At 42.0% G+C, this 57,671-nt stretch carries 62 protein-coding genes, 1 other RNA gene and 1 riboswitch (1 of these 64 cut by a window edge); of the genes, 16 read left to right on the top strand and 47 right to left on the bottom strand.

Annotated features, from left to right (window positions below; genetic code table 11):
* The 3 genes in view from MHI60_RS11020 to MHI60_RS11010 are tightly spaced (at most 20 nt apart) and all read right to left on the bottom strand, a layout consistent with a single transcriptional unit that may run on beyond the window.
* A protein-coding gene (locus MHI60_RS11020) for an ABC transporter ATP-binding protein (protein ID WP_048237424.1) crosses the window boundary here: on the bottom strand, nt 1-215 show its start. The gene continues 601 nt to the left of window position 1, outside the view; the window shows 215 of its 816 coding nt (coding positions 1-215); it begins with the start codon at nt 213-215; its stop codon lies beyond the left edge, outside the window.
* A gap of 20 nt (nt 216-235) precedes the next feature.
* Nucleotides 236-1,258 carry an iron ABC transporter permease gene (locus MHI60_RS11015; RefSeq protein ID WP_095409551.1) on the bottom strand — a complete coding sequence of 341 codons (1,023 nt, stop codon included), beginning with the start codon at nt 1,256-1,258 and terminating at the stop codon, nt 236-238.
* Complete coding sequence (locus MHI60_RS11010) at nt 1,259-2,311, bottom strand: iron ABC transporter permease (RefSeq protein ID WP_095409552.1); 1,053 nt, start codon at nt 2,309-2,311, stop codon at nt 1,259-1,261. It lies immediately after the preceding gene.
* A gap of 259 nt (nt 2,312-2,570) precedes the next feature.
* On the opposite strand from MHI60_RS11010, the gene MHI60_RS11005 reads away from it, so the two are divergent.
* On the top strand, nt 2,571-3,512 hold the full coding sequence (locus MHI60_RS11005) for an iron-hydroxamate ABC transporter substrate-binding protein (RefSeq protein WP_144472131.1): 942 nt from the start codon (nt 2,571-2,573) through the stop codon (nt 3,510-3,512).
* Between the two features lie 243 nt (nt 3,513-3,755).
* Here MHI60_RS11005 and MHI60_RS11000 read toward each other — a convergent pair whose 3' ends face one another.
* From MHI60_RS11000 to MHI60_RS10990, 3 genes are all read right to left on the bottom strand, one after another.
* On the bottom strand, nt 3,756-5,162 hold the full coding sequence (locus tag MHI60_RS11000; RefSeq protein WP_144483496.1) for an amino acid permease: 1,407 nt from the start codon (nt 5,160-5,162) through the stop codon (nt 3,756-3,758).
* 191 nt (nt 5,163-5,353) lie between these two features.
* Nucleotides 5,354-5,532: riboswitch (Lysine riboswitch) on the bottom strand.
* Nucleotides 5,533-5,653: 121 nt separating this feature from the next.
* A complete protein-coding gene (gene sspJ, locus MHI60_RS10995) occupies nt 5,654-5,797 on the bottom strand; it encodes a small acid-soluble spore protein SspJ (RefSeq protein WP_034280900.1) in 144 nt (47 codons plus the stop codon).
* An 81-nt stretch (nt 5,798-5,878) separates the two neighbouring features.
* Nucleotides 5,879-6,307, bottom strand: coding sequence for a MarR family winged helix-turn-helix transcriptional regulator (locus MHI60_RS10990; RefSeq protein WP_048237430.1), 429 nt, complete (start codon nt 6,305-6,307; stop codon nt 5,879-5,881).
* 171 nt (nt 6,308-6,478) lie between these two features.
* Here MHI60_RS10990 and MHI60_RS10985 point away from each other — a divergent pair, with 171 nt between their 5' ends.
* The 4 genes from MHI60_RS10985 to modB all read left to right on the top strand — a co-directional run bounded on the left by MHI60_RS10985 (nt 6,479) and on the right by modB (nt 10,495).
* The gene (locus MHI60_RS10985; protein ID WP_144483499.1) at nt 6,479-6,964 is read left to right on the top strand and encodes a metal-dependent hydrolase; all 486 of its coding nucleotides are present in this window, start codon (nt 6,479-6,481) and stop codon (nt 6,962-6,964) included.
* A 123-nt stretch (nt 6,965-7,087) separates the two neighbouring features.
* A complete protein-coding gene (locus tag MHI60_RS10980) occupies nt 7,088-8,938 on the top strand; it encodes an LTA synthase family protein (protein ID WP_144472127.1) in 1,851 nt (616 codons plus the stop codon).
* A gap of 115 nt (nt 8,939-9,053) precedes the next feature.
* Nucleotides 9,054-9,830 carry a molybdate ABC transporter substrate-binding protein gene (gene modA, locus MHI60_RS10975; protein WP_144483502.1) on the top strand — a complete coding sequence of 259 codons (777 nt, stop codon included), beginning with the start codon at nt 9,054-9,056 and terminating at the stop codon, nt 9,828-9,830.
* The gene (gene modB / locus MHI60_RS10970; protein WP_144483505.1) at nt 9,830-10,495 is read left to right on the top strand and encodes a molybdate ABC transporter permease subunit; all 666 of its coding nucleotides are present in this window, start codon (nt 9,830-9,832) and stop codon (nt 10,493-10,495) included. The genes modA and modB overlap by 1 nt, the downstream gene beginning before the upstream one ends.
* A 39-nt stretch (nt 10,496-10,534) precedes the next feature.
* Here the strand turns inward: modB and MHI60_RS10965 are convergent, their stop codons facing one another.
* The 7 genes from MHI60_RS10965 to MHI60_RS10935 form a co-directional block, all read right to left on the bottom strand.
* Entirely contained in the window at nt 10,535-11,380 is an 846-nt protein-coding gene (locus MHI60_RS10965) for an aldo/keto reductase (protein WP_144472115.1), read from the bottom strand.
* A gap of 69 nt (nt 11,381-11,449) precedes the next feature.
* Nucleotides 11,450-12,319 carry an ROK family protein gene (locus MHI60_RS10960; protein WP_144484297.1) on the bottom strand — a complete coding sequence of 290 codons (870 nt, stop codon included), beginning with the start codon at nt 12,317-12,319 and terminating at the stop codon, nt 11,450-11,452.
* A 64-nt stretch (nt 12,320-12,383) separates the two neighbouring features.
* Complete coding sequence (locus MHI60_RS10955; RefSeq protein ID WP_111291358.1) at nt 12,384-14,399, bottom strand: Na+/H+ antiporter; 2,016 nt, start codon at nt 14,397-14,399, stop codon at nt 12,384-12,386.
* A gap of 310 nt (nt 14,400-14,709) precedes the next feature.
* On the bottom strand, nt 14,710-15,321 hold the full coding sequence (locus tag MHI60_RS10950) for a trimeric intracellular cation channel family protein (protein ID WP_024423463.1): 612 nt from the start codon (nt 15,319-15,321) through the stop codon (nt 14,710-14,712).
* A gap of 347 nt (nt 15,322-15,668) precedes the next feature.
* Entirely contained in the window at nt 15,669-16,082 is a 414-nt protein-coding gene (locus tag MHI60_RS10945; RefSeq protein ID WP_024423464.1) for a disulfide oxidoreductase, read from the bottom strand.
* Nucleotides 16,079-16,765, bottom strand: coding sequence for a thioredoxin domain-containing protein (locus tag MHI60_RS10940; protein WP_144472114.1), 687 nt, complete (start codon nt 16,763-16,765; stop codon nt 16,079-16,081). Before MHI60_RS10940 ends, MHI60_RS10945 begins: the two co-directional genes overlap by 4 nt.
* Before the next feature lie 141 nt (nt 16,766-16,906).
* The gene (locus MHI60_RS10935; RefSeq protein ID WP_342502616.1) at nt 16,907-19,006 is read right to left on the bottom strand and encodes a heavy metal translocating P-type ATPase; all 2,100 of its coding nucleotides are present in this window, start codon (nt 19,004-19,006) and stop codon (nt 16,907-16,909) included.
* A gap of 413 nt (nt 19,007-19,419) precedes the next feature.
* On the opposite strand from MHI60_RS10935, the gene MHI60_RS10930 reads away from it, so the two are divergent.
* From MHI60_RS10930 to MHI60_RS10920, 3 genes are read left to right on the top strand one after another with little or no spacing between them, the layout of a single operon-like run.
* Nucleotides 19,420-20,163: a metal ABC transporter ATP-binding protein gene (locus MHI60_RS10930; protein ID WP_095409565.1), complete on the top strand. Its 744-nt coding sequence runs from the start codon at nt 19,420-19,422 to the stop codon at nt 20,161-20,163.
* Complete coding sequence (locus tag MHI60_RS10925) at nt 20,163-21,035, top strand: metal ABC transporter permease (RefSeq protein ID WP_095409566.1); 873 nt, start codon at nt 20,163-20,165, stop codon at nt 21,033-21,035. Before MHI60_RS10930 ends, MHI60_RS10925 begins: the two co-directional genes overlap by 1 nt.
* A gap of 13 nt (nt 21,036-21,048) precedes the next feature.
* Nucleotides 21,049-21,987, top strand: a complete 939-nt coding sequence (locus MHI60_RS10920; RefSeq protein WP_144483510.1) for a metal ABC transporter substrate-binding protein — start codon at nt 21,049-21,051, stop codon at nt 21,985-21,987.
* Between the two features lie 37 nt (nt 21,988-22,024).
* Here MHI60_RS10920 and MHI60_RS10915 read toward each other — a convergent pair whose 3' ends face one another.
* On the bottom strand, nt 22,025-22,573 hold the full coding sequence (locus MHI60_RS10915) for a hypothetical protein (protein ID WP_144483513.1): 549 nt from the start codon (nt 22,571-22,573) through the stop codon (nt 22,025-22,027).
* An 88-nt stretch (nt 22,574-22,661) separates the two neighbouring features.
* On the opposite strand from MHI60_RS10915, the gene MHI60_RS10910 reads away from it, so the two are divergent.
* Complete coding sequence (locus MHI60_RS10910; RefSeq protein ID WP_095409569.1) at nt 22,662-23,267, top strand: TetR family transcriptional regulator C-terminal domain-containing protein; 606 nt, start codon at nt 22,662-22,664, stop codon at nt 23,265-23,267.
* 19 nt (nt 23,268-23,286) lie between these two features.
* On the opposite strand, the gene MHI60_RS10905 is transcribed toward MHI60_RS10910, so the two are convergent.
* The 10 genes from MHI60_RS10905 to MHI60_RS10860 form a co-directional block, all read right to left on the bottom strand.
* The gene (locus tag MHI60_RS10905; protein ID WP_095409570.1) at nt 23,287-24,219 is read right to left on the bottom strand and encodes a response regulator; all 933 of its coding nucleotides are present in this window, start codon (nt 24,217-24,219) and stop codon (nt 23,287-23,289) included.
* Entirely contained in the window at nt 24,216-25,532 is a 1,317-nt protein-coding gene (locus tag MHI60_RS10900; RefSeq protein WP_144472110.1) for a HAMP domain-containing sensor histidine kinase, read from the bottom strand. Before MHI60_RS10900 ends, MHI60_RS10905 begins: the two co-directional genes overlap by 4 nt.
* 106 nt (nt 25,533-25,638) lie before the next feature.
* The gene (gene aspA, locus MHI60_RS10895) at nt 25,639-27,084 is read right to left on the bottom strand and encodes an aspartate ammonia-lyase (protein WP_144472108.1); all 1,446 of its coding nucleotides are present in this window, start codon (nt 27,082-27,084) and stop codon (nt 25,639-25,641) included.
* Between the two features lie 17 nt (nt 27,085-27,101).
* Nucleotides 27,102-28,379 carry a cation:dicarboxylase symporter family transporter gene (locus MHI60_RS10890; protein WP_039181428.1) on the bottom strand — a complete coding sequence of 426 codons (1,278 nt, stop codon included), beginning with the start codon at nt 28,377-28,379 and terminating at the stop codon, nt 27,102-27,104.
* Nucleotides 28,380-28,752: 373 nt separating this feature from the next.
* The gene (locus tag MHI60_RS10885) at nt 28,753-28,887 is read right to left on the bottom strand and encodes a hypothetical protein (RefSeq protein WP_260856563.1); all 135 of its coding nucleotides are present in this window, start codon (nt 28,885-28,887) and stop codon (nt 28,753-28,755) included.
* Nucleotides 28,884-31,319 (bottom strand): heavy metal translocating P-type ATPase, encoded by a 2,436-nt coding sequence (locus MHI60_RS10880; protein WP_144472106.1) that lies wholly within the window; start codon nt 31,317-31,319, stop codon nt 28,884-28,886. Before MHI60_RS10880 ends, MHI60_RS10885 begins: the two co-directional genes overlap by 4 nt.
* A gap of 80 nt (nt 31,320-31,399) precedes the next feature.
* On the bottom strand, nt 31,400-31,606 hold the full coding sequence (gene copZ / locus MHI60_RS10875; RefSeq protein ID WP_012011271.1) for a copper chaperone CopZ: 207 nt from the start codon (nt 31,604-31,606) through the stop codon (nt 31,400-31,402).
* A 72-nt stretch (nt 31,607-31,678) separates the two neighbouring features.
* A complete protein-coding gene (locus tag MHI60_RS10870; RefSeq protein WP_012011272.1) occupies nt 31,679-31,984 on the bottom strand; it encodes a metal-sensing transcriptional repressor in 306 nt (101 codons plus the stop codon).
* A 106-nt stretch (nt 31,985-32,090) separates the two neighbouring features.
* Nucleotides 32,091-32,546 carry a DUF6376 family protein gene (locus MHI60_RS10865; protein WP_144472104.1) on the bottom strand — a complete coding sequence of 152 codons (456 nt, stop codon included), beginning with the start codon at nt 32,544-32,546 and terminating at the stop codon, nt 32,091-32,093.
* A 256-nt stretch (nt 32,547-32,802) separates the two neighbouring features.
* Nucleotides 32,803-34,404 carry a histidine kinase N-terminal 7TM domain-containing protein gene (locus MHI60_RS10860; RefSeq protein WP_144483519.1) on the bottom strand — a complete coding sequence of 534 codons (1,602 nt, stop codon included), beginning with the start codon at nt 34,402-34,404 and terminating at the stop codon, nt 32,803-32,805.
* Between the two features lie 239 nt (nt 34,405-34,643).
* Between MHI60_RS10860 and MHI60_RS10855 the strand changes: the two genes are divergently transcribed.
* On the top strand, nt 34,644-34,880 hold the full coding sequence (locus tag MHI60_RS10855; protein ID WP_095409576.1) for a hypothetical protein: 237 nt from the start codon (nt 34,644-34,646) through the stop codon (nt 34,878-34,880).
* Nucleotides 34,881-34,971: 91 nt separating this feature from the next.
* Here the strand turns inward: MHI60_RS10855 and MHI60_RS10850 are convergent, their stop codons facing one another.
* The 9 genes from MHI60_RS10850 to MHI60_RS10810 form a co-directional block, all read right to left on the bottom strand.
* Complete coding sequence (locus MHI60_RS10850; protein ID WP_095409577.1) at nt 34,972-35,541, bottom strand: hypothetical protein; 570 nt, start codon at nt 35,539-35,541, stop codon at nt 34,972-34,974.
* Nucleotides 35,542-35,548: 7 nt separating this feature from the next.
* Nucleotides 35,549-36,022 carry a hypothetical protein gene (locus MHI60_RS10845; protein WP_342502615.1) on the bottom strand — a complete coding sequence of 158 codons (474 nt, stop codon included), beginning with the start codon at nt 36,020-36,022 and terminating at the stop codon, nt 35,549-35,551.
* A gap of 300 nt (nt 36,023-36,322) precedes the next feature.
* Nucleotides 36,323-36,686, bottom strand: a transfer-messenger RNA (tmRNA) gene (gene ssrA, locus MHI60_RS10840).
* A 174-nt stretch (nt 36,687-36,860) separates the two neighbouring features.
* Nucleotides 36,861-37,331: an SsrA-binding protein SmpB gene (gene smpB, locus MHI60_RS10835; RefSeq protein ID WP_012011279.1), complete on the bottom strand. Its 471-nt coding sequence runs from the start codon at nt 37,329-37,331 to the stop codon at nt 36,861-36,863.
* Nucleotides 37,332-37,470: 139 nt separating this feature from the next.
* Nucleotides 37,471-39,810 carry a ribonuclease R gene (rnr, locus tag MHI60_RS10830; RefSeq protein WP_144483525.1) on the bottom strand — a complete coding sequence of 780 codons (2,340 nt, stop codon included), beginning with the start codon at nt 39,808-39,810 and terminating at the stop codon, nt 37,471-37,473.
* Nucleotides 39,811-39,829: 19 nt separating this feature from the next.
* Nucleotides 39,830-40,576, bottom strand: coding sequence for a carboxylesterase (locus MHI60_RS10825; RefSeq protein WP_095409579.1), 747 nt, complete (start codon nt 40,574-40,576; stop codon nt 39,830-39,832).
* A gap of 124 nt (nt 40,577-40,700) precedes the next feature.
* Complete coding sequence (gene secG / locus MHI60_RS10820; RefSeq protein ID WP_003212746.1) at nt 40,701-40,934, bottom strand: preprotein translocase subunit SecG; 234 nt, start codon at nt 40,932-40,934, stop codon at nt 40,701-40,703.
* Between the two features lie 185 nt (nt 40,935-41,119).
* A complete protein-coding gene (locus tag MHI60_RS10815; protein ID WP_024423481.1) occupies nt 41,120-41,410 on the bottom strand; it encodes an AbrB/MazE/SpoVT family DNA-binding domain-containing protein in 291 nt (96 codons plus the stop codon).
* A gap of 37 nt (nt 41,411-41,447) precedes the next feature.
* The gene (locus tag MHI60_RS10810) at nt 41,448-41,681 is read right to left on the bottom strand and encodes a helix-turn-helix transcriptional regulator (protein ID WP_106067294.1); all 234 of its coding nucleotides are present in this window, start codon (nt 41,679-41,681) and stop codon (nt 41,448-41,450) included.
* Nucleotides 41,682-41,835: 154 nt separating this feature from the next.
* On the opposite strand from MHI60_RS10810, the gene MHI60_RS10805 reads away from it, so the two are divergent.
* From MHI60_RS10805 to MHI60_RS10795, 3 genes are all read left to right on the top strand, one after another.
* Complete coding sequence (locus MHI60_RS10805; RefSeq protein ID WP_034280928.1) at nt 41,836-42,231, top strand: helix-turn-helix transcriptional regulator; 396 nt, start codon at nt 41,836-41,838, stop codon at nt 42,229-42,231.
* Between the two features lie 138 nt (nt 42,232-42,369).
* Nucleotides 42,370-42,771 carry a transcriptional regulator gene (locus MHI60_RS10800; RefSeq protein ID WP_144483528.1) on the top strand — a complete coding sequence of 134 codons (402 nt, stop codon included), beginning with the start codon at nt 42,370-42,372 and terminating at the stop codon, nt 42,769-42,771.
* A gap of 70 nt (nt 42,772-42,841) precedes the next feature.
* Entirely contained in the window at nt 42,842-43,162 is a 321-nt protein-coding gene (locus MHI60_RS10795; RefSeq protein ID WP_024423485.1) for a helix-turn-helix domain-containing protein, read from the top strand.
* A gap of 80 nt (nt 43,163-43,242) precedes the next feature.
* On the opposite strand, the gene MHI60_RS10790 is transcribed toward MHI60_RS10795, so the two are convergent.
* Genes MHI60_RS10790 through MHI60_RS10775 form a run of 4 tightly spaced genes read right to left on the bottom strand, consistent with a single transcriptional unit; the run spans nt 43,243 to nt 46,700 of the window.
* Nucleotides 43,243-43,932, bottom strand: coding sequence for an ABC transporter permease (locus MHI60_RS10790; protein ID WP_034280931.1), 690 nt, complete (start codon nt 43,930-43,932; stop codon nt 43,243-43,245).
* A gap of 21 nt (nt 43,933-43,953) precedes the next feature.
* A complete protein-coding gene (locus MHI60_RS10785; RefSeq protein ID WP_144483531.1) occupies nt 43,954-44,871 on the bottom strand; it encodes an osmoprotectant ABC transporter substrate-binding protein in 918 nt (305 codons plus the stop codon).
* A 13-nt stretch (nt 44,872-44,884) separates the two neighbouring features.
* Nucleotides 44,885-45,538, bottom strand: a complete 654-nt coding sequence (locus MHI60_RS10780) for an ABC transporter permease (RefSeq protein ID WP_024423488.1) — start codon at nt 45,536-45,538, stop codon at nt 44,885-44,887.
* A 13-nt stretch (nt 45,539-45,551) separates the two neighbouring features.
* Nucleotides 45,552-46,700, bottom strand: coding sequence for a betaine/proline/choline family ABC transporter ATP-binding protein (locus MHI60_RS10775; RefSeq protein ID WP_133744561.1), 1,149 nt, complete (start codon nt 46,698-46,700; stop codon nt 45,552-45,554).
* A gap of 269 nt (nt 46,701-46,969) precedes the next feature.
* On the opposite strand from MHI60_RS10775, the gene MHI60_RS10770 reads away from it, so the two are divergent.
* Nucleotides 46,970-47,506 (top strand): GbsR/MarR family transcriptional regulator, encoded by a 537-nt coding sequence (locus MHI60_RS10770; RefSeq protein ID WP_095410056.1) that lies wholly within the window; start codon nt 46,970-46,972, stop codon nt 47,504-47,506.
* A gap of 55 nt (nt 47,507-47,561) precedes the next feature.
* Here the strand turns inward: MHI60_RS10770 and MHI60_RS10765 are convergent, their stop codons facing one another.
* The gene (locus MHI60_RS10765; protein WP_095409584.1) at nt 47,562-48,194 is read right to left on the bottom strand and encodes an NAAT family transporter; all 633 of its coding nucleotides are present in this window, start codon (nt 48,192-48,194) and stop codon (nt 47,562-47,564) included.
* A gap of 120 nt (nt 48,195-48,314) precedes the next feature.
* Between MHI60_RS10765 and MHI60_RS10760 the strand changes: the two genes are divergently transcribed.
* Together MHI60_RS10760 and MHI60_RS10755 are read left to right on the top strand one after the other, a co-directional pair.
* The gene (locus MHI60_RS10760; protein ID WP_144483534.1) at nt 48,315-48,779 is read left to right on the top strand and encodes a hypothetical protein; all 465 of its coding nucleotides are present in this window, start codon (nt 48,315-48,317) and stop codon (nt 48,777-48,779) included.
* A 15-nt stretch (nt 48,780-48,794) separates the two neighbouring features.
* The gene (locus MHI60_RS10755; protein WP_095409586.1) at nt 48,795-49,259 is read left to right on the top strand and encodes a GNAT family N-acetyltransferase; all 465 of its coding nucleotides are present in this window, start codon (nt 48,795-48,797) and stop codon (nt 49,257-49,259) included.
* Between the two features lie 23 nt (nt 49,260-49,282).
* Here the strand turns inward: MHI60_RS10755 and MHI60_RS10750 are convergent, their stop codons facing one another.
* The 9 genes from MHI60_RS10750 to MHI60_RS10710 all read right to left on the bottom strand — a co-directional run bounded on the left by MHI60_RS10750 (nt 49,283) and on the right by MHI60_RS10710 (nt 57,476).
* On the bottom strand, nt 49,283-49,564 hold the full coding sequence (locus MHI60_RS10750) for a hypothetical protein (protein WP_048237467.1): 282 nt from the start codon (nt 49,562-49,564) through the stop codon (nt 49,283-49,285).
* The gene (locus tag MHI60_RS10745; RefSeq protein ID WP_144483537.1) at nt 49,561-49,929 is read right to left on the bottom strand and encodes a metalloprotease family protein; all 369 of its coding nucleotides are present in this window, start codon (nt 49,927-49,929) and stop codon (nt 49,561-49,563) included. Before MHI60_RS10745 ends, MHI60_RS10750 begins: the two co-directional genes overlap by 4 nt.
* Nucleotides 49,926-51,323 (bottom strand): hypothetical protein, encoded by a 1,398-nt coding sequence (locus tag MHI60_RS10740; RefSeq protein WP_144483540.1) that lies wholly within the window; start codon nt 51,321-51,323, stop codon nt 49,926-49,928. The genes MHI60_RS10745 and MHI60_RS10740 overlap by 4 nt, the downstream gene beginning before the upstream one ends.
* Nucleotides 51,295-52,062, bottom strand: coding sequence for an ABC transporter ATP-binding protein (locus MHI60_RS10735; protein ID WP_144483542.1), 768 nt, complete (start codon nt 52,060-52,062; stop codon nt 51,295-51,297). The genes MHI60_RS10740 and MHI60_RS10735 overlap by 29 nt, the downstream gene beginning before the upstream one ends.
* A 58-nt stretch (nt 52,063-52,120) precedes the next feature.
* A complete protein-coding gene (locus MHI60_RS10730) occupies nt 52,121-52,390 on the bottom strand; it encodes a hypothetical protein (protein ID WP_041107838.1) in 270 nt (89 codons plus the stop codon).
* 258 nt (nt 52,391-52,648) lie between these two features.
* Complete coding sequence (gene eno, locus MHI60_RS10725) at nt 52,649-53,941, bottom strand: phosphopyruvate hydratase (RefSeq protein WP_003212752.1); 1,293 nt, start codon at nt 53,939-53,941, stop codon at nt 52,649-52,651.
* A 30-nt stretch (nt 53,942-53,971) separates the two neighbouring features.
* Nucleotides 53,972-55,507, bottom strand: a complete 1,536-nt coding sequence (gpmI, locus tag MHI60_RS10720; protein ID WP_144472097.1) for a 2,3-bisphosphoglycerate-independent phosphoglycerate mutase — start codon at nt 55,505-55,507, stop codon at nt 53,972-53,974.
* On the bottom strand, nt 55,500-56,261 hold the full coding sequence (tpiA, locus tag MHI60_RS10715) for a triose-phosphate isomerase (protein ID WP_017359213.1): 762 nt from the start codon (nt 56,259-56,261) through the stop codon (nt 55,500-55,502). Before tpiA ends, gpmI begins: the two co-directional genes overlap by 8 nt.
* Nucleotides 56,262-56,291: 30 nt before the next feature.
* Entirely contained in the window at nt 56,292-57,476 is a 1,185-nt protein-coding gene (locus MHI60_RS10710; RefSeq protein WP_144483545.1) for a phosphoglycerate kinase, read from the bottom strand.
* Nucleotides 57,477-57,671 lie beyond the last annotated feature (195 nt).

Genomic DNA, 57,671 nt, shown 5'->3' with positions numbered 1-57,671 from the left:
GTCGGCGTCTCATGGATGGCCTGGCCATTTAAGTAAACAGCTCCTCGATTGGACTTCATAATACGAGACATCGTTTTTAAAATGGTTGATTTCCCGCAGCCATTCGGTCCAATCAGTGTTGTCACCTTGCCTTTTGGGATACTGACATTCAAATCTTCTACAATCAAACGGTCTTGATAACCGATACAAAGCTTTTCTGTTTCGAGCGATTTCATATGTTGTCTCTCCTTCCTCATTAGTTCGATTTCATCAATAAGTAAATGAAGTAAGGTGCGCCTAGAGCAGAAACGACAAGGCCAACTGGCACTTCTGATGGTGCAAGTATGACGCGGCCAAGTGTATCTGCCAGTAATAATAACAGCGCGCCAATCAACGCGGAGGCCGGTATCATTCCTTGATGCTTTGGCCCAACAAGCTTTCTCGCCAAGTGCGGTGCGGCTAATCCTAGGAAAGAGATACTTCCTGCAACAGCAACACTCGCACCTGCTAATGCAACGGCAATCAGCATGAGAAGGCTTCTTTCTTTATGAACAGAAATGCCCAATCCATAGGACAGCTGATCACCTAAATTCATAATGTTTAAGTAGCGTGATCTGACAAGCGCTAATATAAGGAAAATCAGCATCCATGGCAGAACAGATAAGACGTATGTCCAGCTCGAGCCATAAATGCTTCCAGATAACCACACGATGGCTTGGTTAAAGTCATTAGGGCTCATCTTCAATTGAATGACCACAATCGCTGCTGAAAACGCAGCATTCACACCAATACCAGTTAAAATCAATCGAACAGGTGTGATGCCTTTTTTCCACGCTAACACATAGATGAGAAATGCAGCAAAGCCTGCACCTACGAACGCGAAAAGCGGCAGTACAAAAATCGTAAAATCACCTAAATTCGTCATCGCGCCTTGAAATGCAAAGATAAATAGCACAACGGCAAAGCCAGCACCGGCATTGACACCGAGAATACCTGGGTCAGCTAAACCATTTTGTGAAACACCTTGCCAAATCGCTCCTGATACAGCGATAGAAGCGCCGACAAGTAAAGCGATGACCATTCTTGGAAGCCTGAACTCGAATAATACGAGCTCATCCATTTCACTTCCGAATCCAAAAAGGGTTTTCAATGTATCCATCGGAGAGATCCTAATTTCTCCGGTATTTAAACTAATGAGGAACACAGCTACGATCGCGAAAAAGATCATGAGCATCGTTCGTTGATATTTCTTTTTCTTTGCTTGCTGCACCATTTCCATTTAAATTCCGCTCCTTTCACGTCTAGCTAAATATAAGAAGAAAGGAACGCCTATAATCGCAGTAATGGCACCGACTGGCGTTTCAAACGGAGCGTTGACCAGCCTTGCAGCAATGTCTGCATAAATTAATAAAATGGCACCTAAAATAGCGGAGCATGGGATAATCCATCGATAGTCCACTCCGACCAAGAATCGAGTGACATGAGGGATCACAAGCCCGATAAAACCAATAGAGCCTGCTACCGACACGGCAGCACCCGTTAAAAGGATAACAACCAATATACCAAGCACCTTGACCGTTTTCGTATACTGTCCAAGTCCTTTCGCCAGTTCTTCACCTAAGCTCAGAACCGTGATCGAGCGGGCAAGGATCATTGCAATGATTAGTCCTGCAATGGCAACTGGGATGATGATATGAATGTTGCTCCAATTCACACCTGCCACTCCGCCAGCATACCAAAAGCTCATATCTTGAGCGACGTCAAAACGGATGGCAATGGCTGAGGAAATGGAGCTCAAAAGTGCTCCAACTGCCGTACCAGCCAGTGCGAGCTTTACCGGGGTCAGTCCCCCTTTTGACATAGTACCGACACCAAATACAATCGAGGCACCGAGTGCGGCTCCAACAAATGACCAAAGAATTAATGTAAAAGAAGATTGGCCAGGGAAAAATGCTAATGCAATGGCAATTGCAAATGCGGAGCCATTTGTCACACCCATAATCTCAGGTGACGCAAGCGCATTTCTTGTCATTCCTTGCATAATGGCACCTGATACGGCTAAAAAGGCACCGACGAGGGCAGCTCCAACTGTACGCGGCAGCCTCAATTCTCGAATGATTTGATGTGAAGTTTGATGTGAATCAAAATGAAAAACGGCTTCCCATACAGTCTGTAGATGAATGTTTGCCGCTCCTAATGATACCGATAAAAAAAGACCAAATGCTAAAGCGATGATTCCTATGATGATAACAGCTGCTGTTCCAAAAGGCTTCGTGACAATATCGATCGTATCATCGCTGGCTGGCAGCTGTTTATTCGATTGTGAGCCCAAAACCAGTCTCTTCCTTTCCGTTCATGTCTATTCTCTATTAGTGATAATGATTATCAATCTCGAAGTCTAGTATATCACTTTCTTTTCTTTTTGAAATCATTGTTCTGATAATTTTCTTTATTTTCATCAAAAAACTGTGAGAATTTCATCATTTTTCTTTTGGTTCTAAATTAGCCGATGCATTTTTATTCCTATCATGTTACGATGAAATCGAAAATGAGAATCATTATCAAGGGAAAGTGAATAGGAGAGAATTTTTGTGAAAAAACGAACTGGATTTCTTTTGATTTCTTTATCCATCCTTATGATCTTTACAGCCGCTTGCGGCAGCACTTCAAATAAACAATCTGCAGCAGCGAAAAAGAATGACATGATGACATATCAGGATGCCAAAGGTGAAGTGAAGCTTCCGAAAAATCCGAAACGAATAGTGCTTCTTGCAGAAAGCTATTACGGGGACCTCGTCACACTCGGCAAGACGCCGGTTGCTACAACATCACCCATCTTTAAAAATCCTTTTTATAAAGGGAAAACAGATGGCGTCGAAAATCTTGGAAGGACTCCATCAGTCGAAAAGGTAGCCGCTTTGAAGCCAGATATGATTATTGCTTGGGGAGAAGATGAGAAGTTTGATCAATACAAAAAAATCGCCCCAACTGTAGCGGTTAAATACAACCAATATTCTTTCAAAGACCAGCTAAAAGAATTCGGTAAAATGACAGGTACACCGAAAAAAGCAACGGAATGGATCACGAAATGGGATACCAAAATTGCTGAGGTGAAACCAAAGGTCACCAAAGCTGTCGGCAGCAAAACGGTCTCGATCGTATCGCCATTTGATAAAGGTATTTATATCTTCGGAAACACTTTTGGCCGCGGGGGCGAAATCATTTATGACGAGTTGAAATTGAAAGCACCGAAGGCCGTCCAAAAAGAAGCGATCGACAGCGGTGTCGGCTATGCAAATATTTCTCTTGAGAAGCTGCCAGAATTCGCAGGCGACTATATTTTCACAGGTCCATGGAGCGGTTCAAAAAGTAAAGGAGACCAAGTGTATCAAAGCAGCATTTGGACATCACTTCCTGCCGTAAAAAATAAACGTGTATTTGAAATAGATCCAGTCGGTTACTTCTTTAATGATCCAGTGTCACTAGAAGGTCAGCTAGAGTTTATTGTGGACCGATTGACATCTGCATCATAAAAAAACGTTTCTCCAGAAATGGAGAAACGTCCAAATTATTGACAACGGGATAAAATGAGCTTTATTTTAGCCCTTTGTCTTCTTTTCAGCGTGATAGAAAACCTTTGCAGTCTAGGAAGGACGAGTACCGGAGCGGAGCGAATTGAACATTCGTGAGCACCGGAGCGCAGACCTGACAACGAATGCGAGGGTTTGTCTACACGCTGAACGTTTCTCCAGAAATGGAGAAACGTCTTCCTTATCTTATGCCGTTTCTTTGGCAAAGCCTTTTGACATCAATGGATAAAGCAAAATACCTACTAAAAATAGACCGATTCCAAGACCAAAAGTTTTCAAGTCGGCTGTTCCTGAAATAATGACCCAAGCCGAATACCCCATCGCAACAAGTGCAATAATGCCGTCTCTTGTTCGATTTCCTTTTTGAAGCTCATACGTGTCACCTTGCATAATGACCTTAAAGCTGTAGATTGAAGACACAATATACGGAATAAGATACGCAAGTGTCGCTGATGTGGTTAAAAAGGTAAAAGCTTCATTGATCGTACGTGACATCACAGAGAAGATAAACAGCTGTGACATAATATTTGTAACAGTCAAAGCGAAAGCAGGACTTCCTTTTTTGTTTGTTTTTGCAAACACTGCTGGAAAATCACCAGCCTTTGCTGCTTGATACGGTACTTCTGAACCGAGTAAAATCCAGCCAAGCATCGAGCCAAACAAACAAATAATCGCAAGCAGTGCCATGACAATTCCGCCAGCTGGCCCAATAATAAGCTGAAGCACATCCACGAATGGTTTGTCAGAGCCTTGCAATTGATCGTGCGGCAGAACACCCATTGTAATCAATGTGATAATCATGTAGATCGAAAGTGCGATTAAAAGACCTGTAATCGTCGCACGTTTCACATCGCGCTGTGAGGATGCTCTTCCTGATAAAATGACAGCTGATTCAATTCCAATAAATGCCCATAGTGTGGAAATAGCCGCATGATGAATTTGGCCTCCAAGTCCGAGCACTCCTTCTCCGCCTGTTTCAACTGGGAAATAATAATGTTCAAATAATGCCGTTTGAAATGCAAATAATCCCGCAACAATAAAAAGGACGAAACCAAGCACCTTTGAAAAGGTCGTAATAAAATTCAATTTACTTGCAGCACTTAAGCTTGTGATTAAAATGGTATGTGTTCCCCATAGAAGAAGGGTACATACGATAAACGTCATGAGCTGTCCAAGTGTGACCGCTTCTTTTCCAAAGGTAAAAACCTCAGTCTTCACTGTGAGAATAGGGAAAAAAGTTGTTAAATAACCAGCAAGGCTTGTAATAATCGCGACATTACTAATCCAGCTTGCCACCCAATATCCCCAAACCATTGTAAAACCGGCCGCTTTCCCTTTTTTCGGATCTTTAAAAAGCGCCCTTGCATAACTTTGTGGTCCAGCTGTCAGCTTCGGCTTATGAATGGACAAATGCCCAAATACAAGCGCAATCATCAGCACACCGCCGCCTGTGACAAGCCATGCCATCGTCACACCTAAAGGACTTGCGTGCTGGGCAAGCGTACTTGGCAACATAAAGATGCCTGAACCTACCATATTTCCGACGACAAAGGCCGTCAATAACCAAAAACCCCATTTTTTTGTCTGTTCCATTTCCGTACCTCCGTTTTATTCACTTTGGACCAGACCCGGCAGTATCTACATTGATATATTTGTGAAGCAATGACTTGCATTCTTTATGTTCATCATGGATTACTTTTTAACAGCATACCCTTATTTTTGTTACTCAGAACATAAAAAAAAGCCTGAACAAAAGTCCATGCTTTTCAAAACATACACCTTGATCTCCGGATAGCCCTCCACGCTTCAAAGACGTGGCAGTCCTGCATTTATTCAATGCAGACCCAGCATAAAGAAAGTTGGAGCTCTCTCTACACTTCGGCGCTGATGCCTTTTTTCTCATGATCTACGATTCCATCTCTCCTATGAGTGACTCATCATCCGCGCAACCTCTACCTCACTGAGACATAGCGTGAGGATTTCTATTCATTTTTACTACACGAAGGTTATCAAACATTCTCACATCTGTCAAAGGGAAAAACATAGAAAAAAGGCAGAGAACTGTTTCTCTGCCCTTTACCTGCTTATTGTTGGTTGTTTTTCTTCTTTTGTACAGCTTCCTGAAGCGGATCGCCTGCTAGCTCTTTACTTGCTTCCTCTAACAGCTGATCTACCTGCTGATGGTCTTTCTCACTTTTCGCCTTTTTATCCTTTTGGAAAAATGACATCGCTGTTTCCTCCCTTTTCATATAATGCGGTTGCCTGTTTAATTTGCGCTACAGCGCTCAGCATTATACAAAGGAAGAGGCTCAATCATCATGAAAGGTCTGTCTCATTTTTTGCAAGTACGTCAGAAAGGTTTTTAAATCATCCTTTGTGAAGTCTGACATCATATGCTGAATCACCTTTCCGAAAAGACGCGTATGCTTTTCATAAATGGCCAGTCCTTTTTCTGTGACTTCTAAACGGACAAGTGACGAATCGTCCTTGTCCCGTTCTCTTTGAATATAACCCTGCTCACATAATTTATTGAGTGCAATAGAGGCTGCACCAGGGTTTAAAGAGAGTCTTTGCTTCAGCTCTTCGGCATGTGATACTTTGCCTTGTATCAAAATAGAAAGAGCATATATCTGCGGTGGCGTGATGTCTTTCTCTAACTCAAGTAACTTGCGGTTTAATTTACGGCTGACTTCATAATGTACAAGAACAATTTCTTTTAAAATGTCTGCATTACCCATCCGAATCGCATCCTTATCGTTAGTATCAACATGACTTCCCCCTTATTATAGAATGTTTTTCCATTCAGCCAACCCTTTTGGCCTTTTTTTCTTTAGAAATAAGCCTTGCTGAATGAATCCACCCTTGATATAGTGAGTACTTGAACTAAAGATAGAACAGGAGTACGCATCATGACAGGAAAAACACACATCATGGGCGGAGTTGCCGCCTCCACAGCCGTTGCCTACTATTATGGATTTGACCCAGTGACGATGGCTGCTGCTGGATCAGTTGGTGCCCTGATCCCTGACCTTTGCCATACAAAAAGTAAAATCGGCAGAAAATTCCCTCTGCTCTCGACACTGATCAGCAGTGTGTTTGGTCATCGCACGTTTACACACAGTTTATTATTTTTGCTGATCATTTATTTTCTAGCGACAACATACATTCCAAATGACAGCCTAAGTATCGGTTTACTAGTCGGGATGGCAAGCCATCTCATCCTGGATGCAGGAACAGTGAACGGGATTAAATTTTTATTTCCAGCTTCCATTAAAGTCCGCCTTCCCTTCTATGTCAAAACAGGCAGCGCAGGAGAACAAGTCGTACTAGCTGCTCTCACCGTCGTTACCTGCTATTACATCGCTGTCATCTGCGGCATATCCATCCCATTCTAATGAATCAAAAAGAGTTTTCCGAAAAAGACAGGATATGAATTGATCATTCCTCATTTTTTTAGTAGGTTTAAGATAAGTGTTTTTACCTTGCAGCTGAATACAGAATGGTGAGGAGCTACATAAATGAAAGCGTTCTTCAAAAATCACTGGTTTTTAGTGTACTCCATCCTCTTCATGTGGATGAAAACATACATCATTTATCAATTCGGATTTCACATACGAACGGCCAATCTGTTTCATGAATGGCTGCTTTTGATCAATCCACTTAGCTTTTTGCTCCCTTTGTTTGGGATTGCTCTTTTTTTAAATGAAACGAAGCAAAAGGTTTTTTTATTGACCGCAAATTTTATTTTGACGGCGATTCTCATATCGAATACGATCTTTTATGGATTTTATATTGATTTCATTACGATCCCTGTATTATTCCAAGCGAAAAACATGGGAGATATGGGCAGCAGTATGACGGAATTGTTCCACCCGCTGTTTTTGCTGATGCTCATTGATTTCGTAGTACTGGCATGGCTGTTAAAGCGTAAACCTTTAGCACCAAAAGCATCCTTCAAGACGATCAAAACATATTATGCCGTGTGCTGCAGCTTTCTATTGTTTCATGTCAGTTCAGCCATGATGGATCACCCTCGCTTTCTGACAAGCTCTTATGATCGAGAAGTGATTGTACGAAACCTTGGGCTGTTCCAGTTCCACCTGTATGACGGCGCTGCCCAAACAGCGCGAATCGGACAAAAAGCCTTTGCAGATGAAGATACACTTTCAACCGTAGCAAACTACACAAAGGCTGATTACAGTGCACCAAACGAAGAGTACTTTGGACTTGCTAAAGGTAAGAATGTGGTGTTCATTTCACTCGAATCAACACAGCAATTTGTCGTTGATCAAAAGGTGAATGGACAATACATCACGCCCTTTTTAAATCAACTCGCTAAAAAGAGTTTTTATTTTGATGAATTTTATCAACAGACTGAGCAAGGAAAGACGTCGGATTCAGAGTTTATTGTCGCAAATTCCCTCTACCCATCTAGCAGCGGCGCTGTCTTTTTTACAGCGAGTGACAACGAATATGACACGTTATATAAGCAGTTGAAAAAAGAGAACTATCAATCCGTCCAATTTCATGCGAATAATAAAACGTTTTGGAATCGTGATGTGATGTATGAATCGTTTGGAATTGACCGTTTTTATGATGTCGATTCATATCAGGTCAATGAACAGAATTCAACTGGCTGGGGCTTAAAGGATATCGACTTCTTTGACCAATCCATTGATTATTTAAAAAAGTTGAAGGCGCCTTATTACAGCACATTTATTACCTTGACCAATCACTTTCCATTTGAAATCGATCCAAAGGATCAATTGATTGATGAATATGATTCGTCCAGCGCCATTTTAAACCGCTATGTGACGACTGTCCGCTATCAGGATGAAGCCATTAAGACATTTTTTGACCGCATGAAAGAAGAAGGACTGTATGACAATACAATGTTTGTTCTCATGGGGGATCACTATGGTATTTCTGAGGCACATCATCAGGCAATGGCAGAGCTGCTCAAAAAAGATGAGATCACACCGTATGACGCTGTTAAATTGCAGCGGGTGCCCTTTTTAATTTACATTCCGGGAGTCACAGATCAAGCACCGCAGACAATTTCTGAAACAGCTGGGCAAATCGACGTGAAACCGACACTCCTGCACTTACTCGGTATTGAAACGAAGGATGCCATTCAATTTGGCAATGACTTATTTTCAAACGAACGGACGCCTTTTGCTGTTTTGAGAAACGGGAACTTTATTACTGATGATTATCTCTATACAAAGAACACCTGCTATGATCAAAAAACAAAAGAACCTGTTGAACAGGATGAGGTATGTCAGCCTTATATCGAAAAAGCCAATAAAGAGCTTTCCTTATCAGACAAAGTGATCAATGGGAATTTGCTGCGTTTTTATCAGCATTAAAAGTCGCCATCTGGCGGCTTTTTCTTTTCTCTTTTTACTGAAAGCCTATGAATGGTCAAATAAGTTTGCTTATAATAAAGGATACAGATGATATTGAATAATAAGAGGTGTGAACATGAAGTATGCGTTCTTCGCCTTCATCTCCATCTGCTTGCTCCTGAGCGGGTGTCAAACAGAGATGAAGTCATCGGATACAAGCAAAAAAACAGAGCTTGTCATTTCAGCAGCGGCAAGTCTTCAGGATGCACTTATAGAAATTGAATCTGCCTTTAACGATGAGCATCCGAATGTGACATTAACAAATAATTTCGGGTCATCCGGCGCATTGAAGCAGCAAATCGCTCAAGGGGCAAAAGCGGATCTCTTTTTCTCTGCAGCTGAAGCGCCCTTTGATGAGCTTGTGCAATCTGGAGACATCGATCAACATTTTATCAAGGATGCCATCCAAAATGAGCTTGTACTCATTGTGCCAAAAGATCATTCTTCCTCTATTAAAAGCTTTCAAGACGTCCAGCACATAAAAGGAAAAGTTGCTCTTGGCACACCTGAATCCGTTCCTGCTGGTACATACGGCAAAGAAATTTTCACAAAGCTGAACATCTGGGATCAAGTGAAAAAGAACGCTGTGTACGGCAAGGATGTGCGACAGGTTTTAAACTACGTAGAAACAGGAAATGTGGAAGCGGGTGTTGTGTATAAAACAGACGCCCTCGTTTCCAAAAAAGTAAAGATTGCAGCTGAAGCCAATCAGGATATGCATTCCCCGATCATTTACCCAGTAGGGATCGTAAAAGGGACAGAACATTTAGAAGAAGCCAAGTCCTTTTTTGAATTTCTTCAATCAGAAACAGCCAAATCCATTTTTAAAAAGTACGGCTTTCAAGTGACATAATGCCCATGCTGACTGAAGAATTCCTATCTCCCATTTGGCTGTCTGTGCAAGTTGCCGTTGTGAGCGGACTACTGGCAACTGTTTTTGGTACATTGATTGGTTATTGGATGGCGCGAACATCATTTAAAGGGAAAATGATCGTAGAAACGCTCTTGATGATGCCGCTTGTCCTCCCGCCAACGATTGTAGGGTTTTTATTGCTCGTCATATTCGGAAGGCATAGCATAATCGGGGGCGCGATTGAGTGGATCTTCCACCAGCCTGTCATTTTTACATGGTGGGCGGCAGTTATTGCATCGACGGTTGTGGCATTCCCGCTTATGTATCAATCTGCAAAAGCTGGATTTTCTACGATTGAGTCAGACATTGAAGGGGCTGCAAAAGTAGATGGTGCTCATTCATTCCAAGTCTTTGCTTATATTACTGTACCACTTGCCCTGCCTTCCCTCTTGTCAGGCAGCATCCTCAGTTTCGCTAGAGCCCTTGGAGAATTCGGGGCGACCTTAATGTTTGCCGGCAACATCCCAGGAAAAACCCAAACACTCCCAACTGCTATCTATGTAGCGATTGATTCTGGAAGAATGGAGCTTGCTTGGGCGTGGACGATTTGTATTGTGATCTTATCTTTTATCATGCTCTTGGCTGTGCGACGAAGCAGTACGTAAAAAATCCCCTTTCTCACATGAGAAAGAGGATTTTTTTATTTATTCAAACCCAACCGTCATCGTCTCTGGATTCGAGCCGACACGTTCGTTATTGTTTAATGCATCGATTTTTTCCATGTCTTCTTTGGAAAGCTCGAAGTCAAAGATGTCTGCATTTTGTTTAATGCGTTCTTCATTGATTGATTTAGGAATTGTCACGACACCGCTTTGCAGATCCCAGCGCAAGATGACTTGAGCAACAGATTTGTTGTACCGTGCAGCAATGTCTTTCAATACGTCATGATCTAATAGTTTCCCTTGCATCAGCGGAGACCATGCCTCAATTTGAATGCCTTTTTCCTTTGCATATTGACGCAGTTCAACAAGTGTCAGTTTCGGATGAAACTCAACTTGGTTCACAGCTGGAACAACCTCAGCATCTTTTAATAGCTCTTCTAAATGCTGAATGTAGAAGTTGCTGACTCCAATGGCTCTGACTTTCCCATCTTTATAAAGTTTCTCAAGAGCGCGCCATGTTTCTTTAAATGTAGCTGCATTTGGTCCAGGCCAATGAATTAAATAGAGGTCTAAGTAATCAAGACCTAGTCGGTTTAAGCTTGCGTCAAACGCCGCCAGCGCTTTGTCATAGCCTTGATCTGTGTTCCATACTTTAGACGTAATAAATAAGTCTTCTCGTTTCACGCCAGATTCTTTAATCGCTTTTCCTACGCCTGTCTCATTTTTATAAACAGCTGCCGTATCAATGCTGCGATATCCGTTCCGTATGGCTGCTTTTACGGCATCTACCACTTGATTGCCGTCCTCCACTTTGAATACACCTAAACCAAACCAAGGCATTTCGACTCCGTTATTCAGTGTTACGGTATCATTCAAGCTTTTGACCATTTTAACAACCACCTTTTTTATAGATTCCATCTCTTTCATTATCTCATGTTGTGCTTCAAAACTCTATTATCAGGCGTTTCTCTTCGCTTCGATGGCTAAGAGCAGCGCACCTGTCATGCCAGCCTTGTCCTCAAGTCCAGGGGAGACAATGTATGTATCAAGCGGCGGCAGGTCCACATAATTATTAACATAAGCAGCTAGCTTCTCTCGAATGAGTGGGAATAGCTGCTTTTGCTTCATGACGCCTCCGCCCATGATGATGCGCTCTGGGCTTAAAATGAGCGAGTACTGCATGAGCGCCTGCGCTAAATAATCTGCTTCAAGTGCCCAAACCGCTTCTTCCTTCGTAAGCTCTTTGGCAGGTTTTCCCCACCTTTTCTCAATCGCTGGTCCAGCTGCGAGTCCTTCTAAGCAATTTCCATGTGCCTGACAGACACCTGCAAACGAATCCGATTCATCCTGCCTCAACAGAATATGTCCCATCTCTGGATGTGAATGGCCGTGTAGAAGCTCATTTTTCACAACAGCTCCCGCGCCAATGCCTGTACCGACCGTGATATACAAACAGCTGCTTAGCCCTTTGGCTGCCCCTTTTGTTAATTCACCTAGTGCTGCGGCATTGACATCGGTTGTAAAAGATACTGGGACAACTAATTGCTTCTCAAGCTCTGGAATGAACGGGTAATGCTTCCACTCCACTTTCGGCGTGTTCATGATATAACCGTGTGAAGGATCGTCCTTTTGAACACAAATGGGTCCAAAGGAGCCGACCCCTAATGCTGCAATGTCATGTTTCTCGAAAAACGGAATAAGCTGTTGTATTGTTTTCTCCGGGTGCTCTGTTGGAATCGTCATTTCCTCTAAGATGTCTCCATGCTCATTGCCGATTGCACAACAAAATTTTGTACCCCCAGCTTCAATTGCTCCATAATACGCCATCATTGATCTCCCCTCTGCTCGTTCTCTTTCTTCATCATAAAACACGAGGGAGAAGATGACAACATCACGTATTGGTGAGCAGAACAGCCTCCATGTCATTGATATACTCCCTTAAATGATGGGCAATATCACGATTGATCTCACCATCTTCATATAAGGTTTGAATTTCATTTCGAATCGTCTGTACAGCTTGGAAGTTAAGCTCTTTTTTCTTCCGGTCAAATGAACGGTCTTTTTGCTGGAAGAAGCTTGGGCCGTGTTCACAGCGATAAATCACTTGGTTGTAAAAACCAATCACTTGGTGGCACGTTTGCTGGTTTTCATCTGTCATATGCTGTTTGATCGAGTCTACCGCAGCCTCAGCCGTTTTCTTACGGATTTGTTTGTACGCGTCCTCTTTTTCTAAAATACCGCTTGAAATGTGCTGATTCGGCCGCCATAATTGCAGCCATTGAAGCAAGCGGAGAAACTTCACCTTTGAAAAGCGAATTTTGAAGGAGTTTGAGTACAGCATTTCCAGCTCATGAAATCTCTCTTGCAGATCATAGGCTTCTTCCTTGTCAATTTTCTCTTCATCAATTAATTGTTGAAGTTTCATCTGTTCTGCTTTGATGCCGTGCAGTCTGATTTTTCGCTCTTGTCTTCTCATCCCAAATTGGTATGGTTCACGCTGGATATTTCTCAGCTTCATTCGGTAATCATTGATGAGTGCAAGAGACACTTCTCTGTTGTCCTCATTCATACCTTCTTTTAACGTTTTAATCGCGCTTCTCAGCAGCTTCCGTTTCGCATGCTGAATCTTTGTATCCAAGTCCACAGCGATTTGTTTGTCTTTTTTCTCAGATAATAGAGGCAGTAACACACTGGCTAAAATGAGTGTACATAAAATGACGCCTGCTGCGAGGAAGATAATCAAATGCCGCTCTGGAAATGGTGATCCGTCCGCAAGCGTAAATGGAATAGAGAAGGCACCGGCTAATGTCACAGCCCCGCGGACACCAGAGAATGTCATGAGCATCGAGGCGCGAAGCTTAGGTTTTTTCACGTTTTGCTTTTTCGTTGCACTCCAATTTCCTGCCCAGAACAGCCATACCCATAAGAATCGCAGCACCATGAGACAGAGTGTAATAATTAAGATGTAACCAATCACCTGCATGTTGTTAAAGGCTTCATCTTGGAAAATGACTGTAGAAACATCCGGAATCTGCAATCCAAGTAAAACGAAAACAAGTCCGTTTAAAATAAATAAAATAATATTCCATGTGTTTGATGAAGCAATTTGCAGTTTGGCTAAATTCGCTTCCATTCGATCTTGCTCAATGGCATGTGTCACACCACCAGCCACAACGGCTAAAATTCCTGATACACCGATTTCTTCCGCTGCTAAATAAATCACAAATGGGGTAAGGATTTGCAGGATGATATGCATTGTGACATCGTCCATTCCTAAACGGCGGAGAAAATAGCGAAAACGAATGATAAAAAAGGATAGAATAAATCCAGTCAATAAACCACCTGCGGCAATCAGTACAAAGCTAAAGGATGCCTGAGCAATTGAAAAGGCTCCCGTCACCGTTGCGGCAATGGCAAATTTAAAGGCGACAAGTCCTGACGCATCGTTCATCAGCCCTTCGCCCTCCAGCAATCTCATGATGCCCTTTGGCATATTCACACGGCTGGATAAAGCACTTACTGCCACCACATCTGTTGGTGATAAAATCGCTGCAAGCGCAAATGCGGCCGGAAGCGGTATGCTTGGAATCATCCAATGAATGGTATATCCCGCTACAATCACGGTCGCAAACACTAAACCAAGCGCTAAAAGGAGAATTGGTGCTCTTAATTTCCATAGCTCGTCTCTTGGGGTACGCTTCCCGTCATTAAATAACAGCGGTGCAATAAATAGAACGAAGAAGAGTTCAGGGTTTAAAGAAATATGTAAACCTGAAGGAAAAGCTGCCACCAATATTCCTAAGCCCACTTGAATTAACGGAATAGGAATAAAGGGGACAAAACGATTGATAATATTAGATACTGCAATGAGTGCTAGTAGTACGAGCACTGCCAAAAAAATCTCCACTAGTACATGTCCCTCCTATGTATATTTTTCGTCAAGTTTTGCTTACATGCAAAGATGTGTTCATTACATCTGTCCGCTCAGAAGTGCTTCTTTAGTATTCCGCAAAATGTGAAACCAACACATAACAATCCATCTAGGCAAAAAAAGGCTGAATCCAGATATTCAGCCAGCTGACAAAATTTTCATCATATGTATTGTTCAAATGATGAACAAAAGACCCTGCTTTTATTTTACACGAAAACTCCATTATCTGCTGATATTCAGCTCTTATTAAACACAAAAAAAAGAGCGGAATCGCCCTTTTTTCGTTTTACCCTTTATTTAAAAAATAAGACCTGGCGGGAAGACGCCATTTGAATAAGTAGGAACAAACCCTGCATACGACAAGGATGACAAACAGCAGATATAAAGCAAGCTCTCCTTGCGCTAAGCCAAGTCCGACGAATAAGCCGCCAAGGGCTGCCCATACGGCGTAAATCTCTGCTTTTAGCACAAGCGGCTTTCGCCCTGCTAATAAATCACGCACAATTCCGCCGCCGCTTCCAGTCAAAATGGCTGCCACAATGACTGCACTGAGCGGGAGTTCTCTTTGCACAGCAAATAATGCGCCTTGAATCGCAAACGCTGCTAAACCGATGGCATCCGAGAAATTCCCCCATGTGCTCCAGTGCTTGAGCAAAAGCTTTGGAAAAAGAAACACAATCGTAATGGATACAAGAGCAATCGTAAACATTTTGCCCTGTGACCATAAAGCAGAAACCGGAAGACCAATTAATAGATTCCGAATCGCTCCACCGCCAAATGCAGTCACAATCCCTAAAATGTACACACCAAGAATATCGTACTCTTCCTCCATTGCCACAATCGCACCACTAATGGCGAATGCGACAATGCCAATGATACTTAAGACTTCCCATGCCATTTTCCGCTTATCTCCTTACCATTATCTAATCATCTAACACTACCCCCTTAATGTATATCTGACACAGGCGAAAAGCAATACAAATTTTCTTTAAATTTTATCTTTTTGCAAAAATAAAAAATAGCCCGCTTATAAGCAGGCTACAGATTGTTGACAAAGGGCTAAAATGAACTTTATTTTAGCTCTTTGTCTTCTTTTCAGCGTGATAGAAAACCTTTGAAGTCTAGGAAGGACGAGTACTGGAGCGGAGCGAATTTGACATTCGTGAGCACCAGCGCGCAGGACTGCGGGCGAATGCGAGGGTTTGTCTACACGCTGATAGCCCGCTTATGAGCAGGCTATCTCTTTCAATCTTCTTTTGCATTTAACAGCAGCATACTAATGATGATGAGAATAAATGCAATAAGGGCTAGTAGTGGAATGGTGATAAAACCAAACCAGTTTAAATAATCAACGGAACAAGGAATACCGCTCAGGCAAGGGCGAATCGATGCAAAGCCTGGTATCTTTTGTTCCATATAATGATAAATAGAAAAACAAGCACCAATCACAGCCAAAGGCAGAACGTAATATTTCACTTTCACATCGCCTCTGAATGTCGCAATTCCAAGTAAAAGCACGAGCGGGTACATGAAAATGCGCTGAAACCAGCACATATCGCATGGGATAAACTTCTTTACTTCACTTAAATACAGGCTGCTCATCGTCGCAACAATAGAGACGATCCAAGCACTGTATAAGTAAACAAGCTTATTCTTCATGATTTTTTCCCTTTGAGCTCTTGATCAATTAATTCTTTGATTTCATCATAGTCATAAAAGTTTTGAACTTGTTTGTTGTTAATGAAAAGAGTTGGTGTTGCATTCACTTTATATTGGTTCACAAGCTGATCGTCAGTGTTCAGCTGCGGCTGATATGTTTTCTTTGATAGATTATCTTTTAGCTTGTCCGTATTTATTTTTGTTGTCTTTTTCGCTAGTTCCGTCAGCTTAGCAGGCGTGACCCATTCGGCTTCACTATCTGGCTGTGCCTGATAGACAGCTTCATGAAATGCCCAAAAGTTTTTCGGATCTTCTTTCCACACTTCTTCAGAAGCTAGTGCTGCTAGCACTGCGCCATCTCCATGAACAGGAAGTGGCAAGTTAATAAATGAAAATGATACATCGCCTTTATCTATGTAGTCCGCTTTCAGTTTTGGGAAAATGTCTGTTTCAAATGATTTACATGACGGACATTTATAATCCCCAAACTCGACGATTTGCACCGCTGCGTTTTTATCCCCCATAACAGGCTGTCCTTTAATAGAAGGCTTACTGTCTACTGTTTGCGCTTCTTTGCTGTTGTTATTTCCAATGACGACGAATATTCCGATGAGAAGAGCCGCAATAATGGTTAAAATGACAGCAAATTTAATGGATGAAGATTGATTATTTTTTTTACTCACATAAGCACCTACCTTATCTTTTTCATTCCTTCAAAAGAAAAAGGATAATAGCTTAGAAAAATGCCATTATCCAACTTCTTCTATCTTAACAAGAGGGGGGTCATTATGAAAGATGGTATTCATGAATTTTTCCTTACAATTTTATTTCATCACCCTCATGGCATTTAAAACAGCGAGTACAGTCACACCGACATCTGAGAAGACGGCTTCCCACATCGTCGCAATCCCAAATGCACCGAGTAATAGGAAAACACCTTTCACCCCAAGAGCGAATGCAATATTCTGCCATACAATTCTTCTTGTTCGTTTAGCGACAGCGATGGCTTCTGCCACTTTTGACGGCTGGTCTGTCATAATGACGATATCAGCCGCTTCTACCGCTGCATCTGAACCAAGTCCACCCATCGCAATTCCTATGTCTGCTCTTGCTAAGACCGGTGTATCATTGATCCCGTCCCCAACAAATAATAATTTTTCTTGAGGTACTTTTTTCTGATCAATTTCTTCTAATTTCGTTACTTTATCCTGCGGCAATAATTCTGCATGTACTTCATCAATGCCAATTTGCTGTGCGACCGCTGTTCCGACTTGCTTGGCATCACCAGTCAGCATGACTGTTTGAATGCCAGATGCTTTTAGAGCAGAGACGGCTTCAATTGCATCATCCTTCAATTCATCTGCAATCAAGATCGATCCGGCAAACTCACCGTTAATGGCCATGTACACAACCGTTCCGCTTCGTTTTTCTTTTTCATATGAAATGCCTTCTCGTTCCATCAAGCGATGATTACCCGCTAACACTTGGGAACCACTGATGGTTGCTTTAATTCCATGTCCCGCAATATCTTCATATGCTTCGATCTGGCTTTCATCAAGCGGCGAACCATATGCCGTTTTAATCGATTCAGCAATCGGATGTGAGGAATGGGCTTCTGCTAAAGCTGCAAAAGAAAGCAGCTCTTCTTCTGACCACTTATCGCTCGTTGTCACGATATTGGTCACCGTAAAGTTTCCTTTTGTGAGTGTGCCCGTCTTATCAAATACAGCATAGCTCACAGAGTTCAGTGCTTCTAGATAGTTACTGCCTTTTACAAGGATACCTCGTTTAGAAGCTGCCCCAATTCCCCCGAAGAATCCTAATGGGATAGAAACGACAAGCGCACAAGGACAAGAAATAACAAGGAAAACGAGTGCCCGGTAAACCCAGTCAGACAATTGAGCTGATGGAATGAGAAGCGGCGGCACAAAGGCAAGCAGTAATGCCAATACAACGACAGCCGGTGTATAGTATTTTGCAAACTTTGTGATAAAGTTTTCTGTCTGTGCTTTTCGGCTGCTCGCATTTTCAACCAAATCTAAAATTTTCGTCACTGCCGATTCGCTTAGCCCTTTTTGCACTTCAATTTCAAGAATACCGTTTTGATTCACAAATCCTGCAAGAACCTCTTTCCCCGCTTCTACATCCCGCGGCACAGACTCCCCTGTTAATGCGGAGGTATCCACGAGTGAAAAGCCTTCAATGACAAGACCATCGAGTGGAATTTTTTCGCCCGGTTTCACGACGATACGATCGCCTACTTTTACTTCTTCCGGCTTCACTTTTTTCGTTTCATTTCCTACTTTGAGATTCGCATATTCAGGGCGAATATTCATTAATTCACTAATGGATCGTCTTGAACGGTTCACTGCTGCCCCTTGGAACAGCTCTCCAATTTGGTAAAACAGCATCACTGCCAGTGCCTCTGGATATTGCTGAATCACAAAAGCGCCAGCTGTTGCAATGGTCATTAAGAAGTTTTCATCAAATACTTGGCCGCGCACGATATTTTTCAGCGCTTTAAAAACCACATCACCGCCGACTAGTAAATACGCTGCGAAAAACATGATAAATTTCAGTAAGCCATCTTCTGGTATAAAATAAGCTGCTGTTCCAATGACTGCACCGCCAACTAATTTCAGCACAATCGCTTTTAAATTTTTTGTCCCATGATCGTGATCATGGTGATGTCCTTCTTCTTTTGGTGAAACACTCACATGAGGTTCGATGGACTGAACCGTTTTTTCAATACGTTTTGACATCGTTTCTTGCTTATCTGCATGTGTGACAGTCAATGTCCCTGTGGCAAAATTAACGGAACAAGCTTCAACGCCATCCATTTTGCTGACACTTGTTTCAATTTTACGTGCACAGTTTCCACAATCAAGACCGCTTAATACGTATTCATCCTTCATTTTTTTCATGCTCTCACCTTTTTTCTATATGATAAGTAACGTTCCCTGGATCGATGAAACCTATTAAAAAAACAAAAACTTTATATATGAGCATATATTCATATATTGGATTACCTTTATTATATGAGGAGTTCTTGTCTTCTGTCAATCATTTCTGAAGAAATAATTGGTTTTTTGTGTCCTATTCTGTCACACGGATTTTCAATAATCCAAGCTCATGTCCCCTGCTCCCCGCATAACATAAAAACGATCGTTTGCAGTTTTTCTCTTTACAAAAGAAGGACAGACGCTTAGAATAAAATAAAAGTTTCCCTAAGGAAACAAATTAGCGTTAGAGAATCATTTCATCCTTTAGTCAAAATTATTTAATTTATGCATATATCTTTAGGAAGTGCAATGATGATTGAAAGGGGCCGCAAGAGATGTCAAAAGCTTTAACAATCGACCGTCTTCATGTCTCATATCACGGACAGGATGCATTAGAGAACGTCTCTCTTTCCATACAGGAGGGGACAATGACAGGAATCATCGGTCCAAATGGTGCTGGTAAATCGACGTTACTCAAGGCATGTTTGGATTTAATTGAGAAAGACCAAGGGGATATTCGTTTTTTTGAACAGCCCTTTAAACAAGTCAGAAAACAGATCGCCTATGTACCGCAGAGAAATGATTTAGATTGGACGTTTCCGATTCATGTACTGGATACCGTACTACTTGGAACATATCCGAAGCTCGGACTAATCAAACGTCCCAAAAAAGAAGACCGGGCATATGCGTACCACTGTTTAGAAAAAGTCGGGATGCAGGACTTTGCTAAAAGACAAATCGGTGAGTTATCCGGCGGGCAGCAGCAGCGTGTCTTCCTTGCAAGGGCACTAGCGCAAAACGCACAGCTCTTCTGTTTGGATGAACCATTTGTCGGGATTGATATGGCAAGTGAAGAAACGATGGTTCGCATTTTGAAGGAATTACGAGATGAAGGGAAAACCATTTTGGTTGTCCATCATGATTTGAGTAAGGCAGATGATTATTTCAGCCATCTTGTTCTGTTAAATAAAAAACTCATCAAAGCAGGGCCTGTACACGACATCCTTCGCCCAGAGATCATGCTGGAAGCATATGAAACACAGCTGCCATTCTTAAAATCAGCAGGAGGAGACGTGTAATGGAATTTTTAACCGGACTCTTTGAATATGCTTTTTTACAAAAAGCGCTATTTACATCTGTCATGGTAGGCATCATTTGCGGCGTTATCGGCTGCTTTATCATTTTACGCGGCATGGCACTAATGGGAGACGCCATTTCACACGCCGTACTGCCAGGTGTCGCCATCTCTTATATGCTGGGAATTAACTTTTTCTTCGGTGCCGTTTTAACTGGGGTGTTAACAGCGATTGGGATCGGTTACGTGAGTCAAAACAGCCGCATAAAAAATGATTCTGCCATCGGCATTGTCTTCACAGCCTTTTTCTCAATCGGGATCATTTTGATTACATTTTTGAAAAGTTCAAGTGATCTCTATCATATTCTATTTGGAAACGTTCTAGCGGTTCGGTCATCGGATATGTGGATTACACTTGGTATCGGCATTTTTATTTTGCTAGCCGTCATCGTTTTCTACAAGGAACTGCTCATTAGTTCATTTGATCCGGTGATTTCTTCGGTTTACGGTTTGCCGAATCGAATGATTCATTATTTTCTCATGACCTTATTGACCCTTGTGACCGTTGCATCACTGCAAACCGTTGGGATTATTCTTGTCGTTGCCATGCTGATCACGCCGGCAGCCACCGCTTATCTCTTAACGGACCGGCTATGGATCATGATTTATTTATCTGCTTTTTTCGGTGCTGTTTCTGCCGTCGTAGGTCTTGGGCTTAGTTTTACGTATAACTTGTCATCTGGTGCTTCCATCGTTCTGATCGCCACCATTTTATTCGGCAGCGCCTTTGTCTTTTCACCAAAGCAAGGAATTCTATGGAGATCATTAAAATCTAAACGAAAACGAACGCAGTTAAAAAAGGAAGCGTCTATGTAAAAGGAGGACATATATGAAGAAGGTATTTGCAATCCGTTTGACCGCAGTATTCATTGCCCTTATGGTCATCGCAGGCTGTTCTACCCAGCAAAGTAATTCCGGTAAAGATGACGGCACATTAAAAGTTGTCACGACCTACTCTATTCTTTATGACATTGTGAAGGAAGTAGGCGGGCAGCATGTCTCTATTCACAGCATTGTTCCCATTGGTACAGATCCACACGAATTTGACCCACTGCCAAAGGATGTTCAGTATACGACGGATGCAGACCTTGTTCTATATAATGGCTTGAACCTTGAAACAGGGAACGGCTGGTTTCAAAAGCTGCTTGAATCGAGCGGCAAGGATGGGGATGATGCACCTGTAGCCAAGCTGAGTAAAGGCGTCAAAGTGAAGCATTTGTCTTCAAAAGGCCTTGAAAGCCAGCAGGACCCCCACGCATGGCTGAATGTCGAGAACGGGATCCTTTATGCCCAAAATGCCCGAGATGCGCTCATTCAAGCAGACCCTGAGCATAAAGAGGATTACGAAAAAAATGCAGAAGCCTATATGAAAAAGCTTCAAGCTCTTCACGATGAAGCAAAAGACAAGTTTGATCAGCTGCCAAAAGACAAAAAGCTCCTAGTGACGAGTGAAGGAGCATTCAAGTATTTTGCAGAGGCGTATGGTCTGAAAGCCGGTTACATTTGGGAGATCAACACAGAAAGTGAAGGAACACCTGGACAAATGAAGCGCATCATTCATTTTGTTAAAGATCATCAAGTTCCTGCTCTCTTTCTTGAAACAAGTGTTGATAAACGCAGTCTTGAAAGCCTCTCTGAAGAAACTGGGGTTCCAATCAAAGGAAAAGTCTTCACTGATTCTATTGGAAAAGAAGGTGAAGATGGAGACAGCTACTATAAGATGATGAAATGGAATATAGACACCATTTACAAAGGGCTGTCATCATAAGAAAAGACAGGTGGAGTGAATCCGCCTGTCTTTTTTGTCAGCCTGTTATATTTTCTGGATGTTTTTTCGGCCAAATGACGTAGCTGATGCTAATGACAAAATCAATGGCTAGGATCATTCCCCATGTATTGACAAGCTGCATCAGCGCTTCCGTCCGTTCAGGTGCTTGGATGAGATAGGTCAAACCATATAACAGCCCCGCTCCGATGACATAAGAAATGACATGCCGCGCCCAGCCGACCATTTCATACATAGACCGCTCCTTACCGTACATTGGTTTTCCCTTTGGCTTCGGGCCTCCTGCAAATCGATAAGCAAACCGGACATCTGCCCATTTCACCATTTGATGTCCAAAGGCCAGACTTACACCGATATAAACAGCCGCAAGCCCGTGGATGACACTCGCCATAGCACCCTGTCTTAAATCCATATAAGTGGCCGCAAGAAGAATGAGATCCAAAACCGGCGTACAGACAAGAAAGAAAGCACCCCACTTTTTCTGTTTAAACACATAACGCAGCGTTAAGCCCATTAGAATAAACAGCCAAAAACCAATTTCACATGCCACAATCAATAACCCGACCAATTTCCCCACATCCTTTTTAACACAATTGTATTAAATAAAAAATAACACAACTGTGTTAAAAAAACAACAGCTATGCTAAAATCAATGTATGCCAAAAATCGTCGATCACCATAAACAAAAACAAAAGGTCGCTCAAGCTGCAATGAGAGTGATTAAACAAGAGGGATTGGAAAACGCTTCTGTACGAAAAATAGCAGTCGAAGCTGGAATTTCAGCCGGCTCTATGCGTCATTATTTTTCCACACAGCAAGAGTTATTTCTCTTCTCTATGAGTTTAATTCAGGAAAGAGTCAAGGAGCGGATTACAGGGCTTTCATTAAACGGTTCAACGGAGGAAAATGTCCTCACTTTATTGGAGCAGCTTCTTCCACTTGATGAAGAACGAAAATTTGAAATGGAGGTGTGGCAGGCTTTTACAGTCAAGGCGCTGACTGAACCAGATCTACAGCCGCTCAATGCAAAGATGTATGACGAGCTTTTCCAAACGGTCCAATATTGTTTAATGAAATTGAAAGAGGATGGGCTGCTGCTAACTGATATCGATCTTTTATTTGAAACTGAGCGGCTTTATGCGGTCATCAATGGGCTTGCATTGAATGGAATCGTGCAGCCCGAACGTATACCGCCTCAGCTCATACGCTCCGTACTGCAGATGCACCTGCAATCCATCACAAAAAAAGACATGTCTCCTTAATTGGAGAGCATGTCTTTTTTTAATCTTCCATAAAAATACGTTTTGCTTCGTAGTAAAGCACCTGCACAAATTTCTTCACATTGATGCGGGTGTGTTCTTCTCTTCCACTCGTCTCTTTGGTCAATTCACTCATTTTCTTTCGAACGATGGTGAAATCGAAAAATTTAGATGCGTAATTTTCAAACGTTGGATGGGAAAAATCGGTTAGCCCAAGTGATGCGATGTGTTTTAATGATTGGTTAATCGCACGCCTTACCCGCTGTTCGGCTGCCTTTGCTTCTCTTGCAATGTCTGCCGATGTGTAGGGATCACCTAATTTATCCTCCGTAATCCCATTGAAAATGATCTTTAAAGAAGGAAAGGAATCATGATGATCAGCATGCATCGCTAAATACTGGTCTGTAAACAGAATCATATCTAATAAATCTTTAGACCCCTTCTCACCAACAATACCAAGCTCTGCCAGCAAAAACTGACCAGCCTCTGCAAGACTTTTCCCCCGCTGCTTCGTTTTCGTCTGACCGCGCTGCTGAAATTGCATGACCGATTTGAGTGAGTGCTGAATATTTTCAATTGAATGCTCCAAATGAAGACGTTCAATCATAAGATGGAGGACACTTAAGACCTCTACACGATTGATTGGCTTTGTCACATAATACTCGACGCCAAGCGTATACGCCTGTCCGATTAATTCCTTTGTTTCAACCTGTGACAGCATCAGGTATTTCCCATGAAACTCATCCTTGATTGCTCGAATCGTTTCAAGCCCGTCCCTTTCCGGCATCAATAGATCAATACATAAGATATCAATGTGCAAATCATTTAAGTAGCTGGCTGTTAACTCTGCGCCATCTTCTGCTTCCCCGGCCACAAAGCCAAGCTCTTCATCTTCAATAAGCTGAGCCAGTGAAGAGCGAACGGCTTCATCATCATCAACAATAAAAAATCTCATCTCCCAATCCCCTCTTTTCTACTGACTTGATCTACTGGTATCGTTAATGTGAAAATCGTTTGTTTATTTGGGATACTCTTCATCTCAACACTTCCGCCAAGCTTCTCCGCTGTATCCTTTACATAGGCAAGCCCGATACCACTCGATGGATTCCCGACCTGGTCGTATTTCAAAGTGAAGCCTGGTTTAAAAATCACATGATGATTACGTTCTTTAATGCCAGGTCCGTTGTCACTGATTTGAAAAATCACCTGGTTCTCTTTCTGTGAAATAGAAAGTGACACCTCTCCATTTACAGGAATGGCCTCAACAGCGTTGGATACGATGTTATTTAACAAAGATAGAATGGTATACACGTGATAGGCGGGATGCTTCCCATCTTCATCATAATGAAAGACGATGTTTTTTTTAAGAGATTCTGCGTAATTTTCATGAATGCGTATCACAAGCCCAGCGATATGAGAAGGACTCTCATAAGCCTGGAAATTTTCCTCATGAATCAGCTTTGATAAGGCAGAAAAAATTCGCTGGTTATCCTTTTTGATTTCATGCACCTCTCCTGCAATTTGCAAGGCGGTTTTACCGAGCTTTTTCAAATCCAAAGATTCCGCACCCTTTGCATGGTGAAGGGATTGATACAATTGATAGGATGTGGCCGTAATATGCTCAGCATGTGCGAGTGTTTTATGAAAATATGTAGATTCCGTGTAAAGGTTAGACAGAAGCATCAGCAGATGTTCCCTTTCCTTTTTCATCTGACGCTCTCTCGCCTGCTCTTCATATAATCGAATCATTGTATAACAAGCCAACACGAAAAAGCTTCTGAAAATCGCCAAAACAAATAATTGAAACAGCGTCCGCACCGTTAAAATTTCATCTATGGTGCCTCGAAGTGCGATGATCTCAACAACGCTCGCGCACAGCTCCATGATGATGCCTGTCGCTCCAATCAGCCAAGGCTGATCGCGGAAACGTCTCACCTTCAATAAATAAAAGAGTGTGCCATAGACGACATAATAAAGAAGGGAAGGAAATCTTAATGAAACCGCCTCTTCCAGCGGAAGATGCCCTGTCACGGCTGTATCAATCAGCACGCGAAACGTAAAAACAGATATCCCGGCGATGATCCCGCTTGCCCATGCCGGGAATCTTTTCATTTGAAGCAGGATAAAGAAAAAGACAACGGTTCCAAAGCTGACCCGAAAGCTGTCCTCAAATGGATAAAATTTAAACTCTCCGCCGATCGGCGTTAGTAAAATGAGCAGAACAATTAAATAAGGCTCTGTATTCAGCCATTTTTTCAGTAGATTCAAACGCAGTCACATCCCTAATAATTGACGATAGTATACTATGTGAGCTTAAGAAAAACAAACAAGCGCACACCGGAACTTTGCCGGTGTGCGCTTCTCATGATGCCGCTTAATCTTCTAAACGATCTTTTTCTAAAAGTGATGCGCCAGCAATACCTGGTTTTGTCATTTCAAAAGGATTTAAGATGACATCAAGCTCTTCCTCTGTTAACACATCATTTTGCAGACAAAGCTCACGTACAGATGCGCCTGTAAGAATGGCTTCTCTTGCAATTCGTGCAGCCGCTTCATAACCAATGTGCGGGTTCACCGCCGTCATGACACCGGCACTCTTTTCTACATATTCTTTTAATCTAGATTCATCTGCTTTTAGTTCACGCAAGCAGTTGTCCACGAAGGACTCGAATACATTTTTCATCATGCTGAGAGATTGAAGCAAGTTGAACACTAACACTGGTTCCATAACATTCAGTTCAAGCTGGCCAGCCTCTGATGCAAGACAGATTGTGTGATCGTTCCCAATGACTTGGAATGCCACTTGGTTCATGACCTCAGGCATAACTGGGTTGACTTTCCCTGGCATGATGGATGAACCTGGCTGTCTCGGCGGCAAGTGCAGCTCACCAAAGCCTGCTCTTGGACCAGAAGCCATCAGACGAATATCGTTCGCCATTTTAGACATGTTCATCATACATACTTTAAGCGCAGCCGATACTTCTGTATAAGCATCTGTATTTTGCGTTGCATCGACTAAGTCTTCAGCACCAACTAACGGTAATCCGCTAATGTCAGATAGATAGCCAACCACTTGGCGAATATATTTAGGGTCCGCATTCAATCCAGTTCCAACTGCTGTTGCACCCATATTGACTTCATATAAATGCTGTCTAGACTGCTTGATACGTTTAATATCACGAGCAAGAACTTTTGCATACGCACTAAACTCTTGTCCAAGTCTGATTGGGACAGCGTCCTGAAGATGCGTGCGTCCCATTTTGATGACATGATCGAATTCCTGCGCTTTTTCAGTCATGACTTGATGCATGTTTTCCATCGTATAAAGTAGTTTTTCAATCATATTCAATGTTGAAATATGAATCGCTGTTGGGAAAACGTCGTTTGTTGACTGCGACATGTTCACATGCGTGTTTGGACTTAGCTCACTGTAAGCGCCTTTTTCCTTTCCTAGTAGTTCAAGCGCTCTGTTTGCAATGACTTCATTGGCATTCATATTCATTGAAGTGCCGGCCCCGCCTTGAATTGGATCGACAATAAATTGATTGTTCCATTTTCCTTCGATGACCTCATCTGCGGCTTGAACGATTTTTTCTCCAAGGCCAGAGTATAGTCGCTGTGTATCCATATTTGCAAGTGCGGCTGCCTTTTTGACAATCCCTAATGCTTTGATGAGTTCCTCATGAATACGGTAGCCTGTAATTGGAAAGTTCTCCACTGCACGTAATGTTTGAATTCCATAATATGCTTGAGTGTCTACTTCCTTTTCACCTAGAAAGTCTCGTTCGATTCGAACTTGCTTGTCCTGTAGCTTCGTCATTTGAAAAGATCTCCTTTTTACGCTGCTTTTGTTTGTTGCTTTAATTCCTCAATATACTTCTTCGATTTCTCTTGATCAAATACTTTTTCCCACTTAGACATGACAATGGCTGCAAGTGAGTTCCCAAATACGTTAACTGTTGTACGAACCATGTCAAGAAGACGGTCGATCCCAACGATGAAGGCTAATCCTTCAAGCGGCAGTCCCATAGCACCAAGAGTTGTGATGACTACAACGATCGATGCACCTGGTACACCAGCCATTCCTTTAGATGTCAGCATTAAGATTAATAGTAACGTAATTTGCTCATAGATGGAAAGCGGCATGCCGTACATTTGTGCAACAAATATCGCAGCAATCGATTGATAGATGGCACTTCCATCTAAGTTAAAGGTATAGCCTGTTGGAATAACGAACGACGTGATCGCTTTCGGGCAGCCGAACTTCTCCATTTTGTCCATTAATCTAGGTAGTACAGCTTCTGAACTTGCTGTTGAGAAAGCAAGAATGATTTCTTCTTTTAATACTCTAAATAGTGTAAAGACGCTTGTTCCAGCCATTTTGGCAATAATGCCAAGTACAACAATGACGAAGAATGCCATTGTACCGTAAACGACAAGTACCAGTTTACCTAGCGGGAGAAGCGCTCCGACCCCGAATTTGATCACCGTCACACTGATGAGCGCGAATACACCAAATGGTGCAAACTTCATCACTTTATTGGTCACCCAGAACATCGCTTCGAGTATACCCTCAAAGAATCCTAATACTGGTTTTCCTTTGTCTCCTACTGCGGCAATTCCTAATCCGAATAAGACTGTAAAGAAGATGGTTGGTAATAGATCACCTTCTGCAATAGATTGGAAAACGTTTGTTGGTACAAGATGCACCAATGTTTCAGAGAAAGTCGCTTTTTCCGAAGAAGCCTTAGATGTCTCTTCATATTTAGAGATATCGCCTTTCTCCATGTTGCTCATATCAATTCCTGTACCAGGATGGAAGACGTTTGCTGCAAGCAGTCCAACTGCTAATGCAATTGTTGTCACAATCTCGAAGTAAAGAATTGTTTTTCCTCCGAGTCTTCCGATCGTTTTCATATCTCCTACACCTGCAACTGCTACAATTAATGCAGCAATAACAATTGGAAGAACGATCATTTTAATTAAATGGATGAATATATCGCCAATCGGCGTTAACACATTAATAACGGTTTCATTTTGATAAAACAGCGCTCCCACGACAACACCCAGAACAAGTGCAATGAGTATTTGAGAAGCTAACCCTAACTTTTTCATACGTGAACCCCCTTTTATTGATAACGCTTTCTTTGTTGCTTAATCGCATCTTAACGACGAACCTACAAAAAACGACAAAAAAGAACAAAAAGAAGTGAATTTTTTATGAAAAATCTTTAAAAAGGTGGGTTTTTCCACAATATTGTAAAAAAAAGACTTCGCTGTTGGCGAAGTCTTAGAATAAATAGACAACATGTTAAAGTGATTTTGTTTTCACACGTTGTCTTCTTTTCAGCGTGATAGAAAACCTTTGAAGTCTAGGAAGGACGAGCACCAGCGCGGAGCGAATAGACATTCGTGAGCACTGGCGCACAGACCTGACAAAGAATGCGAGGGTTTGTCTACACGCCGGGACTTCGCTTTTGGCGAAGTCTTAATGATTTTGCATCTGTTCACTCGGTAGAAGTTGATTTGAATAAAATTCGTCATAAATCGCATATCCAATAAGAACAAGAGCAACATAGAGCAATGCACTAACGGTCCAAACCCATTTGACATTCAGCTTCATTCTGCCACTCCCTCTCTAACTGGTTTCAATCGCTGCAATCTGAGCGCATTCAGCACAACGGAGACAGAGCTAAAGGCCATTGCCGCTCCTGCAAGCCATGGTGCAAGAAAACCAAATGCAGCGATCGGTATCCCAATACAGTTATAGGCAAGCGCCCAAAATAGATTTTGTTTAATGTTTCTCATCGTTTTTTTACTAAATTCCAGCGCATCTGCAATGGCATGGAGATCTCCTGTCATGAGCGTAATATCTGCCGCCTCCATGGCAACGTCTGTCCCTGTTCCTACCGCCATCCCAATATTCGCTGTTGCCAGGGCTGGGGCATCATTGATACCGTCTCCGACCATGGCGACTTTTTTTCCTTGTTCCTGAAGTGCCGCAATGTGAGCCGCTTTTTCTTCAGGAAGCACTTCAGCAATGACATGATCAATGCCCGCCTGTTTCGCAATCGCCTCTGCTGTTAGGTTATTATCACCTGTCATCATCACAACGTGAATTCCCTGCTCTTTCAAACGAGCGATGGCTTTTGGAGAGGATGATTTGATCGTATCTGCCACTGCTACAATGCCGGCGACTTCGCCGTCAATCGCAACGAGCATAGCCGTTTTTCCTTGTTCCTCCAGCGTTGTGACAGATGCTTCAACTTGATCATATTGGATATGATGTTTCTGTAATAGCTTCCGTGTGCCAATGAAAAGCTTGTGCCCAGCGGCTATTGCTTCAATTCCATGACCTGGATCTGCTTGGAAGGCTTCAATCTCGACCGCTTCAAGACCTTGTTCCTTCATACCGTCTGTGATCGCTCGGGCAAGCGGGTGTTCCGACTGCTGTTCTGCCGAACCTGCTAGCTGCAGCAGCGTATCTTCTGTCCAATCGGCATATGCCAGCACATCTGTCAGACTAGGCTCTCCTTTTGTCACAGTCCCTGTTTTATCTAACACGACCGTATCGAGTGATTGAGTCACTTCTAAATGCTCTCCGCCTTTAAACAGAATACCTGATTCAGCCGCACGGCCGCTGCCAGCCATAATAGAGGTCGGTGTGGCAAGACCGAGCGCACACGGACATGCGATGACAATGACGGCTATAAAGGTTTCAAGTGCTGACGTCACATTTCCTGGGTCAACAAAGAAAAACCATATGAGGAATGTGAGCACAGCAATTCCTACAACAATGGGAACAAATATCCCTGATATTTGATCTGCCATCCTTTGAATCGGTGCCTTTGAGCCCTGTGCTTGCTCTACGACTCGGATAATCTGTGAAAGAGCGGTCTCTTTTCCGACTTTAGTCGCTTTTATTTTGATAAATCCATTTTTATTGATCGTTGCCCCGATGACCATATCTCCTGCTGTTTTATCAACAGGCAGACTTTCTCCTGTAATCATAGACTCATCTATTGCGGTTGTCCCCTCTATGATCTCTCCATCTACCGGCACTTTTTCCCCCGGTTTGACAAACACAAGATCATTCACTTTCACGTCAGAAATAGGCACAGTCATCTGTCTGCCATCTCGCTCGATAACCGCTTCTTTCGCCTGTAAGCCCATCAGCTTTTGAATCGCTTCTGATGATCTTCCTTTTGCTCTTGCTTCCATTAATTTTCCGAGCACGATCAACGTAATAAGAACAGCACTTGTTTCATAGTAGAGGGCTGCCTCATGTGTGCCTTGAACCGCTGACTGAATGCTTTCATATAAACTATAGAAAAACGCGGCAGATGTCCCAAGAGCGACGAGAACATCCATATTGGCACTTTTATTTCTTAAAGCCTTATACGCACCTACATAAAAGGGCCAGCCGACAATGAACTGTACAGGCGCTGCTAACGCCAGCTGTACCCATGGATTCATGAACGCTTCTGGCAGCCAAATAAAGGACGTGAAAGAAAAATGGCTGACCATTGCCCAAAGAAGCGGCAGTGACAAAATCATCGAGAATAAAAAGCGTGCCGTTTGCTTCTCTATTGCTGCTTGACGATGATCTTTCTTTCCTTCCTCTGCTTGATCTGCAGCTGGTTCAATTAAAGAATATCCAATAGACTGCACCGCATCTTTTATGTCATTTGTAGACGTTTGGCCCGGATGATATGTGACCTGAAGTGTCTCAAGCGCAAAATTTACAGATCCGTTATCAACACCGTCCATTCGGTTAATTTTTTTCTCGATTCGGTTTGCACAAGCCGCACACGTCATTCCCTCTATATCAAATTCTGCTTGCTCCATCACCACATCATAGCCAAGAGATTGAACTTTTCGTTTCAAATCATCTTGGGTTAGCTTCTCTGTTTCATAGACGATATGGGAAGTTTCAAGCGCCAAATTCACACTGGCATCCTCCACACCTTCCAGCCTGTTCAATCCCTTTTCGATGCGCCCTGCACAAGCCGCACAGGTCATCCCCGTAATTTGAAAGTCAATTTCTTTTTTCATTGATCTCACCTCTCCACATACTCCATGGGGGTATTATATTTTGAAAAAAATACGTGCTGTTTTGCAGCACGTATGTTCATTTATACGACATCATATCCCTGTTCTTCAATTACATCAGAGATACGGTGCAACGTGACTTGATCTGGGTGAAATGAAACTTCCACCTCTCCTTTGTCTAAATGGACTTTCACAGATTCAACACCTGCTAGTTCTCCTACATTTCCTTCGACTGCTTTCACGCAATGTCCGCAAGACATGCCCTGCACTTGAAGTGTTGCTTGTTCCACTTCTCATCGCCTCCATCAATCATTTTCTACAATTTACTATACCCTAGTAGGGTATCAATGTAAACATAAATGCTACGATTTTGTTAGTTTCGTAAAGACCGTCATTAACTCTTCAATCGCTTCATCCCCATTGCCGCTCTTGATAGCATCGGCAACACAATGATGTGTATGCTTTTCCATCAAATGAAGACTGACTTTTTTCAAAGCCGCATTGACTGCGGAGATTTGATTCACAACATCTATACAGTAACGATCGTTTTCAATCATTTGCTGAATCCCGCGAACTTGTCCTTCCACTCGTTTCAAGCGATTGATCAATTGGTCCTTTTCCTTCTCGGCTCTAGGCGAAGCCATATGTCTTTCTTCATGTTCTGTCATGTGATCACCTTTTTTCCATTATGACTTGTCTTTACCTAAATTAAAGCATATCTCCACCGGAAAAGGCAAAGATATGCTGAGCACCGCATATAAAGCTGTGTTTGTCCTAGTTTGTTAATTGTTCGATATCCTGCAAAAGATTGACGGACTGCTGAAGCTGTTTCATCAATCCCTGCTGATCCTCCAGTAAGGAGGCAACATCAATATCGCCTGCTTTCAATTGCTGTAAATACGTTTGGATCTCCTCTGACAGCACTTTATTTTTTTCAATGATTTGCGCATGCAGATCTTCTGCCATTTTTGGCGCTGTGACGTCATTAAAATCTTGAATGTCTGCCTTCAATGATTCAAGCTGCTGCGTTAATTCTGTTTTCTTGGCGGCGTTTTGTACAGCTTCTTCAGCGAGCTTTGGAAATTCCTCTGTAAATTGCTGAATGTCTGTCACATAGTCATTTGCCTCAGTGACATATGTCGTTGTATCGTTGACCTGATCAAGCAAGCCGGAGCATCCGCTTAATACAAGCGTTCCGGAAAATAGACAAGCCATCACGTATTTTTTCAAGATCGATCATCCTTTCATCTGTAGGATTAAAAGCATCATTTGTTCCGCTTCTCTATCACACAGATGCAAAAAGACCTTAAAAATAGCCAGACCTTTGCCTCATGTGTGATAGGCAAAGGTCTGGCTAACATTGTTCATGCCGGAATGGCCGAGAAACAACGAATGTTTCTGTAGTGACGACCAAACCGTAAAAGCTACTCCCCTTTAGGAAACCGTTCAAATGTTATGTTTATCATATCGAATGTCAGGACAACAGTCAATTCGGAAGATCCTGCTCTTGATACAGCACATGGCCCTTACCAGTTGATGCATAAATCCGGTTCCGTCCTTGGCGTTTTGACATATACAAAGCTTGGTCCGCTTCAAATAGAAGTGTTTCTAATACACAAGGATCATTGGCTGTGTGAGCAATTCCAAAGCTCGCTGTCACTCGCACTTTTTCCTCTTCATTAGTAAAGAAACTTGCTTCAAACGAATGTCTGATTTTTTCCGCGATATGACAAGCCTCTTTAAATGACTGATGCGGCAGACAAATGGCAAACTCTTCTCCCCCATATCGTCCAAATAAATCATCCATTTGTAAATGCTCCTGACAAATAGAGACAACATGACGCAGCGCTTCATCCCCGATATGATGTCCATGTGTGTCATTGATTTGTTTAAAGAAATCAATATCAAACAGCATAATAGCGGTATCCTGCGCATCCTCTTCCAGGATCATCTGCGTTCGTTCGATGAAAGAAGAACGATTGAATATATTCGTCAAACCATCAATATACGCACGACGCTCCAGCTCTTCCTGCAGCAAACGCTGCTCTGTTACATCACTGATCACGATTTGCCTGCCCTCAATCTCTCCTCTTCTATTAAATAGCGACGAAGCAGTCAGATGATAATAATAGGACTGGTCTTTTTCCTTTTTCCACATTAAATCATATTGCGAATGATCCTGCGGAGAGCGCAGCCATTGAATAAACGCTGAATCTTTGATGATTTCTGAGAAAATATCATCGATTTTATAGCCAATTCCCTTTTTATTCTCAAGTGCCGGAATAATCGTGGCAGCAGCGGGGTTGTAATCAATGAGTGTCCGATATCGATCTAAAATTAGAACCCCTTCAGACATATGCTCAAACACACGCTCCATTGCAATGGGAGAGATTTTAAAGAGCTGGAACGACATAATCGCCCATAAATAGAGTGCGTTGGTTAAAAACATCACCACTGGGACCGGATCAATATGAAGAGGTGTAACGCCTAATAAATAAATAAAAGAAGTCATAATTGGTAATAACATTCCCACTAACAGTATCAGAATCTGCTTTAAATATTCTTTTTTAGTGACACGTAAAAACCAAAACAGCATAAAAATAGCGAGCATCGAACAGCCAAACGTATAAACGCCATGGATGATATACCAATAGCCAATCGTAAAATCAGCCAATAAAAACCCATCTACTGGATTCATCGTGATGCCTCGATAAAAGAGTGAATGTAAAGAGTTGGTGAATACCATAATGGTTGTGAGAGTTGGAATCAATAAGATGAGAAGCACGCGGCGCTTTGTGAAATATTGATGGAACCCCGTAAATTGCAGCACAATCAGCAGACTGAGCGGTGCGATAAACGGAAGACCTATGTATTGAAAACAAACCCAGAACATGATTTCTCCAGGAGTACGAGCCAATAATTCAAACGTATGCCCAAAGATATAAATCGCAGTTGCTCCAGACATGTACATAAACAATTGACAGCCAATATACCGATGGCGGTTTGCATGAGCAATGATTGATAATATCACGGACAGAATGCCAGAAACACTCATGATCACAATAAAATGTAAAACAATCGAATCCATGTAAACGCCCCAATTTCAGTTATTTAGAACTAGTCTAATCTTACTATATATGAGGACGTCAAAAATGGGAAGATGTGATTTTGAATTGATTGGAGATTTTTTGTAAAGTTTCGGGAGTTATCTGTTGGTGATCCCTTTTATTTTCACTACTTTTTGCTTAATTTGAGATAGAAGTATGTTGCGCTCGGAGAAATATCTGTACAATGTGGGGATGAATGGAGAGGAGACGCGAAAGGAATATGACTTTTTGGATGATCATGACGGGGCTGTTTATACTGATTCTTTTGAAGAAACCGTTTGAAAAGAGAAGTTCTGGATTGTTATTTTTGATCAGTTATTTACTGCTGATTGCGGTTTATGTGATTCAGACAACGTTTATGGAACTTGTGCCGAATGGATTTTTGATGATGATTGCGGTGGTTGTCGTTTTTCCTTTGTTTGTTCGGTTGGTGTCTTCTTTGAGAAACCGTACATAAGAAAAGAGATGCCAGATCTGACATCTCTTTTTCTGCTGTGAACCAAGTTCGGTTTTGATCCTTTAAAAGGTTCCAGCATTATTTTTCTAAATCAAGGTTTTGATTTATCCTTTGTTGCATTTTTAGCTTTCTCATCTTCAATTTTACTAACCTCTGCTTTTGCAAGAACCATCTCTTCTAATGCTTTCTTCATCCTAGAATCTATGAAATTCAAATCATCACCGTCTACCTTATCTTGCTTTGCAACCTTTAAAATATCTTTGAAAATCGGCTCTAAGTTGTCATCTGTTTTCACTAAGTAACTATTTACCTTTTTATACGTATCTGGAACTTTGTTTTCATTTTCTTTGGCTTCGTTAAGTAATTCTCGCAGGCTTTCAATTTTCTTCTCAAGTTCACTAGCCCATTCTTTATCATAAACATCATCCATTGGAACTAATGAAAAAAAGAAAGGCATAATTCTATCTTCAAAACGTTTTAAATACCCCTTATACCATGCAGCATATTCTTTATCGGTCATCTTTTCAATTTTTTCTTGTTTTACCGGCGTTTTATTTGACGATGAACCGTTTGCTGCTTCATTTTTACCGCATGCTGTGCTCAGCATCAATGTAAATACTAGAAGAAATATTGAAAGCATTGTCCTTTTGTTTGTCTTCATGTGTGAATTACTCCTTATCCTTTGAGACTTTTTCTACTTCGTCATCGGCTTTGGCTGTTTGATCGTATGCTTTGTCGAGTCTTTTCGAAATGTTATCCAGTGATTCAAGATTAAGATTTTCAAGTGCTTTCGGTGTTTCTTCTACGGCATATTGATATCCTTTGTTTGCTTTTAGCAAATACTCATGTGCTTTTTTATAAGCACCAGGAACGTTTTTCTTTTCATTACCCTCATCAATGACTTTTTGTACATCAAAAAGTGACTTCTCGACAGATCCAAGCCATTCATCATTACCTGCATCAATTGCCACCATCTTTTTAGCAAACGCAAGCATTGTGTCTTCAATATCACTTCTGTAATTTTCATACCACTCGGCATATTCTTTTTCTGCCTTTTGGTTGCTGCACGCTGTACCGAATACCATCAGCACGGCAAGCATAATCATCATTGCGATTAGTGATTTAGTCTTTACTTTATTCACTGAGATAAACTCCTTCTGCATTCCTGCTGTTATTTTCAAGCTTTAAGTTTAATAAAACTCACTCACTAATATATGGTGTAACATCCCTAGATTTCATCGGTTAAAAGATAGTTATATTTAGCTATTCATTCAATTTATTAGTAAAAAGATTCTCATTTGGCTTTTCTGTTAAAAAGTTAAAAAAGCATAAAAAAAAGACGCTATCAATAGCGTCTTTTTGTATTAAATCTTAGTTTTTCATATTGCCAGACCCCGTATCAAGGGTATTCAAACCCTTGATACGGCTGCATTCTAAAAATTTTATGGAGACGGTGGGAGTCGAACCCACGTCCAGAGACATCGATTACTTAAGCGTCTACGAGCATAGTCAACATATTTACGTGTTCACTCATCCTCATGCCTGCTGACGGGCGCTTGGAGAGCTAGTCTGATGAATCTCTTCTTACGTCCTCAGACGGAAACGTAAGCGTAGCCTACTTCATTGGGCTCCTCACAGACACATAGGCGATGTCAGGAAGAGCTCGCTGCGCTTATTAGGCAGCTAGTGCTAAGTTTTGGTTAAAACTTTTAGTTTTGCCAGTTACATTTAAGTGCGTGTTAACGAGATCGCCTCTCGGCTCGCAGCCTAAGCTCGAACCATCCCTGTCGAATCCGTAACGTCCCCTTGTAAAAGGGTTATACGGGATGGAAGTTCAGCTTCACTGCTTCCGTATATAACTATTATAACAATCTCATCGCCCGAAACAACTGGTGGTTTCTGTAAAAACAGCGATGATTGTTTATTGCATAACATATTGTAGCATAATGCTTCCGCTCTCAGCAAGCCATCTGCATCAGGCTAGAATTGCTTTTGACGATCGCGGAAGGCACGTTCAATTTCACGTTTTGCATCTTTTTTCTTCAGATCTTCACGTTTATCGTATTTCTTCTTCCCTTTTCCGATTCCGATCAGCACTTTGGCAAAGCCATTTTTCAAATATAGTTTCAGAGGCACAAGTGAGTATCCCTCTTCCTTTGTCGCACCAATCAATTTGCTGATTTGCTTGCGATGAAGAAGCAGTTTTCTCGTTCTCAGCGGATCATGGTTATAACGGTTCCCCTGTTCGTATGGGCTCACGTGCATGTTATGAAGAAACACTTCTCCTCGCTCGATTTTGGCAAAGGAATCCTTTAAATTCACTTTTCCAGCACGAATCGATTTGATTTCAGTTCCTTGTAATACAAGGCCGGCTTCATATGTTTCTTCTATAAAATAATCATGATTTGCTTTTTTGTTTTGGGAAACAACCTTTCCCTCTCCCTTTGGCATTGGCGTACACCCTCCTTTTGACACAAACACGGTCCAAATCGTACGGATTATTTTATCAAACAATCCAGCTTTCGACAATGCTGACGCCATGTGGTCAAAAAGCAAATAGAGCGTGATGCCCTATTTGCTTTTTGGCACGTTACTTTTTCTTTTTACGTTTTTGTTTCGGTGCGTTTTCAAATACGCGTTTTTTCTTTTTCTTCTTCTTACGGTTAGTGAACCAGTCGCCGCCTTTAGCGTCTTTTGCCTTATCCCCAGACGCCTTTTGACCCCCGCCACCTTTTTTCGCTGGTGGATCTGTCCGTTTTTTGAACTTGAAATCTTTTGGAGATTTACGGCGAGTGCCTTTCATACCGACGATTTCAAAATCAATTGAGTGCTCATCTTTATTAACATTAACGACTTTGACAGTGATTTCGTCACCGATACGGTAGACATTCCCTGTACGTTCACCGATCATGGCAAAGTGCTGTTCATCAAAGCGATAATAGTCGTCTGTCATGTAGCTGACATGGACGAGACCTTCTATCGTATTCGGCAGTTCAACGAATAGTCCAAAGTTCGTCACGGAACTAATCATGCCATCAAACTCTTCACCGATTTTATCTAGCATAAACTCTGCCTTCTTCAGGTCATCTGTTTCACGCTCTGCATCGACTGAGCGGCGCTCCATCGTGGAGGCATGATCTGCGATTTCAGGCAGCAGCTGGCCCCACTTCTCTAGGGTTGCTTCATCTGTCTTTTTCTGAATCAAATAGGTTCTAATCAGTCTATGCACGATTAAATCCGGATAACGGCGGATCGGTGATGTGAAGTGTGTATAGAATTCCGTTGATAATCCAAAATGCCCAATGCTTTCTGGATCATACTTCGCCTGTTTCATAGAACGAAGCATCACAGTTTGAATGACGACTTCTTCCGGTTGATCCCTGACAGCATCGAGGACACTTTGAAGTGCACGCGGGTGAATGTTCGTTGACGTTCCTTTCACAATGTAGCCAAACGTCGTCACAAACTCTAAAAAGCGCTGAAGTTTCTCAGGATTTGGTTCTTCATGAATTCGGTAAATGAACGGAACATTCATCCAGTGGAAATGCTCTGCAACCGTTTCGTTTGCAACAAGCATGAATTCTTCAATTAATTTCTCTGCAACGGAACGCTCACGAATGACAACGTCCTTCGCTGCGCCTTCATCATCTACAAGCACTTTTGCTTCCTTGAAGTCAAAGTCTACAGCTCCGCGCTCCATTCGTTTGTCACGAAGAATCTCTGCAAGCTTCTCCATCTCTTGGAACATCGGCACGAGCGGCTCATATTTTTTTAGAAGTTCTTCGTCTTGTTCGACTAAAATCTTATTCACATCGGAATAGGTCATTCTCTCCGTCGTTTTGATCACACTTTGGAAAATCTCGTGTTTGACGACTTTCCCGTTTCGATCAATGACCATTTCACAAGACAGCGTGAGACGATCGACCTTTGGATTTAATGAACATATACCGTTTGACAAACGATGCGGAATCATTGGAATGACGCGGTCAACGAGATACACACTTGTTCCACGTTCATAAGCTTCCTGATCAATAGGAGAATTCTCTGTGACATAATGAGAAACGTCTGCAATGTGCACGCCAAGCTTATATTTGCCATCATCCAGCTTTTGCACAGTTACGGCATCATCTAAGTCCTTCGCATCTGCACCGTCAATTGTCACAATCGTTTCATTGCGCAAGTCGCGTCTGCCTTCAAGGTCTTTTTCATCAATCGTTTCCGGTGTGTCTACTGCCTGCTGAAGTGCTTCTTCTGGGAACTCACCTGGCAGACCGTGTTTATGAATGATCGACAAAATATCGATGCCAGGGTCATTTTTATGACCAAGGATTTCAGTCACTTCACCCTCAGCGCTCATTCTTCCTTCAGGGTAGCTTGTCAGCGTCACAACCACTTTATGACCTTCGACCGCTCCGTTTTTAGCGGACTTTGGAATGAAGATATCGTTTGTGATTTTTTTATCATCAGGGATGACAAAACCAAAGCTTTTCGTTTCTGTGTAGGTACCGACAACCGTCTGAGTATTGCGCTCCAGAATGCGGATAACAGTTCCTTCTTTTTTCGTGCCGTTTGATTTGTGGCTGACACGTACCATGACGGTATCGCCATTCATCGCTGTGCCTAGCTCATTTGGGGGAATGAAAATATCATCCTGTCCAAACTCTTCTGGCGTCACAAATGCAAATCCTTTTGCATGAGCAGACAGCTTTCCTTTTACCAAATTCATTTTTTCTGGTACACCGTAACGATCGCTGCGCGTGCGAACAATGAGTCCTTGATCTTCCAGCGTCACAAGTGCCTTGACGAGCTCTTTATAATCATCAGGATTGGTAATCTCCATCATGACTTCCAGCTCTTGAACGGTTAACGGTTTATACGCTTCTTCTTTCATAAAAGCGAGTAATTCATCCATAAATTCTTCTTTTTGCACACTCTAACCCCCTATATATTTAAATTGACCAATCAAGTGATTCTAAGAATGCATAGACATCCTGATGAACCTTCTCCCGCTCTTTATCAAGCGTGATGACATGGCCTGATTCTTCATACCATTTCAGATGCTTATCATCTGTCTCTACTTCGTTATAAATGATATTCGCACTGTCTGTATTAATCATATGATCGTGACGTGCCTGAACAACAAAAGTAGGTGAATAGATCATGTCGACATTGTTTCTGACATCTGCAATCAGTTCTTGCAGGCTCCTCAGTGTATCCATTGGTGTTTTCTTGAATGCTTCCATTTCTTGTTCAATTTGGTCCTCTGACTTACCCTCAAATTTCTTATAGTTACGGGCATAATCTAGTACACCCTGGTACATGACTTCTTCACTTTTTATGTACATAGGTGCACACATAGGTACAATTCCCTTTACAGGTACAGTGTAACCTAATTTCAATGAAAAAACTCCTCCGAGGGATAGTCCGCAAACCGCAATCTCCTCATAGCCCTCATCTTTTAAGAATTGATAGCCTTCTTCTACATCTTTCCACCAGTCAGTAGGGCCTGTATGGACAAGCTCTTCTGGCGGCACACCGTGTCCTTTATATTGAGGTGCATGACATGTATATCCTCTTTCGTTCAAATAACGGCCAAGCATTCGAACATCGGCTGTATTCCCAGTAAAACCGTGAAGAAGAAGCACCGCCTTTTCTCCACCTTTAAACGTAAATGGTTTTGGTGTAACAACTTTCATGATGTGACTTCCTTTCCTTCTGATATGGTTTATATTTTCCACTTGTATGTATGAAACAAACACAAAAGAGTGCTGATAATAAAAAAAGGTCTGAAAAAAGATCAGACCTTCTGTTACTCGCGCTTTACACGCCTAAATATGCCAATGCGAGTGTTAAGATGAAGAAAAGCACTGACAAAATAACCGTTAATCGGTGAAGAATCAAGTCAAGGCCTCTCGCTTTTTGCTTACCGAAAAGCTGCTCGGCTCCACCTGAAATAGCGCCTGACAGTCCAGCACTTTTACTTGATTGTAGTAATACAACGATGATAAGTGCGATACTGACAATTACGAGTAATGTGATAACAAATGCGTGCATGAAAACACCTCCAGACAAACTGGTACACATAACTTTATTTTACATGAAAACAAGGTGCATGTCACGAAACATCAAAATAAAGATTTCCTATATATTGTCGACTTGATTCGTTATTTTAATTCAATTTCGTTCCAAAGTGCTGATTGCAGCATTTTTATATGCAATTTTCGCTTAAAAACTCAATTTTAATGAGTTGCTTCTTCCTTCAATAGCTGTTTTAATTCTACTAACAAACGTTCAGCTCCTTCAGGACTCAGCATCACGTTCCCATTTCCATAGCTTTTGTTGTACTTCGTCACTTGTCCCGTTAGCAGGCAGCTCTTATCTGCATCATATTTTTTCAGCATAATGGTTTGATCTTCGATGAAAATTTCTAACAGCTGCTCTTCTTTAATATTGAGTACCTTGCGCATTTCTGAGGGCAGAACAATTCTGCCGAGAGAATCAATGTGTCTGACCATTCCAGTCCTTTTCAATGACAATTCCTCCTTGATGATGATATGATGATTTCATTTATTGACTTTTGTCAACATCTTCATAGTAAAATAGATCTTCAAATTTTTTATCAAAGTAATGAATCATTTTACCAATGACAAGCTGTCCTGGTTTTCGGTGACCATTTAATACTCTGCTAAGTGTGGCAGGAGAGATGCCAATTTCATCAGCGAGCTGATTTAAGGACATATCGTTCTCGATCATATACTGCATGACAAAAGTCCGCCTGATCTGAATCTTTTCGACCATCATTACAACCTCCTATGGAATCTATATGTACAGCATGTAAGGCTCTCACATCAAGCAGTTTCATTAACTTATGTCAACACTTTTACCCCTCTGCTATTTCCTTTGGTCAATGATCATACTAAAATAAGTCATATACTGAAATGTGAGGTTCGATGTCATGAATCACTTTGGTGAACAATTACGCATTTTAAGAGAAAATAGAAAAATGTCGGTCAATCAGCTTGCCATGTATTCAGGTGTAAGCGCTGCTGGTATTTCTCGTATTGAAAATGGAAAGCGCGGTGTGCCAAAGCCTTTAACCATAAAAAAATTAGCACACGCCTTGAAGGTGCCTTATGAGGATTTAATGCTGCTTGCCGGTCATATTGAACAGGAACAAGTTCATGAAATGAAACCGAAATATGAGTCCATGTTAAAAATCTATCAAACGGCGCTTCAAAAGGATGTAGAACATCTTCCCATTTTTGACGGGGACAAATGGGAAAGGCTCTCCGCACAAGACATCAGCCAGCTGAATGAATACTTTCTCACGCTCATCAACCAAAAAAGGTGAACAAATAGCGGGGCATAAACCTAATGTACATCCACCATTAACTAATGTCAATATTTTCATGGTGTACTTATTGCCAATAGTCAACAAATCAAGTAAAATAGACATATCGAATCTATAACCATGTGAGGTTTTGCGTTGATGAACTTTGGTGCATATTTAAGAGCATTACGTGAGGAAAAGAAGCTGTCGGTGAACCAATTAGCGATGTATTCTGAGGTCAGCGCTGCCGGTATATCTCGTATTGAAAACGGGAAACGCGGCATTCCGAAACCTCCTACGATTAAAAAGCTAGCTGGTGCGTTAAAGGTACCTTATGAAGACATGATGCAGGCTGCGGGCTATATTGAGGAGGCCGCTTCTGTCCATCATCTCGAGGAAGATGATCTTGCTTTATCCAAAATAAAGGAAGCCGCAGCGCAATATGAACTTACTGATCTCGAAATATTTGATGGTGACATATGGTCAACCCTTTCGAAAAAAGAAATAGAGGACCTCAACCGCTATTTGTTATTTATGTTAAACAGCCGTTCGTCTTCATAAATGTTTAAGCTTTTTGCGCCGATTTATGACAGATTTACGGTATAATGGGTTCAGATTGGAGTGAAGAAAGATGAATCAATCTGACATGTGCCCGCGGTTTGAAAAAGCAGTTGAGTTATTGAGTAAACGCTGGGTGGCACTGATTGTTTTTCAGCTTCTCTCAGGTCAGCAGCGCTTTAGTGAAATTGAGGCAGCTCTGACAAATTTAAGCGGAAGAGTATTATCTGAGAGATTAAAAGAGCTGGAAGCAGCAGGTATTGTAAAACGGGAGGTTTTTGCTGAAACACCCGTGCGCATTGAGTATTCTTTAACAGATATGGGGCGTTCACTTGCACCCGTTTTTGAGGAAATTGCGAAGTGGTCCTCTGAATGGATCACACTTGAATCATAAAATACCAGCATGCGGACCGCCTGATCATCATAAAACAACCTCCCTTACAGATGTAAGGGAGGTTGTGTCTTTTCAACCGCTTAAGCAGATGTGATATTTTTCTCAGCTAACGCTTTTCTTTCTTTTTTCTTGTTTGTCGGGCTTAAATAGCGTTCGAGCCAGCCCATGACAAGGTCAGCAATAATAGCCATGAGTGCAGTTGGAATCGCACCTGCTAAAATGATGGCCGTTCCGTTGGTGGCGTTTGACCCTCTGATGATGATATCACCAAGACCTCCCGCGCCTACAAATGTTCCAATCGCTGTAATACCGATGGCGATGACCAGTGCGGTTCTTAAACCTGCCATAATGACTGATAAAGCAAGCGGTAATTCAACCATTCTCAGCACTTGCCATTTCGTCATCCCCATCGCTTTACCTGATTCTAAATAGGCATGTTCAATACTGACAATGCCTGTGTATGTGTTTCTGATAATCGGCAGAAGCGAATACAGAAAGAGTGATAGGATGACTGTATTTGCGCCAAGTCCTAATACAAGCATCAACACGGAAAGCATCGCTAATGCCGGTATCGTTTGAATGACGTTTGTAATGGCAAAGACCCAATTGCTCAGCTTGCGGTAATGCGCCACAAAGATGCCTACTGGAATCCCGACAATCGCCGCAAACAACACCCCATACGCTGACATGAGAAAATGCCGATAAAATTCTTCTAACACATATGACCCGTTCTGCTGATAATACGTCCATAATTGCTGCAGTGTGTCCATCAGCCGTGACACCTCCCAATCTTACTCAAAGTAATTGTGTTTTTTCAGGAAATTCTTCGCAACGGTTGCTGGTTCTTGAAGCTCCCCGTCGACTTGGTAGTTAAGCTCTTGCATTTGTTCTGTATCGATTTTTCCGATCAGCCTGTTGATCACCTTATCAAGCCCTGGATTCTCTTTTAAGACTTTCTCCGGGACTACTGGCGATGCATCATATGGCGGGAAGAACCGTTTATCATCTTTTAAGATTTTGAGGTTATAGGCTTTGATTCGTCCATCTGTTGAATAAGCAAGCACAATATCCATTTTTTCATTCTTTAGAGCATCATAGACTAAACCAATCTGCATCGGATACGTGTTTCCAAATTTAATCCCGTATGTTTTCACGAACCCATCATAGCCGTCGCCTTTCTTTTTGAGCCAAATATTATCGACTCCAAACCGGTAATTTTTCGCATTCTTTTTCAAATCAGAGACCGTTTCTAACTTGTTTTCCTTCGCCATCTTCTCCGTCACAGCAAAGGCATACGTATTATCAAATCCATAAGAATTAAACCATTTGTAATCATAGCGTTTCTTAAATTCTTTTTGGACGATGTCCATCGCACGCTTCGGGTCTTTTTCCGCTTCCATTCCAAGGGTACTTGTTAAATCCGTGCCTGAATATCTTGTGGCAGAAATGTCGACATCTCCGTTTTCCATTGCTTTCTGCTGCACGGTGTTGGATCCTAAGTTTTTCACAATAGTCGTCTTTTTATCTGTGTAATGTTCGATCATATCGCCAACCATATAGGCCATAATTTCTGATTCGGTAAAGTTCTGTGCTCCAATTCGCAGCGTGCCCCCTGAGGAGCCGGCTAGTCCAGGAAGTGAACAGCCGCTTATCAATAGCAAGCATCCGGCAAGCAGTGCACTGATCCATTTTGTTTTTCGATTCTTCACATAAGCCAACTCCTTATGAAACTTCCTTCAATCCTTTTAAGCCTTCTGGTGTTACTTTTTTCTCCAGCTTCATTAATGATAAGTCGATGATGACTGCTAAAATTGTGACTGGAATCGCACCCGCAATAATGAATTCAGGCTGATACAGCTGAAGTCCAATTAAAATGTAGTCACCTAGACCGCCTCCACCGATAAAGGCCGCAAGTGTTGTCCAGCCAATCAAATAGATCGTTGACGTTCTGACACCTGCCATAATGACCGGTACAGCAAGCGGGAGTTCAACAAGACGAATTTGTTCCCATGTTGTCATCCCGATTCCTTTACCGGATTCAAGCAAGTTTTTGTTCACACCTTGTACCCCGGCATACGTATTTCTTAAAATAGGTAAAACCGAATAGAAAAAGAGAGCAACGATTGCAGGTATTTTCCCAACCCCCAAAATAGGAATAAAAAAGGCAAGAATCGCTAAACTAGGGAGTGTTTGAAAGATATTCACAACACCGATGATAAAACCTGCGCCTCGTTTCATTCGTGTGAGAACCACGCCTAAAGGAACGGCAACAAGAATACCGAGCACGACAGCAATTAAGGAAATATATAAATGCTCCCACATTTTTGTGAGGAGTTCCCCACCATTTTTCTCTAGAAAGTCGATGATTTGATCCATGTGTACACCTCCCTTAATTCATTTCAGTGACAGCCGCCGGCGTATCGTCTCCCCAAATGGAGTCGTACACAACATCTACAAGACTTGCACGTGTCACAATGCCTTTTAAGTGCCCTTCTGCATCCACAACCGGTACATATTTAATGCCGCGTATTAAGATTTTCCGGACAGTGTCTCTTAGAAGTGCCCCTTCTTGTACGGTATAGAACTCTGTATTTAAAATATCACCGACGAAAGCTGCCTTTCTGCGGTTCGCATCGATTGTTTCAATATCGATATAGCCTTTTAGCACATGATGTTCATCTACTACAAGCAAGGAATCGACCCGCTTTTCTCTCATGATGTAGATGGCATCTGTTAATGTTTTTTCAACTGTAATGGTGACTGGTGACGTGTTCATCATTTGTTCTACACGTTCCATATTCGGATTCGATTGAAGCAGACGTTCTTTCCCAATGAATTCTTCTACGAATTCATTGGCTGGGTTCCGCAGAATATCGTCAGGCGTACCTACTTGGACAATCTCTCCATCTTTTAAAATCACAATTCGATCAGCTAGTTTAATGGCTTCGTCCATGTCATGTGTGACGAATACGATGGTTTTATTTAACGTTTTTTGCAGTTTCTTAAATTCTTCCTGCAATGAATCTCGTGTGATTGGATCAAGTGCGCCAAACGGTTCATCCATGAGGATCAGAGGGGGTTCCGCTGCTAGTGCGCGAAGAACACCGATGCGCTGCTGCTGTCCTCCGCTGAGTTCATGAGGATAGCGCTCTAAATATTCCGGTCCCATGTCGACAAGCTTCAACAGTTCACGTGCCCGTTCTTTTCGTTTTTCTTCCGGCCATTTTAACAGCTTCGGAACAAGTGAAATATTTTGTGCGATGGTCATATGGGGAAACAGTCCAATTTGCTGAATCACATAGCCAATTTCTCTTCTTAATTGGACTGGATCTTTTTTCATAATATTTTCTCCCTCGATGAAGATTTTTCCTGAGGAAGGTTCGATAAGTCGGTTGATCATCTTCATGGTTGTTGTCTTACCACAGCCACTTGGTCCAATAAAACAAATAAATTCTCCTTTTGCTATTTCTAAATCAATATTTTTGACAGCCTTTTTTCCGCCTTTATACGTCTTAGATACATTCTCTAGTTTCAGCAAATGAGACACCTCCAATTAGTCGGATCAATATTTTCAGAAAATTTACACCTTATTTATTATAGTGCAAACTTTATAAAATAAAAAGTTTATGATGTGTTTGTATTGCATAACATTTATTTAAAATTTTCAGTTAACGGCCTTATAGATAGAGATCTCTCCTTTTTCCTCCAAATTACGAGCAAATACTCAATATTTATTGTTTTCATCAACAAACAGGTATATGATATATTGTGTTACAAATTGTCAGTCGTGAAGGGATGAATCGGGGAGTGGACAAGCTAGCGTTAGGCGCCATTCAAAAAGCACAGGATCATTATATTGAAAAAGCTGCCGAGAACATGAATGCCTTTGGTCTTTCTTCTACAGTGGGTAGAGTGCTTGGTATCATTCACATGAACCGTAAACCAATGACGCTTGGAGAGCTATCAGAGGCGACAGGCATGAGCAAAACGAGAATGAGTCAAGTCGTTCGAGAAATGCTCGATTTGAATATTGCGGAAAAGGTTTATGAAAAAGGAATACGTAAAGATCTATACGACGTTGAGCAAGATCAATACCAAACGTTTATTTCCTTGTTTGCAGCCAATTGGTCCCGAGTTGTCAGCAAAAACCGCAAGGCACATAAGAAAACGTGCAAGGAATTGCTGGAACTGCTTGAACAGGATGACCTGCCAAAAGAGACAGAGGATAAAATCAATCTACTTCTTTCAGAAATCAAGGAAAGCCTTGATTACTATGATTGGATTAGCCGCTTAATTGAATTCTTTGAAAGTGAAGAAGTGTTTAAGCATGTGCCGAAACCTTAAAAAAAGCTGTTTTATTTTACATCATTGTAGAAAAAAACAGCTTTTTTATATACACTTATTGCATAAACATTGGAAACATTCCTTTTAAGCCTGCGCCGATCATTTCAACTGCTACTACAGCAAGAATTAATCCCATTAACCGCGTCACGACATTCATCTCTGTTTTCCCCATTTTCCGCATAATGAAACTTGAATAATGAAAAGCATAATAGGTCATTGCCAGAACGATGACAATGCCGATTAAAATCGCCAACATATGAAGCATCACTTGACTTCCCGGAGTTAAGCTCATCACTGTAGCGATTGTACCGGGACCAGCGATAATCGGGATCGCCAGCGGCGTAACGGAGACATCAGCCTTCTCTTTGCTTTCTGCCTTTTCTTCAGAATGTGGATTTTGGACATGAGACTCCTTTGCATTCAGCAAATTGTAAGCGATACCAAAAATAAAAATACCTCCGGCGATGCGGAGTGCGTGAATATCGATCCCAAACAATTTGAAAATGAGCCTGCCTGCCAATAAAAAGGCAATCAAAATAATGAAAGAGACCACAATGGCTTTTTTGGCTGTCTGGGAGCGTTCTTTCTCTGTATACCCTTCAGTTAAGGTGATAAAAAGAGGCACGTTTCCAATAGGGTTTGATACAGCAAATAATGAAACCACGACATGAATCATAAAGGAAATCAACAGACACCCTCCTTTTTTTCATAGTGTCTGCCAATCTGATGTGAATATTCCCTTATGATGTTAAAACCTGTATATATTTAACCGATGATAATAAAGGTTTTAAAGAAAGGGGAATGACACATGAAGAAAACGATCACTATCGTCCTTTTATCTGTTGCGGTTTTAGGCGCAGCCGGCTGGATGGTTTGGCAGCAGCAGACCATCAAAGCAGCTGAGGAAAAACATCAGCAAGAAAGCAAAACGAACGATGAGCAGCTTTCAAAGTTAAAATCAGATCAAGCGGATATGAAGCATGAAAACGAAGATCAAAAAAAGAAACTGTCTACCATTACCAAAAAGCTCAAAAACGAAAAGAAAGCCTATCAAAAAGAAGTCAAGCAGCGTAAAGTACTTGAGGCAAAAATCGAGCAGCTTCAAAAAGAGCTGACAGCAGCGAAAGCCGCTGCTCAAGCGAATAAGCAGAGAGCACAGGCTGCAAGGAAACCAACTGTCAAAAAAGACCCAAATGTCACCCACAATCCTCCCTCACAATGGGTACAGGATCAATATGATTGGGGTGTGAAACAAGGGTATATTAAAGAATAGAAAGGATGAAAAAACATGATACAAATTCGGCCATTGTCAGGTGATCAATCTGTCCCTATGGATCTTTTACTCTTAGCTGATCCTTCAAAGGAAAAGGTTCTTACTTATGTGCAATCCGGCTCTTGTTATGCCGCGTATCATGAACAGGACGTGATTGGTGTCTATGTACTTTTACCTCTGTCTCAGCAGACAGTCGAAATCATCAATGTCGCCGTGAAGGAATCATGGCAAGGAAAAGGAATTGGAAAGCAGCTGATCCGCCATGCCATTGCTGAAGCGAAAGCCGCCGGTTTTCACACAGTTGAAATCGGCACAGGCAACTCGAGCATTCAGCAGCTCGCACTTTATCAGAAATGCGGCTTCCGCATGACATCTATTGACCACGATTTCTTTCTTAAGCATTATGATGAACCAATTTTTGAAAATGGCATTCAGTGTATGGATATGGTACGGCTGTCACTCACTTTGCAAGCAGACTGATGTTTTGTTCCGTCTGCTTTTTTTTATGTTCTGCGCTTTTTTACCACATGCTTCACATATTGAATGAAGAAATAAAGCACGGCGCCAGCTAAAAAGCAGACAACACATCCAAAGAGCGTCGCCTCCGAACTGAATTGATACTCTTCAATTTTCATGATATAAAATGGCATGCCAAACATTGTTGGACTTGATTCAACATGATTGACCTCTAGCAGCAGTAAAAAAACAGGGGTCATAAACACAGCAAAAACATACAGCATTGCAAGTGTTAAACCGCTGGAAAACGAATGAAATACTTTAATCATCTCTTCCTCTCCTTCATCTCTTTTAAACTGGCTGTGATATTTTTCCCGTCTGGGCAAGCTGGATGCAGCATCACCGTATTTAGTAAAGAAAAAAACAGCAGCTGATGACTGACCGGATGCTTCCATATCATAAAAAGCATAATTGAACAAAGCACCGGAAAGAGCGGCCCTGCAAGTGCCACCATCATATTGAAGCTCGGCCGGGCAAATGTTTCATGGACAACCGCCACATGCTTCCAATCAATCGTTATCACAAAATCAAAGGGCGGCCTTTTTTCGATTTTGTTACACAACATGACCATCAGCATATGACCGAGTTCATGTATCACCACAACCGCTAGGAAACTACACACAAGCTCTATCATCGCAAGACAGGCCTCTTTAACATGACCGTATATATACAGCTATAAAATGCAAGTGAACCTAGCAGATAAGCAGTGGCGAGAAGATACACATCTGATGAAAGCCACTTCAATAAAAGCATATCGATGAAGCTGAATACAGCAATCATCATCACGATGACAAACAGTTTATTAAACTCACTGATCTTTACGATAAACCCTGTACAGGCCGCCATGACAGTAATCAACAAAATGGACAAACTTGCGAGGCCATGACCTTCACTTTCAATGCCTATCACCATAGATGCAAGCCCAATAAACACAAAATATATCAACAAATTAATAGCGTAATAAAATAAAATTCTCGACAATAAATAAGCACCCTTCGATGTATTTAACATAAAGATGGCCCTTTGATTCATATGATATTCTCTGCCAATCATCAGCGGAAGCATGATCAATATTTCCTTTAACGCATACTGCACAATAAAGGCATACAGCCAGCCGGTTTCTACCGGTGTAAAAATGAATGGCAGCCCCGCCGTCAAACAAACGAGAAATAGAAACAAAATGCCCTGTTCTTTAAAAACAGCTGACCGGCTGAAATAGACCAATTCCTGCCGCAGGTGCGTCAGAAAGGAAGATTGCGTTCTGATTTTCTTGTAAGAAAACGACTTCACCTCTGTTTTCAGCTGCAAAAACATCCGATGGACATAAGAAGCCGATAACCCCTTCAGCCATAGCCAGCCAGCGCTTAGAAGGATCACGAGAAATATGAGATAGACTGATGGCCATACGCTGATCATCTCCATTGCTTTTTGCAAAAGGAGAAACACCAAAAGATTCAACACCGCAAAGCCGAGCGTTTGCAGCAGCAAATGCTCTTTTGTTTTTGAGACGAAATGGCTCACAGCAATCCGCATCATCATCCAAGAAGCAAGCGCAAGCAGCGCCAGTACACAGCAAGTCATGCAAACAGCCGTTATCCAATACAGAGATAGTGCCTGACCGCTGATCAAAAGGCCTAATACAATCGGCAAAAAAAGCAGTCCAACCATGAGGAAACAAAAGAGCACTGGAAAGAAATACACACAAAGGACAAATGGCACACTTTGTATCGCACTATTCAAAAAGTAGAATTGATATTCCTGACGCTTTAATTTATTGCGGGATAACACAATACCTGCGCCTAAAAGTAAAAGCGTCATTTTCATCAATTGTAGGTATAAAGCAGCCGGCTCACTTTCTCCTGCCTGCATAAAAAAGCGCAGACTGATGACGACGTATATCGCATACATGAGTAAGAAAAAAGCGGCGGCAGCGAGAAGCTGTATAGGATACTTTTTTGCGAGCTGCTTTCCTTTCGTTGTCAGCATCCCCCATTCTATTTTATGAAGAACGTGTCGTGTCCAGATCATTGAGTAACCTCTCCACCTGCATATAGTAATCTCGATTCACTTCTTTATAAATCTCTTCAAGTGCCTGATGAGGAAATGTCTGATTCGTTTCTTGACGGGACATATCCAGCTTGACGTCACCATTTCTTAAGATCATGAGATGGTCATAAAGCGTATCACCAAAGCTCAAATGATGGGTTGAAATGAGAATGCCAGCACCTTGATCTCTCAGCTTCATGAGCACCTTTTTTAAGATGATCATCATATCTGGATCAAGTCCGTTCGTTGGCTCATCGAACACATAATAATCACATGGCCTGAGGAGCTGTGAAATGATCTGCGTTTTCTTTTGATTACCATGAGACAGCTGAGCGATAGGCTGATCCATATACGAACCCAGCTCAAACAGATCGATGAACGTCTCTTCCCGTGTGACATCTTTCTCATTTGGCAGCTGAAGTAATTGAAAGTATTCCCTCGGCGATAAATAATCGAATAACGAATGGTCGTCAGGAATATAGGAAACATGTTTTTTCAACAAGGAGATATGTTCTGAGGATTGAAGGTTCAGCTGCTTACCATGTAAAGTGACACATCCTATAAATGGTGTCAGTCCAAACATGGATTGAATCATCGTCGTCTTTCCCGCACCATTATGCCCCAAAAGCAGCAGCATCTGCCCTTTCTCGACATTCATTTGTATATTACGGAGAGAGAAGGTGCGGCTATAGGTTTTTTCGTTTAATTGTAATGTCAGCATCATATCCCTCCGTTTGTTTCAGATAGAACAGATGACCTTGCATCTGTTCTCATCCCTGTTAATAACCGCACTGGATTTTAACGTACATGCCTAATAATTTGAACTCTCCTAAAAATTTAGAGCCTCGTCCAAAGGTCTTGCATGCCCAAATCAATGCTCCAAGTGAAATAATGCCTAATATAGCGGCAAGAACATAAATCCAAAATGCGTTTTTCTGTACATTCTTAGAAGTTAGAATTCGTTGCTTCCTTTCATCATATGCCGCCAATAGGTGAAGAACATACATATACACACCTACTGGAAAACGAAGGCTAAAAGGATTCAGCATCTCATCACCCCCTAATATATGTAAAATGATACCACCCCCTTACAGAAAGCATAAGTTCATTTCAGATCATATTTTTAGTCGATTTTTCATGATTTAGTGCTTATAAATGGAGGGGATTTTGCCTTCTTCTCTAACGGAAGGAGGATTTTTTACAAAAATAGGATAAGCCAAATGAATTAGCCAGCGGATTTCGCTCAACCACAAAAAAACGCTGCGTCCCGCTCTCATGAAAGAGTGGAACGCAGCGCATAGCTGACATTATTTATTCAAGTTATAGAATGTTGCAATGCCGTGATATTGTGCTGTTTCAGCCAATTGATCTTCGATGCGAAGTAATTGGTTGTATTTCGCCACACGGTCCGTACGAGACGGAGCACCTGTTTTGATTTGTCCAGCGTTTGTTGCAACAGCGATGTCTGCAATCGTGCTGTCTTCAGTTTCACCAGAACGGTGAGAGATAACAGCTGTGTATCCTGCGCGTTTTGCCATTTCGATTGCATCAAATGTTTCAGTTAATGTACCGATTTGGTTTACTTTGATCAGAATTGAGTTACCAACGCCGTTTTTGATTCCTTCAGAAAGCTTCTTCGTGTTCGTTACGAACAAGTCGTCTCCTACTAGCTGAACCTTGCTGCCAAGGCGCTCAGTTAATAGTTTGTGACCTTCCCAGTCGTTTTCATCAAGGCCGTCTTCGATAGAGATGATTGGGTATTTCGATACCATATCTTCATACCAGTCAACCATTTCAGCAGATGTTTTCACAACACCTTCGCCTGATAAATGATATTTACCGTCTTCTTTGTTGTAGAACTCAGAAGATGCAGCATCCATTGCAAGTTTCACTTCTTCACCTGGTTTGAAGCCAGCTTTTTCGATCGCTTCAACGATTGTTTGAAGTGCTTCTTCGTTAGAACCAAGGTTTGGAGCGAATCCACCTTCGTCACCTACAGCTGTGTTTAAGCCTTTTGCGCTTAATACAGATTTCAGGCTATGGAAGATTTGAGCGCCCATGCGAAGTGCTTCACGGAAGTTCGGTGCACCTACAGGCATAATCATGAATTCTTGAATGTCTACGTTGTTATCCGCATGCTCTCCGCCGTTGACGATGTTCATCATCGGTACTGGAAGCGTTTTGGAGTTGAATCCACCAAGGTATTGATAAAGTGGAATTTGTAAGAAATCAGCAGCCGCACGTGCTACAGCGATAGATACGCCAAGGATTGCGTTTGCGCCTAATTTCCCTTTGTTTTCTGTTCCGTCAAGTTCGATTAACATTTTGTCAATCGCTACTTGTTCTGTTACATCAAAGCCTAAAAGCTCTGGTGCAATGATTTCGTTTACGTTGTTTACAGCTGTCAGAACACCTTTTCCAAGGTAACGGTCTTTGTCTCCGTCACGTAGTTCTACTGCTTCATATTCACCAGTAGAAGCACCACTTGGAACAAGCGCACGGCCAAAGCCGCCAGATTCTGTGTAAACTTCTACTTCAACTGTTGGGTTACCGCGAGAGTCTAATACTTCGCGTGCATATACGTCAACAATGTATGGCATCGTTATTTCTCTCCTTTTGAATCAATTTTTTTATTTCTGAATTAATGATGTTCCTGTCATCTCTTTTGGTTTTTCAAGACCAAGTAAGTCTAAAAGCGTTGGAGATAGATCGGCTAAAATGCCGCCTTCTCTAAGCGTCGCACCTTTTTTCGTTACGATGACTGGTACAGGATTCGTTGTATGTGCAGTATGCGGCTTTCCTTCTTCGGTAATAAGCACGTCTGCGTTACCGTGGTCTGCCGTGATGATGGCATGTCCGCCTTTTGCCAGGATTGCGTCGACTACAGCTCCTAAGCACTCATCTACTGCTTCAATGGCTTTGATTGTTGGCTCAAGCATACCTGAATGACCAACCATATCCGGGTTAGCAAAGTTCAGAATGATCGCATCATGCTTGTCAGCATTGATGTCTGCAACAAGTGCATCCTTTACCTCATAAGCGCTCATTTCCGGCTTGAGGTCATAGGTGGCCACATCTGGTGAATTGATTAAGATGCGGTCTTCACCAGGAAATTCTTCTTCACGTCCACCACTCATAAAGAACGTCACGTGAGGATATTTCTCTGTTTCAGCAATCCGCAGCTGTTTCAATCCGTTTTGAGCAAGCACTTCTCCTACTGTGTTATCCAAATTCACTGGTTTGAAGGCAACATAACCATCAACCGTTTCACTGAAGTGTGTGAAGCAGACGAAGTGTAAATTCTTCGGATGAGCTTCTCCGCGGTCAAACGAGCGGAAATCTGCATTTGTGAAAGTGTTCGAGATTTGGATGGCACGGTCTGGACGGAAGTTATAGAAAATCACAGAGTCGCCGTCGTTTACTTTGGCAACCGGCTCACCATTTTCTCTCGTAATGACAGATGGAATAACGAATTCATCGTAGATTCCATTTTCATAGGAGTCATCAACGACATCATAAATGTTTTGATAACTTGGGCCTTCACCATACGCCATCGCACGGTACGCTTTCTCCACACGATCCCAGCGTTTGTCACGGTCCATTGAGTAATAGCGTCCAGAAAGTGTTGCCACTTCACCGACACCGATTTCTTTGATTTGTTCTTCCAGCTGTTTTAAGTACACTTTGGCTGTCTTCTGACCAACATCACGTCCGTCCAAGAAGCCATGAATGTATACCTTTGTTAAGCCTTCTTTTTTCGCCAGCTTCAGCAGGGCAAAAAGATGCTGGATGTGACTGTGCACACCGCCGTCTGACAAGAGTCCGAATAAATGAAGCGCCTTGTCATTCTCTTTTGCATAAGTCATTGCATCTAGGAACGTTTCGTTTTTCTCAAATTCCCCTTCACGAATGGCAACATTCACTCTTGTTAAGCTTTGATACACAATGCGTCCTGCACCAATGTTCAAATGCCCAACTTCAGAGTTCCCCATTTGACCTTGCGGGAGACCTACTGCCTCACCTGAAGCCGTTAAGGTTTGATGCGGGAATTCGTTCCAGTAGCGGTCAAAGTTCGGTTTTTTTGCTTGTGCGACAGCGTTACCGACTGTTTCGCCTCTTAAACCGAACCCGTCTAAGATGATTAATGCAGCTGGTTTCTTACTCATATTGACCTTCCTCCAATAATTGAACGAAAGACTGAGGTTCTAAGCTTGCGCCGCCTACCAAAGCACCGTCAATATCGGATTCTGCCATATATTCTTTAATATTTGCCGGCTTCACGCTTCCGCCATATTGAATGCGAAGGCTGTCTGCCGCTTCTTGACCAAATTCGCTTGCAACGGTTTGGCGGATGTGTGCGCAAACGTCGTTTGCATCTTTCGCTGTAGAAGATTTTCCTGTACCGATAGCCCAGATAGGCTCATATGCAATAACAGATTCAGCTACTTGCTGTTTCGTTAAACCAGCTAGTGCCTTCTTCACTTGATCAGCGACAAGTTCATTTGTTTTGCCTGCTTCACGCTCTTCAAGCGTTTCACCTACACAAATAATTGGAACGATGCCATGCTTGAATGCAGCATGTGCTTTTTTGTTCACTGTTTCATCTGTTTCAGCAAAGAATTCACGGCGCTCTGAATGCCCAATCACTGAATAGCCGATGCCTAGATCTTTTAGAGCAGCAGGGCTGATTTCACCAGTGAATGCACCATTTTCTTCAAAGTGCATGTTTTGTGCACCAATTTTAAGGTCTGTTCCGTTTGAAAGGCTGTTTAGCTTTTCAAGGAAAAGAGCTGGCGCACAGACAATGGATTCCACTTTGTCAGGAGATGGAATAGATGACTTAACTTCTTCAACGAAGCTGACTGCTTCGCCAAGTGTTTTGTTCATTTTCCAGTTCCCAGCTATAATTGGTTTTCTCATGATTGACACTTCCTTATAGCAGTTTTGGTCTTATTTATCGTTTAATGCAGTAACACCAGGAAGTTCTTTGCCTTCCATAAATTCAAGTGAAGCGCCGCCGCCTGTAGAAATATGGCTCATCTGATCGGCAAGACCAAATTTCTCAACAGCTGCTGCTGAATCTCCACCGCCAATGACAGAATATGTATCTTTTGCTTCTGCCAGTGCTTCTGCGATTGCTTTTGTTCCTTTAGCGAATGCATCGATTTCAAATACACCCATTGGCCCGTTCCAGACAACAAGTTTGCTGTTTTTAATAACATTAGCATACTTTTCTCTTGTCTCTGTACCAATATCAAGTGCTTCTAGATCACTTGGAATTTCAGAGATTGGCACAATGCTTGTATTCGCATCATTTGAAAAGTCGTCGGCTACCAGAACGTCTGTTGGAATCAGGAATTTCACGCCTTTTTCTTTTGCACGGTCCATAAAGGATTTCGCTAAATCTACTTTGTCTTCTTCTAATAGAGATTTCCCTACTTCGTGGCCTAGTGCTTTCACAAATGTGTAAGCAAGTCCGCCGCCGATGATGAGGTTGTCCACTTTATCAAGAAGACTTTCAATCACACCGATTTTATCCTTTACTTTTGCGCCACCGATAATCGCTGTAAATGGGCGATCAGGATTTGAAATGGCTTTTCCTAAAACCTCAAGCTCTTTTTGCATGAGGAAGCCTGAAACAGCCGGAAGATAAGCTGCAATACCAGCTGTCGATGCATGTGCACGGTGTGCAGCACCGAACGCATCATTGACATACACATCGGCTAAATCAGCAAATGCTTTTGATAATTCAGGATCGTTCTTTTCTTCACCAGGATAGAAACGAACGTTTTCAAGCACTAGCACATCTCCTTCTTTTAAGTCAGAGATTTGCTTTTTCACGTTGTCGCCGTAAGCTTCATCTGCTTTTTTCACTTCTTTTCCAAGAAGCTCTTGCAGACGTATTGCCACAGGTGTCAGACGCAGTTCTTCAGTAACTTGACCCTTCGGACGACCCAAATGACTAGCTAGCAGTACCTTTGCGCCTTGTCCTGTTAAATACTCAATCGTTGGTAATGCTGCGCGGATACGAGTATCATCCGTCACTTCGCCGTCCTTCATTGGAACGTTAAAATCTACGCGGCAAAACACAACTTTACCTTTTACGTCAATGTCTTTTACTGATTTCTTATTCATGCTCGTCAGGAGATCCTCCTTTATTCTGGTTTCCTTACGCATTGGACAAGTCTCTCTTTATCCTTTTCCCATTTTGCCCTCATCAAAACGAGAAATCGTGCAGAACGGATAAATACAGAGAAAAAGGGAAAGGGATGCTTCCCCTTCCCTTGTCCGTCTTCATTATATCGTGTCTCTAGGAAAGAACCAAGTGAG

Origin of the sequence: Bacillus sp. FSL K6-3200, from assembly GCF_038630485.1 — a bacterium.
Classification (GTDB): Bacteria; Bacillota; Bacilli; order Bacillales; family Bacillaceae; genus Bacillus; species Bacillus safensis.
Note: the sequence above shows the minus strand (reverse complement) of the source record. Positions and strands in the feature narration are given on the sequence as shown.

Coding starts and splice junctions, on each gene's coding strand:
- MHI60_RS10990 (WP_048237430.1), bottom strand. CDS start 6,307: ATGGGTAATGCAGACATTTTAAAAGAAATTGTTCTTGTACATTATGAA.
- smpB (WP_012011279.1), bottom strand. CDS start 37,331: ATGCCAAAGGGAGAGGGAAAGGTTGTTTCCCAAAACAAAAAAGCAAAT.
- MHI60_RS10740 (WP_144483540.1), bottom strand. CDS start 51,323: ATGATCTGGACACGACACGTTCTTCATAAAATAGAATGGGGGATGCTG.
- MHI60_RS10745 (WP_144483537.1), bottom strand. CDS start 49,929: ATGATAGAGCTTGTGTGTAGTTTCCTAGCGGTTGTGGTGATACATGAA.
- MHI60_RS10925 (WP_095409566.1), top strand. CDS start 20,163: ATGGAATTTTTAACCGGACTCTTTGAATATGCTTTTTTACAAAAAGCG.
- MHI60_RS10965 (WP_144472115.1), bottom strand. CDS start 11,380: ATGGTCAAAAGCTTGAATGATACCGTAACACTGAATAACGGAGTCGAA.
- sspJ (WP_034280900.1), bottom strand. CDS start 5,797: ATGTCATTTTTCCAAAAGGATAAAAAGGCGAAAAGTGAGAAAGACCAT.
- MHI60_RS11015 (WP_095409551.1), bottom strand. CDS start 1,258: ATGGAAATGGTGCAGCAAGCAAAGAAAAAGAAATATCAACGAACGATG.
- MHI60_RS10760 (WP_144483534.1), top strand. CDS start 48,315: ATGAAGAAAACGATCACTATCGTCCTTTTATCTGTTGCGGTTTTAGGC.
- modB (WP_144483505.1), top strand. CDS start 9,830: ATGCCCATGCTGACTGAAGAATTCCTATCTCCCATTTGGCTGTCTGTG.
- MHI60_RS10890 (WP_039181428.1), bottom strand. CDS start 28,379: ATGAAAAAGTTAGGGTTAGCTTCTCAAATACTCATTGCACTTGTTCTG.
- MHI60_RS10880 (WP_144472106.1), bottom strand. CDS start 31,319: ATGAAAAAAGAAATTGACTTTCAAATTACGGGGATGACCTGTGCGGCT.
- MHI60_RS10870 (WP_012011272.1), bottom strand. CDS start 31,984: ATGACAGAACATGAAGAAAGACATATGGCTTCGCCTAGAGCCGAGAAG.
- MHI60_RS10980 (WP_144472127.1), top strand. CDS start 7,088: ATGAAAGCGTTCTTCAAAAATCACTGGTTTTTAGTGTACTCCATCCTC.
- MHI60_RS10805 (WP_034280928.1), top strand. CDS start 41,836: ATGAATCACTTTGGTGAACAATTACGCATTTTAAGAGAAAATAGAAAA.
- MHI60_RS10985 (WP_144483499.1), top strand. CDS start 6,479: ATGACAGGAAAAACACACATCATGGGCGGAGTTGCCGCCTCCACAGCC.
- MHI60_RS10855 (WP_095409576.1), top strand. CDS start 34,644: ATGACTTTTTGGATGATCATGACGGGGCTGTTTATACTGATTCTTTTG.
- MHI60_RS10930 (WP_095409565.1), top strand. CDS start 19,420: ATGTCAAAAGCTTTAACAATCGACCGTCTTCATGTCTCATATCACGGA.
- aspA (WP_144472108.1), bottom strand. CDS start 27,084: ATGACGAAGCTACAGGACAAGCAAGTTCGAATCGAACGAGACTTTCTA.
- MHI60_RS10730 (WP_041107838.1), bottom strand. CDS start 52,390: ATGCTGAATCCTTTTAGCCTTCGTTTTCCAGTAGGTGTGTATATGTAT.
- MHI60_RS10825 (WP_095409579.1), bottom strand. CDS start 40,576: ATGAAAGTTGTTACACCAAAACCATTTACGTTTAAAGGTGGAGAAAAG.
- MHI60_RS10790 (WP_034280931.1), bottom strand. CDS start 43,932: ATGGACACACTGCAGCAATTATGGACGTATTATCAGCAGAACGGGTCA.
- gpmI (WP_144472097.1), bottom strand. CDS start 55,507: ATGAGTAAGAAACCAGCTGCATTAATCATCTTAGACGGGTTCGGTTTA.
- MHI60_RS10800 (WP_144483528.1), top strand. CDS start 42,370: ATGAACTTTGGTGCATATTTAAGAGCATTACGTGAGGAAAAGAAGCTG.
- MHI60_RS10950 (WP_024423463.1), bottom strand. CDS start 15,321: ATGGCATGGGAAGTCTTAAGTATCATTGGCATTGTCGCATTCGCCATT.
- secG (WP_003212746.1), bottom strand. CDS start 40,934: ATGCACGCATTTGTTATCACATTACTCGTAATTGTCAGTATCGCACTT.
- MHI60_RS10945 (WP_024423464.1), bottom strand. CDS start 16,082: ATGAAGAATAAGCTTGTTTACTTATACAGTGCTTGGATCGTCTCTATT.
- MHI60_RS10920 (WP_144483510.1), top strand. CDS start 21,049: ATGAAGAAGGTATTTGCAATCCGTTTGACCGCAGTATTCATTGCCCTT.
- MHI60_RS10935 (WP_342502616.1), bottom strand. CDS start 19,006: ATGAAAAAAATGAAGGATGAATACGTATTAAGCGGTCTTGATTGTGGA.
- MHI60_RS10905 (WP_095409570.1), bottom strand. CDS start 24,219: ATGAGATTTTTTATTGTTGATGATGATGAAGCCGTTCGCTCTTCACTG.
- MHI60_RS10960 (WP_144484297.1), bottom strand. CDS start 12,319: ATGGCGTATTATGGAGCAATTGAAGCTGGGGGTACAAAATTTTGTTGT.
- MHI60_RS10735 (WP_144483542.1), bottom strand. CDS start 52,062: ATGCTGACATTACAATTAAACGAAAAAACCTATAGCCGCACCTTCTCT.
- MHI60_RS10850 (WP_095409577.1), bottom strand. CDS start 35,541: ATGAAGACAAACAAAAGGACAATGCTTTCAATATTTCTTCTAGTATTT.
- modA (WP_144483502.1), top strand. CDS start 9,054: ATGAAGTATGCGTTCTTCGCCTTCATCTCCATCTGCTTGCTCCTGAGC.
- MHI60_RS10755 (WP_095409586.1), top strand. CDS start 48,795: ATGATACAAATTCGGCCATTGTCAGGTGATCAATCTGTCCCTATGGAT.
- eno (WP_003212752.1), bottom strand. CDS start 53,941: ATGCCATACATTGTTGACGTATATGCACGCGAAGTATTAGACTCTCGC.
- MHI60_RS10885 (WP_260856563.1), bottom strand. CDS start 28,887: ATGAAGCTGAATGTCAAATGGGTTTGGACCGTTAGTGCATTGCTCTAT.
- tpiA (WP_017359213.1), bottom strand. CDS start 56,261: ATGAGAAAACCAATTATAGCTGGGAACTGGAAAATGAACAAAACACTT.
- MHI60_RS10795 (WP_024423485.1), top strand. CDS start 42,842: ATGAATCAATCTGACATGTGCCCGCGGTTTGAAAAAGCAGTTGAGTTA.
- MHI60_RS10780 (WP_024423488.1), bottom strand. CDS start 45,538: ATGGATCAAATCATCGACTTTCTAGAGAAAAATGGTGGGGAACTCCTC.
- MHI60_RS10710 (WP_144483545.1), bottom strand. CDS start 57,476: ATGAATAAGAAATCAGTAAAAGACATTGACGTAAAAGGTAAAGTTGTG.
- MHI60_RS10750 (WP_048237467.1), bottom strand. CDS start 49,564: ATGATTAAAGTATTTCATTCGTTTTCCAGCGGTTTAACACTTGCAATG.
- MHI60_RS10910 (WP_095409569.1), top strand. CDS start 22,662: ATGCCAAAAATCGTCGATCACCATAAACAAAAACAAAAGGTCGCTCAA.
- MHI60_RS10810 (WP_106067294.1), bottom strand. CDS start 41,681: ATGATGGTCGAAAAGATTCAGATCAGGCGGACTTTTGTCATGCAGTAT.
- MHI60_RS10860 (WP_144483519.1), bottom strand. CDS start 34,404: ATGGATTCGATTGTTTTACATTTTATTGTGATCATGAGTGTTTCTGGC.
- MHI60_RS11000 (WP_144483496.1), bottom strand. CDS start 5,162: ATGGAACAGACAAAAAAATGGGGTTTTTGGTTATTGACGGCCTTTGTC.